This is a genomic window from Brevundimonas sp. GN22, from assembly GCF_054824005.1.
Genome location: NZ_JSYD01000039.1, coordinates 1 through 41628 on the forward strand (window position 1 = coordinate 1; position 41628 = coordinate 41628).

Consider the following 41628-nt stretch of genomic DNA (forward strand, 5'->3'; position numbering starts at 1 on the left):
GAATCCTATGGCTATGCGCGTTTCGCCAAGGAAGCCGCCGAGGCGGGCGTGGACGGTCTGATCGCCGTCGACTGTCCACCGGAAGAGGCTGGCGATCTGGCTGCCGCCATGGATGCCGAGCAGATTTCCCTCATCCGTCTGGCTACGCCGACGTCGGACGATGCACGACTGGCCACCATCGTTCAGGGCACGTCGGGCTTTGTCTATTATGTTTCGGTTGCGGGTGTGACCGGTGTACTGGAAGCGCAAGCTTCCTCGGTCGCTCCGGCGGTCGAGCGCGTGCGCAAGGCGTCGGGCTTGCCCGTCGCGGTCGGTTTTGGCGTCAAGACGCCGGAACGCGCTGCCGAGATCGCTCGCGTCGCCGATGCGGTCGTTGTGGGCTCGGTGCTGGTCGATGAAGTGGCTGCTGCCCTCCAAGGCGGACAGTCGGCCGTGACCCGAGTTCTCGACAAGGTTCGCGAACTTTCCACGGCAGTTCGTGGTGCGCGCACTAGTGCTTCCGTTGCGGAAACCGTCTAAAGAGCCTCCCATGGTCGATAAGAATTCCGAGAACAAGGCCCGCGGTGGCTGGCTGTCGCGCCTTTCCCCCGGTGTCCGCAAGGTCGTCAAAACCACGGACACGCCTGACAATCTTTGGGTGAAAGATCCCGACACGGGCGAGATGATTTATCGCTCGGACCTCGAAGCTGCGCTTTGGGTCACGCCGTCGGGCCGTCACATGCGTATCAATGCGCCGACCCGTTTGAAGGCGACCTTCGACGACGGCAAGTTTGAAGCCATCGACACCCCCGCCGTACCGGAAGATCCGCTGAACTTCTCCGACGGCAAGCCGTACAAGGAACGTCTGGCCGCTGCCCGTAGGGCCGCTGGTCGCCCCGACACCATGGCCATCGGCTATGGCACGATCGACGGCACCCCCGCTGTAGTCATCGTTCAGGACTTCACCTTCATGGGTGGTTCGCTGGGCATGGCCGCGGGTGAAGCCTTCATCACCGCTGCACAAGAAGCTGTGAAACGCGGCGTTCCCTTTGTCTGCTTCACCGCCGCCGGTGGTGCTCGTATGCAGGAAGGCGCGCTGTCGCTGATGCAGATGGCCCGTACCACGCTGGCCATTCAGGACCTGAAGGCGGCTCAACTGCCTTACGTTGTGGTGCTGACCGACCCGACCACGGGCGGTGTGACGGCATCGTACGCCATGCTGGGTGACGTCCATCTGGCGGAGCCGGGGGCACTGATCGGCTTTGCCGGCCCGCGCGTGATCGAAACCACCATCCGCGAGAAACTGCCGCCGGGCTTCCAGCGCGCCGAATACCTCAAGGAAAAGGGCATGGTCGATAAGGTCGTGACCCGTCATGATCTGCCGCAGACCCTTGGCCGTATCCTGTCCATCCTGATGAACGGCAAACGCAAAAAGGCCGCCTGAGGCCATCAATAAAGGGAAGCGTCGCGTCTTGGACCCGATCTCTGACCGTCTGAAGGCGCGACACCCCCAGCGCATCGACCTGTCCCTTGGCCGTATGCAGGCGCTGTGCGCAGCGCTGGGCAATCCGCAGGACCGCCTGCCGCCCGTCATCCATGTGGCAGGCACGAACGGCAAGGGATCGACCGTTTCGCTAATCCGCTCGATCGCGGAGGCTGCGGGCCTCAAGGTTCACACCTATACCTCGCCCCATCTGGTGCGCTTTAACGAGCGCATCCGGTTGGCGGGCGAACTCATCACCGATGATCACCTGAACGCCATCCTCGACCGCGTCGAAGATGCCATGGCCGCAACCGGCGGCGAGGCCACGGTGTTTGAAAGCACCACGGCGGCAGGTTTTCTCGCCATGGCCGAAACACCTGCGGACCTTGCGATTATTGAGGTGGGCTTGGGCGGTGTTCTGGACGCCACCAACGTCATCGAGCGGCCGCTTCTCAGCGTCATCACGCCGGTCGATCTGGACCACGCCGAGTTCCTTGGTACCGACCTTGCCGGTATTGCTCGCGAGAAGGCGGGTATCATCAAGGCCGGTGCCCGTTGCGTTGTGGGCCGACAGTCCGAACCGGCGATGGACGAGATTGAACGCCGCGCCCAACAGGTCGGCTCTCCGCTGACGGTACTGGGCGTCGATTTCGATGCATGGTCCGAGCGGGGCGGTCTGGCCTATCAGGACCAGACGCGTTTTCTTGATCTGCCCGCACCGGCTTTGTCGGGCGCGCACCAGTTCGACAACGCAGGCGTCGCCATTGCGGCCGCGCTCGAACTGGATCTGCCGGAAGAGGCGATCGCCAACGGCCTCAAAAACGTTTTCTGGCCTGCCCGTATGCAGCGCCTGACGGCGGGCAAATATGCCGACATGGCCAAGGCCGCCGATGCCGAACTGTGGTTAGACGGGGGCCATAATCCTCACGCCGCCCGCGCTCTCGCCCGCGTTCTGGGTGACCGCCACGCCAAGGCCCCGCGCCCACTAACGCTGGTCGTCGGCATGCTGAGCAACAAGGACGCCGGCGGGTTCTTCGAAGCGTTAAAAGGTCTGGACGCCCACGTCATCGCTGTCCCGTTCGAAGGCAATGCGACCGAGCCGGAGACCCTTGCCGCCGTCGCCCAAGGGCGCGGTTTCGGGGTGACCACTGCTGCTAATGTCGACGAGGCGATGAAGCGGGCGCTGGCTATGGATGCAGGCCGCATCCTGATTTGCGGCAGTCTCTATTTGGCGGGCGAAGTGCTGGGCGCGTCGCCCGAGACATGGCCCCGCTAAACGACCAATAAAAAGGGCGGCCCCGCAAGGAGCCGCCCTTTTCATATTCAGTGATCGTGAGATCAGCCGACGCCGGCTTCAGCCAGCCATTCGACGATCTTGCCCTTGGGCATCGGGCCGACCTTCATGGCGGTCATCTGGCCGTCCTGGAACAGCATCAGGGTCGGAATGCCCTTCACGCCCAGCTTCGACGGGGTCATCGGGCTGTCGTCGATGTTCAGCTTGGCGATGGTGACCTTGTCACCGATTTCGTCCGACAGGGCTTCCAGCGACGGGCCGATCTGCTTGCACGGGCCGCACCATTCGGCCCAGAAGTCCAGCAGCACAGGCTTGGAGGCTTGCAGCACTTCGGTTTCGAACGACTCGTCGGTGACCTTGAGAGTGGCCATGGTGTCTCTTTCTATCAGTGTCGGCGCAAGGCTCGCTCGCGCCTGTCGGTCATGATTTGGGGCAGATGGGCGCGTTAATCAATGGGCGGGCGGTTCAGGGCGAGCATCAAGATGGCGCTATCGACAGGCATCAGCTTGGGCCCGTCGGTCCAGACCAGCGCGGCCTCGACCGGACGGTCGGAGTAGAGCTGGCGAAGAACAGCCGTATAGACCGCCAGCTGCGTCAGGTAGGCGGGGTCTACATTGTCCAGATGATCCGGTGCCGGACGGTTGGTCTTGTAATCCACCACCAGCACACGCTCGGGCGTGATGACCAGACGGTCGATCTGGCCATTGATCTTGACCCCGGCGGGCAGTTCCGGCGCCGTGCCGGTCAGCGCCACCTCGGCGCGTGAGCCCAGCCCGAACACCGGCGCAAAGCGGGTATCGTCCAGCACGCTAAAGGCCGCCTCGATCATCTCGGCGCGTTGCACATCGTCTAGATCGACTTCTTTGGACAGCAGACGCTGGGCAGCGCTGCGGCGCATGTCGGGTGCAATATCGGGCAGGCGTTCCAGCAGGCGGTGGATCAAGTCCCCGCGCCGGAAGCGACCCAGCGCCCTGCCGCCCGTGGTCGCCACAGCCAAGGGCGAGGGCGCGGGGATGCGCTTGATCTTGCGGTTGTCCTCCATCTGGGACGGGGCGGCAAAGCGGGCGCTACGGTCGGCTGGCGGCGCGCTCAGTGCCCAGTGGGGCAACTCCACGGCATTTACGGCCACACGTTTTTCAGGATCCAGCGCAGGCGGAAGCTCTCCCAGCCGCATCCGGCCATCGGGGCCGGCCATGACCGATCCGGCTTCAAGCTGGGCGGTAAAGGTCTGGAGCAGGATGTCCCACCAGCTGCCTTCGACATAGCCGAGCTTACAGTTGCCGACCTCACGGCCCATGATGATCAGACGATCCTTGGCGCGGGTCAGGGCGACGTAGAGCAGGCGCAGCGACTCTTCGTCCGTGCGCTGCTCACGCAGGCTGCGCGCCTCGGCAGAGGCCTCGCAGTCATCGTTCTTGGACGACGGACACATCAGCCACGCCTCGCCCGCATCGCCAGCGGGAACGGGCATCAGCTTGGGCCCTTGCGGCTTGGCCTTGGACGTGGTGTCGGGAAGAATGACGACGGGCGCTTCCAGACCCTTGGAGCCGTGGACGGTCATGACCCGCACCTCGTTGCGGGCCCCCTCCATCTCGCGCTTCACCTCGACGTGGCTCTGCTCCAGTTCCCGCAGGCAGATCTCCAGATCGCGCCCGCCGCGCTCCTCGGCGGCCAGCACCTGCGCCAGCGTCTCGTCTATGGCCTCCTCGGCCTCGTGACCCATCCGGTCCAGAATACGTGCGCGGCCCGAGCGGCCATCGGCGTACACATGGTTCAGCGCCGTGCTGAAGAAGGTGAAGGGATCGGCATCGCGCACATCCAGCAGCTTTTGCAGCAGGTCATGTGCCTCGCGCCATTCGGGCTGCTCGTCCTTGCGGTCCTGCAGCGCGTCCCAGAGGGGCTGGCGACCCCGCGTCTCGACATTGGCGAGGTGGTAGAGGTCGTGCGGCGCGCCGAAATCGGGCACGGCGCAGAAGGGACTGCGCAGGATTTCCGCCAACGACAGATCATCCTGCGGGAACAGGGCAAACCGTGCCAGCGACAGCATGTCGTCAAACACGATGTGCTCGTCCAGCTTCAGACGGTCGGCACCGGCGACCGGCACACCCTCCATCTTCAGGGCGCGGATGATTTCTTCAAAGGTTGCGTCGCGGCGGCGGACCAGCACAAGGAAGTCACCGTAACGGGCAGGGCGATAAGACGAGGTCTTGGTCGCCGGATCGAACTGCCAGATACCGCGCCCCTCATTGACCTGTTGCTTGATCTCGCGGGCGAGGGCGCGGGCCAGCTGTTTGCGGGCGCTGGCCTCGCTTTCCTGATCGACAGGGGCCTGCCATGCCTTGCGCTCGGGGCGCTCCGGCTCGGTGAACAGGGGCCACATCTCGACCGATCCGGCATCCTTGGCGCGGGCGGGCAGGTGGGGCTCGATATCGCCGGTGCCGTTCAGGGCGCGGGCACGATCCGGATCGGCAAAGACCGCATCGACAAAGGCCAACACCTCGGGCGTGGAGCGGAACGAGGTTTCCAGTCGCACATGCTCGAACGTCGCGTGGACCGCCTCGGCTATCAGCTGATAGCGGCGGGATTCCTTCAGCAACTGCTCGGGCTTTGCGCCCTGGAAGGAATAGATCGACTGCTTTTCATCGCCCACGGCAAAGACGGTGCGGGCGATGGCGCGGTCGCGTTCCACGCCGTCACCGGCATAGAAGCTCTCGGTCAGGGCCCGCATGATCTCCCACTGCTCGGGGGCGGTGTCCTGCGCCTCGTCCACCAGAACGTGCTCGATGCCGCCGTCCAGCTTGAATAACACCCAAGCGGCATTGGACCGCTTAGTCAGCAGTTCAGCGGTGCGCCCGACCAGATCGGTAAAGTCGAGCGCGGCCTCTTCCTGTTTGCGGGTGTCGTAGAAGTGGCGGTGCAGCCGTGCCAGCGTCAGGACAGCCTCGGTTTCCTCCGCCACCCTGATCTTGCGCAGCACCTCGCGGGTCGCGACGTATTTGCTCTGCAGCGCGGTCAGATAGTCACCAACAATCGGCGGGATGGATTTGGTGACCATCTTGGCGCGCGGGCTGCCGGACTGGGTCAGAAACACGGGTCCCAGCCCCTCGAAGGTCCAGTTGTCACGCGCCGCCCGCATGCACGCAGCGACAGCGGCATCGGTTTTCGACCCCGTGTCCATGACGGCGATGGTGTCGTTCCACTCGATCTTGCTGATGTAGCGGACGAAGTCCTCGCCGGATTGGTCGGTGCTTTCGTCGCCCGCGCCGGTCAGCTGTCGCGGATTGGGGGCATCGCCGGTCGCGACGGCATCCAGATAGGCGGACAGCGCCTCGCGCTTGGCCTCGATCATGGCCAGCAGGTCGTTGAAACTGCCGAAGTCCATTGTGGTGGCGAAATGCTCATAAGCGCGGCTGATGGCATCATCGGCGCCCAGAGCGTGACGGGCGAGGTCCTCTCGCGCATCCTGCGACAGTCGGATCGCGGCCTGATCTTCCAGAACCTTGAAGCCCGGCGTGACACCCGCCTCCAGCGGAAAACGGCGCAGCAGCTTTTCGCAGAAGGCGTGGATGGTCTGGATCTTCAGACCGCCCGGTGTCTCCAGTGCGCGAGCAAACAGGCGACGGGCATCGGACAGGTCCTGCTGGTCCAGCGTGTTGGCATCGCGCCCGTCCAGATCGGCCAGCGAGCGCGACAGGGTCTCGTCGTCCGCCACGGCCCATTGGCCCAGCTTTTCAAACAGGCGGGCCTGCATTTCGGCAGCGGCGGCCTTGGTATAGGTCACGCACAGGATTTCGCCCGGCTGGACGCGTTTCAGCAGCAGACGCGCCACGCGGTTCACCAGTGTGGTCGTCTTGCCCGAGCCCGCATTGGCGGTGACAAAGATCGACTTTTCAGGGCTGGCCGCGACCGACTGGAAATGTTTGGCCCGTTCGACGGGGGACAGGGTGGCCACGTCAATCATGCCGCGTCTCCTTCGCCTTCGCTGTCGGCACCGCCGACGACCATCCACTCCCACACGCGGGCGAGGTGGTCGTAGTTGCCACCGAAATTGCCCATGTATTGCGGCGCTTCCCATGAGACATAGGCCCGCGCCGGATCGTCATAGGCGGCGACGGCATCTTTTAGGCGGTCGAACTCGGCAGCGCTGATCTGGGCGGCGCTCAGGCTGTTGGCCTTGGACGGGGCGGACACGTCCGTTTCCTTGCCGCCTTCGCCGCGCCCGATGACGCGCACATAGACCAGTGCCGTCGGATCGGATGGATTGCCGAACCCGCCAGCGGCCAGAATGGCCCCCGTCAACGACAGCTGCGGAGCAAAGCCTTCGACCACCTGTTTGGCGGATGGCGCAGAGCCGGTCTTGAAGTCGATAATGGCCGCGCCGTGGGCATCCAGTTCGATACGGTCGGCCTTGGCGGTGACAGTGAACGGTCCAGCCGGTCCGTCAAACATCAGACGCCCCGATTGTTCGACAAGGATTTCAATCCCCCGCTCGCGGCGGCGGCGCTCGAATGCGGCCAGCCAGCGGGCGCTGATACGGCTCAGCGGCACCTCGCGGGCCATGGCGGCGTCTTCAAAGCCTTCTTCGCGCAGGGCTTCCTGAATGAAGATAGCGAGTTGCTGCTCGAAGTCCTCGGGCAGGTCATAGGGCCATGTGGTGACAGCCCGCTCGATGGCTGAGTGGATGGCGTTACCGCGCTTTAGCGCCTCGGCAGGTTCACCCGGTCGGTCCATTTTGCGCAGACCCAGAATGCGCTGGGCATAGACGGCATAGGGATCACGCACCCAGCGCTCGACACCGGTGACGGGCAGTTCGCGTGGACGTACTGAAACGGGCGGCGTTGGTGCAGGGCGTCGGGCATAGGCGGGTGTGCTGGATTGCGGGGCGTCCAGATGGCGGGTCCAGTCGATGACCTGTCGGGGGGCAGCGATCTCGACGGGCGTAGCGGCTTCATTGGCCCCACGCGTGAGCATGTCGAGGCGCCACAGCCAGCGCGATCGCACAGCCGGCTGGCCCCCGCGACGCTCGCAGTTCACCAGCACCACATCGGGGGCGCAGGCGGCCTGAATGAAATCCTGTGCGCTCTGGCCAATGCGGCGCTCGGGCGGCGGCAGGCCAAGGACGCTGCGCATCGGACGCGACAGGAACGGGTCGACGGGCGCGCCCTGCGGCCAGATGCCTTCTTCCAGACCCGCAAGGATCATCTTGTCGGCGCGGACCAGACGCGCCTCGATGGCCCCGAGGATGCGCAAGGACGGATGGGTTGCCCCGCCCGTGCGCACCACAGTGTCGGCCAGCAATCCTTGCAGCATCTCCACCAAATCGGACGGAGTCACGGCACCCAGCGCAGCACCGCCCGCGATCAGGTTGGACAGCAAAGATGCAGCCTGTTCACCGTCGGGTCCGGCCCAGGCGGTCTGTCCGGCCAAGCCCTCGACCAGACGGGTCAGGGCGCGGGCGGCTTCGTCCAGAGGCACATGGGTCTTGCCCGCAAAGGGCTCGCTCCCGAGGGCTTGCAGGCTGGCCAGATGATCGACGAAGTCGCACAGCCGCTGGGTGCGGGCCTCGCGCTTGGCCTTGGCCTCTTCGGTTTCGTTGTCGCGCGGCTTCTGGCGGCGCAGATAGGTTTTCAGACGCGCCAGCGTACCGTGCGGCGAGGTGCGCAGGCCGTAGCGTTCCAGCGAGGCGGCCAGATATTCCGACCACTCGACGTCCAGCGCGACCAGCGGATGTTTCAGCAGGGCCAGCAGGGTTTGCGGATTGGCCTCGTCCTCTACCCAGCGGGCGCAAAGCTCCAGCAAGGTGCCTGCGGACATGCGGTTCAGCGGCGCACCCGCCGAGGTGTCGGCGGTAATGCCCCAACGTTGCAGGCGGGCCTGAACACGGCGGCCCAAGCCCTGGTCCGGCGTCACGAGGGCGCAGGTCTGGCCTTGGGTTTCCAATGCCTCGCGCATCATCAGGGCGATGGCGGCGGCGGCCTCTTCCTCATGACGCAGGGTCATGACGCTAAGGCCCTTCAGCCCTTCGGCGATGGGGTCGCGACCCGTATCTGCGGCGCGCTCGCGGATGTCCTTGATGGCGTGACGCCAGTCGCCCGTGGCATCGGCAGGACGCAGGGCCTCGTTAAGCAGACGCTGGCGGGCCATGCCGCGTTGCAGGACTTCAAGCGCGATCTCGGGACGGAACCACGGACGCACTTGGGCGCGCGCGATGTCGTGACGCTCCAACAGGCGTTTCAGCGCGCGCTGGGGGTGTTGTTCGTTCTCGCCGGTGATCTGGGCCCAGACGTTTTCTTCCAGATCCAGATCGAGGCCGGGCAGGACGACACAGCCCTGAGGGGCACGGGCGACGGCCCCCATAACGTCGGCAGCGGCGGGCACAGTACCCGTCGAGCCCGCGACAATCAGTGGCTCTTGCGGGGGCTCGCGGTCCCACAGTTCGGCAAGGCGGCGCAGCAAGGTTGCCTTACGCCATGAGGGGTCGACCAGACCCATCTGCTCCAATCGCTTGGGCCATTTCTCGACGCCCAGCGCGAGGAACTCGGCAGAGCGCTGCCAGTGCTCGGCCATGTCGCCTTCGACCAGCCCTGCGACCATGCCGGGGTCTTTAACCTCTTCGAGCTGGCAGGAATCGAGGAAGCGACCCAGCGCATCGGCAAGGTCCAGCGCCTGAACAGGACGAAGCTCGCTGTCGAAATCCTCGACAATCATCTTGGCCAGTTCAAACCGGCGCGTGAGCGCCGGAATGGCGGGCGGTAGATCAAGTCCCAGCGCACCCGGCGTGAAGGGCGGTTCGTCTTCCTCAAGGTCACCCAGTGGGCGCACCTGTGGCAGAAGCACGGGGCGGTCTTCCGACAGTTTGGACAGGGCCGCGGTAAAGGCCCGCGCCGCACGACGGTTCGGCAGCAGGATGGTCGCGTCGGACAGTTCTTCCGGCGGGCGGGTGCCCAGCCAGCTCAGAACCCCTGCGGCCAAATCTTCCAGAAACGGGCGCTGGGCCGCGATGGTGTACCAACGCGGTGTGTCACCGGAAAACGGATCGAAAGCGCCCCCGCCCATATCGTCTTATCCTTTGAGTTTGGCTTCGGCCTCGTCGCGGGCCTGCGGATCGCCGACGTGCATCCAGTCGCCGTCCATGACCGTGCCATAGAGGCGGCCCTGTTCGGCCGAGGCGCGCCACAGCGGGCTGAGCGAGAAGGCCCCGTCCGGTCCCTGATCGGCATAGGACGGGCGGGTGATGTGCACGCCCATATAGGCAAACGGCACAGACGGGCGCTCGCCACGGAAGGTCAGGCGGCCATCATCGGCAACCGAGAAATCGCCGTCACCCTCAAAGCCGATAGAACCTTCGCGACGGGCCAGCAGAAGAGCGGCATCCATCGTCTCGGAGTTCCATAGGCGCACCAGATCACCCAGCGCATCGCCACGGTCTATCCAGACGCTGTCGATATTGGCGACAAACACCGGATCATCGCCCAGCAGCGGCTTGGCCTTCTTCAGGCCGCCGCCCGTTTCCAGCAGTTCGGCGCGTTCATCCGAGATGACAATGCGGATGTCATCGCGCTTGGACAGATGCTGTTCCAGACGATCAGCGAACCAATGGACATTGACCACGGCGGTCTCGACACTAGCGGCAACCAGACGGTCCAGCACGTGATCGATCAGGGCGCGGCCACCGACCTCGACCAGCGCCTTGGGGCGGTCATTGGTCAGCGGGCGCATGCGGGTGCCGAGGCCAGCAGCCAGCACCATCGCTGTTTTCGGGGCGATCATTTGCGCACCTCTGCAGGGACGTATTTGTCGAACCAAGCGGCGACCGTGGCCAGCGCGGGCTGTTCGAGGTTGCGGTTCAGTTGCGCCCACATGCGCGGCAGGAACTGCGCATAGCGAGGCTTGCCGTCACGCGCGATCAGGCGGGCAAAGATACCGATGATGCGCGCCTCGTTAAGGGCGGCCAGACCGGCATAATCGGCCGTGAAGGCGGCGCGATCGACGCTGGGGCGAAGGGAGAAGTAGTGGTCCAGCGCCGCAGCTTCGAGCTCCGGCGACACATCGCGTCGTGCATCCTGCAACAGCGAGTGCAGGTCCCAGCTTGGGTGGGCGATGACGGCATCCTGAAAATCGATCATGCCGACGCGGGCCGCACCTTCGCGGTCGCTCAGCCAGATCAGGTTCTCGGCGTGATAGTCGCGGTGAGCCATGACCGAGGCACCCGCAGCGCCGGAAGCCACAACCGGAGCCCAAGCCTCGCGCCATTCGGCCACAGCGGTCTCATCGAAGCTGGCGCGGCTGTTGTACTTCGGCAGCCATTCGACGAACAGATCGGCACCGCCCTGCAGCGCCACCTCGTCATAGACCAGCATCGGCCATTCGCCTGCCGGACCGTTCAGGACTGAGGGCGGTGTGCCTGCATCGTGCAGTTTCGCCAGTGCCTCGATAGCGGCGAGATAGAGCGGGCGCTCGTCCATGCCCAGTTCGATGACGCGGGCGAACAGATCATCGCCAAAGTCTTCCAGCAGGGCCAGACCATTGGCGACATCCAGCGCCGGAATGGCGGGGGCCGACAGGCCAAGGCTGTTCAGATGGGCCGCCACGGCACCAAAGGCTTCGATACGTCCTGCAGACAGGCGGGCAACCGCATTCCAGCCCTGCGCGTGGCGTTCCTCGGCACTCCAAGCCGGATTGCACGGCTGGCTCTCGGCAGCGGGTGGTTGGTCCATCAGCATGAAGCGGCGACCATCGGCGGCGATGATGCGTTCATAGCGGCGCGTCGAGGCATCGCCCGGCAGCGGGTGCCGTTCGGCATCGCCAAGGCCAGCCTTTTCCAGCAGGGCCAGCTTCAGGGTTTCGCGCTCAGAGTTGGAGGTCATTGATCTTACCTTCCCAGCGGCCTGCGCCAGAAACGGTCGCAAGGCGGGACTGGCCCTCTTCTTCGAGAGTAATCGTCAAAATGTCGTGGCCCAGAAAACGGGCAGGGTCGTCGCCCAGACGCTCAGGCCATTCGATGATGGCACAGCCTTCGTCCAGCGCTTCGTCCAGCCCGATCTCCCACGCCTCTTCGGGGTCGCTCAGCCGATAGAGGTCAAAATGCGCGACGGCCGGATGACTTTCGTAAAACTGGACGAGGGTGAAGGTCGGGCTGGGCACATCTTCGTCGGGACGGGTCAGGGCGCGGATCAGCCCGCGCGCCAGCGTCGACTTGCCCATGCCCAGCGGGCCATAGAGCAGGATGCTGTCACCGGCCTCCAACAGCGGGGCGAGGGTTTGGCCAAGGCGGGTCGTGGCCTCGGCATCGGCGAGATGCAGTTTCATGCGGGGAAAGGCGCGTCCGGACGGGCGGCCAGATGCCGCTCGATATAGGTCTTTAGCTGATCGGTTGCGCCATCGGCGTCAACCTTCAGTTGCTCGGGTGTGACAGGTTTTGCGAATGACAGGCGGAAGGTCTGACCTTCCTTGTTCAGCAGTTCGTGGAAAAGCGTCACGTCGCGCAGTTCCTGCGAAAATCTATCGAAGGTGTGGAACAGCTTGCTTGTCGGTCCTGTCATATGCACGGGCACAACGGGTGCCGCATATTTTCTGGCCAGCGACGCAGCCGAACTTTCCCACGGCGGGTCGATCAACACGCCGCCTTCCACGCGCGCCAGACGACCTGCAGGAAACAGGACGATGCAGCGCTCTTCGGTAAAGGCCTGTTTGGCGGCGTTCAGGGTCTGGCGCGTTTTCTCGCGGGTGCGTTTTTCGTGGACCCACTCGACCGGAATAATGCTTTCGGTCAGACGCGGCGCGACGCGGATGGCGTCGGCATTGGCGAAGAAGATGGCGTCGCTGCGTACGCGCCGTATCGCGTCATACATGGCCACGCCATCGGCAATACCCGTCGGATGGTTGCAGACGATAACGCAGCGTCCGGTGGCGGGAAGGTTCTCCAACCCCGTCGTCTCGACATTAAGCCTGAGTAGATCGGACATATATTGAAGCGCGTCCGGTCCGCTGCGGTCCTTCATCTCGTCGGCCATGGCGACGGCCTTCGGATAGCCGAGCAGGGCGTAGAGCACAGGTCGCACCAAGGGCCACACCCATGCCTTCGTCAGACGCGGCGCGCGTTCCGCGATCAGCACATCGACAATATGGGGGGCAGCCGAAGATGGGGTCATGATCCGTTTGTCGCCCGCGTCGCTGCGACGGGCAAGCACCTTGGCGATTGCGACTATCCCCCTTAAGCAAGGTCCCAGTGTTTTTCGGGAATGGGGGCAAGCGAATGCGTGCACACTGGATGATGGCGACTGCGGCTGTGGCCTTAATGGCGACGGCGGTTCCGGCTCTGGCTCAGGAGGCGGCGAGCGTTACGCCTGCTGCGCAGACGGCGAGCACCGGCCATACTGTCGAAGGTGGTCTGCCACTCAAGACGCTGGCCTCGATGGACCGTGTGTCCTCGCCGGTCCTGTCGCCTGACGGCAAGCGTGTCGTCTATGCGGTGTCGAGCGTCGACTATGACGCTAACAAGTCCTCGACCTCGCTGTGGGTGGCCAATGTCGATGGCACGGGCGATGCCCGCAAACTGATCATCTCCGAGGGCGGAGCTTCGAACCCCGAATGGGCTCCGGATGGTCGATCGATCTATTTCACTTCGTCGCGCGGTGGCTCCAATCAGGTTTGGCGCACTGACGCGGAAGGTAACGCTGCGGCGCAAGTGACCATGCTGCCCGTCAGCGTCTCCGGCTTCCGCATCGCGCCGGATGGCCGCTCGCTGGTGCTGGGCATTTCAGTCTTTGCCGACTGCGACACTCTGGAGTGCACCAAGACGCGCGGTGACGCAGCGGCAAAGGACACCCAAACGGTTTACGACGAGCTTCCGCTTCGTGTGTTCGACCGCTGGTACGACAACAAGAAGTCCCACCTGTGGGTTCAGCCGCTGAACGCATCGGGTCTCGCCGAAGGATCGGCGCGCAGCCTGACGCAAGGTATCGGCGCCGACTTCGGTGTCGGCGGGATCGAGTTCACCCGTGACGGTGCCATCCTGGTCTCGACCAAGCTGCTGGGCGACCGCAACGCATTCACCAACAACAATGATCTGTACCGCATCCCTCTGGCAGGCGGTGCGCCGCAGAACCTGACGGCGGGCCATACCGGACCGGACAGCAATCCGGTGCTGTCGCCGGATGGTCGCCGCCTCGCATGGCTGGCCAGCCCGCGAGAGAATGTCGGTGGGGATCAGGCTGTTGTCATGCTGGGTAATGCCGATGGTTCTGATGCCCGCGCCCTGTCCCGTTGGGATCGCGGTCCCGGTGATCTGACTTGGCGTTCGGACGGCCGCGCTCTTTACGCGACGGCTGCTGATCAGGGCCAACAGCGCCTGTTCGAGATCGACACCCGCAGTGGCGACGTTCGCGCCCTGACCGATATCGGCACCGTCAGCGCCTATGACGAGCAAGGCGGCACGGTGGTCTATGCGCTGGAAAGCTTCACCTCGCCGACCCAGCTTTATGTGCTGAAGGGGGGCGAAGCCCGCCAACTGACGAACCTCAATGCCGAGGCACTGGCCTCCATCCGCCCGTCGCGTCCGGACGAAATCCGTTTCGCCGGCTGGAATGGTGAAGAGGTCCACGGCTGGGTGTTCAAACCCGCCAACTATGTCGAGGGCCAGAAATATCCCGCGGTCTATCTGATCCACGGCGGGCCGAAGTCGCCATGGACCGAAAGCTGGTCTTATCGCTGGAACCCGCAGGTCTATACCGGCGCAGGCTATGCGGTGGTGATGATCAACTTCCACGGTTCGCCCGGCTACGGTCAGGCCTTCACCGATGCGATCAACTCCAACTGGGGCACCCGTCCGCTGGAAGATCTGCGCAAGGGCTGGGAAGCGGCTGTTGCCAATAACAGCTTCATCGATGCCAACCGTTCGTGCGCTCTGGGCGCTTCTTACGGCGGCTATATGATCAATATGATCGCAGGCCAGTGGAACGAGCCGTGGCAGTGCCTTGTGAACCACGCGGGCGTGTTCGACGTGCCGCAACTGATGAACGCCATGGACAGTGGCACCTTCATCCACGAGTTCGAGGGCACGACCTGGGATCGTAAGGCCGTCTATGACGCCCAAAATCCTGAAACCTATGCAGGCCAATGGAAAAAGCCGATGCTGGTCCTGCATGGCTCGAAGGACTTCCGCGTGCCGATGGAGCAGGGACTGGCGACCTTCTCGGCGCTGCAACGTCAGGGCATCCCCAGCCGCTTTGTTCACGTGCCCAACGCCAACCACTGGGTGCTGGAGCCCAAGGCGTGGGTGAACTGGCAGCAGGAAATCCTCGACTGGACGGCCCGCTACACGGCTCCTGCCCAGTGACGGTCACGTTAAACTGAGGGTTTGCGGGCGGCGTATCGGGTGTTAGGCCTTTCAGCCTGACTGTCCCAATAAGAGGGAGCGCCCATGCGCCGCCTGTCCCATCTTCTCTGCGGCCTCAGCGCCGCAGCCCTGCTGACCGTCGCTGCTCCGGCTCTGGCCGATAGTGCCGCGGCTCCGGTGGCGACTGCCACCGCCGAAGCCAGCAATGCCTTCAACTACAACGATATGATCTCGGCGAACCGTCTGGGTGACCCGCAGGTGTCGCCGGATAGCGAATGGGTGGTCTATTCGGTTACCCAAACCGATGTGGCCGCCAACCGCCGCAGCTCCAAACTCTATATCCAGTCGCTGAAGGGCGAAGGCCAAGCCACGGTCCTGCCGATCAGCGAAGGCGGTGCCAACACCGCGCGCTGGGGCAAGGACGGACAGCTTTATTTTCTGTCGTCGCGCTCGGGCTCGTCGCAGGTGTGGATCTCGACTGATAAGGGCCAGACCGCAACGCAAGCCACCAACCTGCCGACCGACGTAAACGCCTATCGCGTCAACGCCGCGGGCGATGCCGTGGCTGTGTCGCTGGCTGTCTATCCGGACGCCGAAAACCTCGCCGCTTCGATCGCGCGTGGTGCCGAGGAAGCCGAGCGCAAATCGACGGGCAAGGTCTATGACCGTATGTTCGTGCGCCACTGGGATACGTGGAACGACCACACTCAAAACCACCTGTTCGTCGTGGGTCTTGGCGACAATGCCCACGATGCTGTTTGGGTGACCAAAGGCTTTGACGGCGACACCCCGTCCAAGCCGTTCGGCGACGAGAGCGAGTTCACCTTCACCCCCGATGGCCGCAGCATCGTGTTCTCGGCGCGTCATGCCGGTAAGTCGGAACCGTGGAGCACCAACTTTGACCTCTATCAGGTCGCGGCCGATGCACCGGGCCAACTGACCAATCTGACCGAGGCCAATCCGGCTTGGGACACGGGTCCGGTCTTCTCGCCGGATGGCCAGACGCTGGCCTATCGCGCGATGGAGCGTGCAGGCTTTGAAGCTGACAAATATTCGATCTTCCTGCGCGATGTGGCCACCGGCCAGACCCGCCAGATCGCTGCCAACTGGGACCGTTCGGCAGACAGCCTGCAGTGGTCGAAAGACGGCAATAGCCTGTTCGTTACCGCTGGTGACGTAGGCAACACCAAGCTGTTCCAGATCGATGCCCGCAATGGTTCGGTCGTAGCGCTGACGGGCGCAGGCCACGTTGGTGCTGTCCAGCAGATCGATGACGGTTTCGTCCTGTCGATCGACACCCTGACCCGTCCGGCAGAGCTGTTCACCAAGACCTTCCGTGGTCGCGAAATGCCGCGCCAGATCACCAATGTGAACCCGCAACTGGACGCCAAAAAGTTCGGCGAGTTCGAGCAGTTCAGCTTCCCGGGCTGGAATAACGAGACCGTCCACGGCTACGTCATCAAGCCTGCCAACTATGTCGAAGGCCAGAAATATCCGGTCGCCTTCCTGATCCACGGTGGACCGCAAGGCTCGTTCGGCAACGGCTGGTCCTACCGCTGGAACCCCGAGACCTATGCGGGTGCGGGCTATGCGGTGGTGATGATCGATTTCCACGGCTCGACCGGCTACGGCCAAGAGTTCACGGACGCCATCAGCCAGCACTGGGGCGACCGTCCGCTGGAAGATCTGCAGAAGGGTTGGGCGGCAGCCCAGCAAAAATACAGCTTCCTCGACGGTGATAACGCCTGTGCGCTGGGCGCGTCCTACGGCGGTTATATGATCAACTGGATCGCCGGTAACTGGTCCGACGAGTTCAAATGCCTCGTGAACCATGACGGCGTGTTCGACATCATGGGCATGGGCTATGGCACCGAGGAGCTGTGGTTCACCGAGTGGGAATACGGCGGCACGCCGTGGGAAAATCCGGAAGGATACCAGCGCTTCAATCCGGTCAACCACGTCCAGAACTGGAAGACCCCGATGCTGGTCATTCAGGGCGACAAGGATTTCCGCATCCCGACCTCGCAAGCCCTGTCGACTTTCACCGCCCTGCAGCGTCGCGGCATCGAGAGCCGCTTCGTCATGTTCCCGGACGAGAACCACTGGGTTCTGAAACCGGCGAACTCGATGCAGTGGCACAACGAAGTGTTTGGCTGGCTGGACCAGCATCTGAACAAGTAAGGCCTCGGGCCTTTGATAATCAGGGCGCGGTTCTTTCGGGAGCCGCGCCCTATTTCATTGAGGCTTGCATCCCCGCGCGACGTCGTTCCTAAAGAGCGGATGGCGAGGGATGGAATGACGCGGCGCGGACTGTGCGCTTCGATAGGCGTGGCGGCTGCGGGACTGGCGTTACCTGCGTGGGCGCAGGCGCGCATGGCCTATGGTCCCGATCCGTGCCAGACCTTGAAGCTGTATCCTGCCCGCGGCGAGGGCCCGCACCCGGTGGTCATCATGGTGGGAGATGCCGCCCGACCGCCCTCGGCGGCTATGGAACGCAACGCCAGCCAGTTGGCACGGCGGGGCATGTCGGTAGCGCTCATAGACCGTCGCCCGTCGCTATACGGACTTCAGGCCCACACATCCGATATCGTCCGCGCCCTGTTCCACCTGCTGACGCAGGCGGAGGCGCTGTCTCTGGACGGACGGTTTGCCCTGTGGGGCGAACAGGGTGGGGCCTCCGCCGTGCTGCTGGTGGCGCGGGACGGGCGCTATCTGACGGCAGGTCGGATTGACCCTTATCAGCACTGGGGCACGGTGGTGCTGGGCCTGCCTGAAGAGACTGACCCGACCTTCACCCGTGCTTCGGCTTACGGCATTGGCCGCACCCGTGCGCTGTACGAAGGCCGCGCCGATCATACGGCGCAGGGCACGGCTTTCCTCAGCGGCCTGTTCTAGGCTTTCAGTCTCTCGAACAGGGCGCGGATGACCTCGACATAGATGTTGGTCAGGTCGCGCAGTTCCTGTTCCGGCACGCGCTCGTCGATCTGGTGCATGGTCTGGCCGACAAGGCCCAGTTCCAGCACCGGACACATATAGCGGATGAAACGGGCATCGGAGGTGCCGCCGCTGGTCGAGGCCTCGGGGCGACGACCGATGGCCTTCTCGACTGCGTCCTGCACCCCGCCAATGAAGGCTTCGTTCTGGGTCAGAAAGGCTTCGCCCGAGATCATGTGCTCGACGTCGATCCTAAAACCGGTCTCAGCCTGAAGGGCTCCGGCCTCTTTGGTCATCCACTCGGCCAGTGCTGTCCCGGCGTGGGTGGGATTGAAGCGGATATTGGTGCGGGCGCGGGCGACGGCGGGGATGATGTTGGTCGCCGTATTGCCGATGTCGATGGTGGTGATTTCGAGGTTTGACGGCGGGAATTCGGGATAACCCTCGTCCAGCACGCGGGCGTTCAGGCGTGTCATCAGCTCGGCAATGACCGGGGCCGGATTTGCGGCGCGTTCCGGATAGGCAACATGGCCCTGTTTGCCGTGGACGGTGAACCAGCTGTTGATCGAGCCGCGACGGCCGACCTTGATCATATCGCCCAGTTGCGCCGAAGAGGACGGCTCGCCAACGATACAGGCGTCGATGACCTCGCCCTCGCCCATCAGGGTCTCGACCACGCGCTTGGTACCGTGAAGGGCAGGGCCTTCTTCATCGCCGGTGATCAACAGCGACAACGAACCTTCGACCTCGCCTTCGGACAGGATGCGTGACAGGGCCGCAACCCACGCCCCGATGCCGCCCTTCATATCGACCGCACCGCGACCGTAGAGGATGCCGTCCTTGGTTTCGCCCTCGAACGGGCCGGTAGTCCACTGCTCGGCGACCCCTGTGGGCACCACATCGGTGTGGCCAGCGAAGCAGATATTGGGCGAGGCCGTGCCGCGGCGGGCATAGAGGTTGATGATGGGCGCATCCACGCCCTCACCCGTCGGGCCGGAAAACTCCATCCGGCGACAGGTGAAGCCCAGATCGATCAGGGCTTTTTCCAGCACTTCCATCGCGCCTTCATTGGCTGGCGTCACCGACGGGCGGCGGATCAGGGCGCGCGTCAGTTCGACAGGATCGAGAACGGAATTTGATGTGCTGTTCATGGGTCAATGCTTTAGGCAGGTAAGCCCGAGACGAGAAGGGCGATCTTGCGCCCGATCTGCACAACTGCCGAGATTTTTGATCCGTGACGACCGAAAACCCCCGCACTGCGGATGATACGCCTTCCGACAGTCCGTCCAGCCCTTGGAAGATAGCGGATTTCCGCCTGTTGTGGGTCGGTCGTGTGCTGGCCGTCCTGGCCATCCAGATCCAGTCCTCGGCCTTACTGTGGCAGGTCTACGCAATCGCCCGTCGCGATCACCCGATTGAACAGGCCAGCCTTTATCTGGGTCTGGTGGGCCTGTGTCAGTTCCTGCCGCTGCTGGCCTTCACTTTGCCGGCAGGGGCTATGGCCGACAAACGCGACCGCAAACATACGGTGACCCTGTCGATTGTGGTTGAGATGGTCTGCGCGGGGATTTTCCTCGCCATGGCGCTGCATGGTTCTCCGCCCCTGTGGGGGCTGCTTGCCGTGGCGGCTGTGTTCGGGGCCGCGCGGGCGTTTCTGGCACCGGCCTCGCAGGCCTTTCTGCCCATGGTTGTGGGGCGGAAAGACCTGCCTGCCGCTATCGCCGCTCAGGCTATCGCCTTCCAGACGGGGGCCATTGCCGGTCCTGCGCTGGGCGGGTTGATCGTCGCGGTGACGGTACCGCTGGCCTATGCGTCGTCGGCGGCGCTGTTCCTTCTGGCAATCGGTTGCTTCGTGATGATCAAGACCTCGGGCAAGCCGCAAGTGGTGTCCACGGACTCGCCGGTCGCTCTGGTCAAGGAAGGTCTGTCCTATGTCTGGAAGACCAAGATCGTGCTGGGCGCGATTTCACTGGACCTGATCGTGGTGCTGTTTGCGGGCGTGGCTTTGCTGACGCCGATCTTTGCCCGTGACATCCTGCATGTCGGGCCGATGGGTTTCGGTTTCTTGCGGGCGGCTTTTGGTGTCGGCGCGCTGGTGATGGCGCTGTGGCTCAGCCGCTTTCCGATCCAGCGCAATGGCGGACTGTGGATGTTCGCGGCCGTGGCCGTGTTCGGAGTTTGCACCATTATCTTTGGCCTGTCGAAGATCGTGTGGATTTCGGCGCTGGTGTTGTTCGTCGGCGGTGCCGCAGACATGATCAGCGTCAACGTTCGACAGACCTTGATCCAGCTGGCCACGCCCGATCACATGCGCGGGCGGGTGTCGTCGGTGTCCATGCTGTTCATTGGCGCATCCAACGAACTGGGCGAGGCCTATTCGGGTGTGATGGTCCGTTTGCTGGGGCCGATTGGCGCGGCGGTGTTCGGTGGCTTTGGCGCTCTGGCTGCCACGGGCATCTGGGCCAAGGTTTTCCCGTCCCTCAGAAAAGCCGACAGGCTTTCCTAACAATCAAAAGGCCCGCTGAATCAGCGGGCCTTTTCTATCCTATCGCGAGCGCCAAGGGCGCTCGCGACTTGAGGGGATTTCCGCCCTACCGCTCGCCTTGCGAAGGCTCGCGACTTGAGGGCGTTTACTTCCATTCCTTGAAGTGTTTCGACAGCTTCAGGCCCTGCTTCTGATAGTGGCTGCCACCTTCGCCATAGAGGCGGGTCGGGCGCTCGGTCAGGGGTTCATAAACAAGGCGCGCAACGGTCTGTTCGTGTTCCAGAAGGAAGGGGGTGTCGTGGGTGCGAACCTCCAGCACGCCCTTGGAGCCTGCGCCGTGCGCCTCGTCGGTGCCAAAGCCCGGATCGAAGAAGCCTGCATAGTGGACGCGGAACTCGCCGACAGACGGGTCAATCGGGGTCATCTCGGCGGCTTGGTCGACAGGGATTTCAACGTCGTCGCTGGAGGCCAGGATATAAAACTCGCCCGGATCGAGCAGCAGGTCGCCGTCGCGCAGGGTCAGCGGTTCCCAGAAGTCGCGCGGGTCGTGACCGTCGACGTTCTCCAGATCGACCACACCGGCATGGCGGCGGCCACGGAAACCGACAATGCCGTTGTCGTTCGGCAGCAGGTCCACGCCAACGCTGCGAGTCTCCAGACGCGGCGGTTCGCCCGCCTTGAGGCGCAGCTGGTTCAGGCGCGTGCCCGGACGCACGAGGATGGAGAAGGTCTGGGGCGCGATCTCGAGATACAGCGGGCCTTCATAGCCTTCATCGACATCGTCGAAGCTCTGACCCTGATCGGTCAGCAGGCGCACGAACACATCGACGCGGCCAGTCGAGGATTTCGGGTTGGCGCGGGCGTTTAGGCCCTTGGGCAGGGACAGATGTTCTTGCAGGCGGGCGATATAGACGCAGCCCTTTTCAAGAACATAGCCGCCCGACAGATCCACCGTGTGCATGGCCACATCGCGGATGCGGTCCTCGACCTTGCGCTTTCCGGGCAGGAAGCTGGCGCGGACACGCCACGCCACGTCCGACAGGCGTAGGTCGAGGCTGGCCGGTTGGACCTGATCGGAATCAAATGGGGTCTGGCTGGTGATGGCACCCGTCGCAATCAGGGTCTCGATGCCCTGAAACGGGATGATGCCGGCTTGGTCGGGAAGAGTGAACTTGGTCATGCCGTCCTGTTCTCACACGGATTTTTCCGCCTGTCTCGCCCAGAAAACATCAGTTTGGGCGAGAGTCTGCTTGAACCCCGGTCACGGCGGGACGCATATAGCGCATGGTTCATGGTTCTGCCTATAGCGCCGAGACAGAAGGTATGGTCGTTCGCGTCCAGCCCTCGTTTCTGGCTGCCCAATCCGACCCCGAGGCAGGCCACTGGGTTTGGGCCTATCAAATAGAGATCGTCAATCTGACCGGATCGCCCGTACAGGTCGTGGCGCGTCGCTGGACCATCACCGATGCCGTCGGTCGCGTCGAGGAAGTGCGAGGCTCCGGGGTTGTGGGCGAACAGCCGGTTATCGAGCCGGGCGATAGTTTCGCCTATGCCTCGGGTTGTCCGCTAGCGACGCCGTCGGGATCCATGGTCGGGGCCTATTTCTGCAAGGACCTCGAGGGGCGGATGTTTGAAATCGCTATACCGCACTTCAGTCTGGACATTCCCGATACCCGCCGCACCCTGAACTGAACGGCATAAAAAAAGAGCGCAACGATTGCTCGTTGCGCCCCTCAAGATTTCCGGTGAACGGAAAATTAGATGTAGCGACGAAGGCTGCGAGCCAGCTCCGAAGCGCCGTCCTTGGTGCTCTTCTTGACCTGCGGCTGGTAGGCGACGCGAGCGTGCTCGCCGCAATAGACGCCTTCCGAAGCGCGACGGCCGCAGAACGAGAACTCGCGCGACGACGGATCGCCAATCGGCCATTTGCACATGTGTGCGCCGAGGGTCAGGACGGTCGCCGTGCCCGGCAGTTCCGGCATGGGAGCCGGAGCGGACGGTTGGGCTACCTGCGTCGGCACAGCCGCCGGGCGCGGAGCAACAGCCTCGATGCGGCGCGGCGCCGACGGGGCCTGGGTCGGTTGAGCCGGAGCAGCGGCGGGAGCCGATGCAGCCGGAGTGGCGGCTGCAGCAGCGGCTGCCTTGGCCGTGCTCGGGCGAGCCGTGCGGAAAGTCGTGCGTGCCGGTTGCGACGGGGCCGCGCGGCCCGACAGGCCGAGGCGGTGCACCTTGCCGATGACGGCGTTGCGGGTCACACCGCCGCCCAGTGCCTTGGCAATCTGGGAGGCCGATTGACCTTCAAGCCACAGCTTCTTCAGAGCGCCTACGCGATCTTCTGTCCAGCCTGCGTTCATGCCACCCTCCAAGGGAAGTCGGATTCAATATCTTGTGTCAGGGCGCCGGAAATGACGTCCTTCAGTGGCGCCGATCGTAAATTATTACTTGGGACACGCAATATGTGGAGAATCACCTGTCCACAGAAACCAGATGTAGTATGGTTAATGTCCCGTTTTGACTCACTTTATTTCGCTGTCATCTAACGCTGGATGCCTTGCGAAACGGCGTGGGTATGCGCATTTGGGCGATTATGAGCTCGCAAAACCTGTCTGAACCGACCCCATCGACCCTGCATTCACCGCGCCGCCATGACGGCGTGAACTGGGTTGGCCTGCGCACACTCTATCTGCGCGAGGTGCGACGGTTCTGGAAGGTGGGGGCCCAGACGGTTGCAGCACCCGTTGTAACGACCTTGCTGTACATGATGGTGTTTGTGGTCGCGCTTCAGGGGGCACGTCCGCCGCTACACGGCACGCCCTTTGCCGAGTTCGTCGCACCCGGCCTGATCATGATGGCCATTTTGCAGAACGCGTTTGCCAATGCCTCGTCCAGCCTCATCCAGGCCAAGATCATGGGCACGGCGACCGACTTCCTGACCCCGCCGCTCAGCCCGCTGGAACTGACCATCGGTTTCAGCCTCGGTGCCGCCACGCGCGGGATCGTTGTGGGTCTGGTGACGGCCATTTGTGTGCTGCCGTTCGCCAAGCTAGCTGTCAGCAACATCCTGCTGATCGTCTGGTTTGGCCTGATGTCTTCGCTGCTGATGGGTATGGTCGGCGTTCTGGCTGGTCTGTGGTCGGAGAAGTTCGACCACCTCTCTGCGGTTCAGAACTTTGTGGTCATGCCGATGACCTTCCTGTCGGGCACGTTTTATCTGGTCGACAACCTTCCGGCTCCGTTCGACACCATCAGCCACTTCAACCCTTTCTTCTACCTGATCGACGGATTCCGCGCGGGCTTCATCGGTAACGCTGAAAGCAACCTGCTGGTCGGCACTGCCATCAGCGGCATCCTGACGGTCGTGCTGGGCGTCATCTGCTGGATGGTGTTCAAGTCGGGCTGGCGCCTCAAGAGTTAAGCTTCGCCGTGCGGGCGGTGACCTGACCATATTTTCACTGGTCAGGTCACGCCCCTCGGGCTAGCCCTCTGTCACAAGCGCCCTGTTCGTGCGGGGCTGACAGGGGAGATATTTTTATGGCTATTCGCCAACTTCTGGCATCGAGCGCGGCCTTGGCCCTCGGTGCCGTCATGGCCTCGGCTGCCATGGCGCAGTCCACGGAACAAGCACCGCTGAGCCCTCGCGGCCAATCGATCCACGATGCAGCGGCTGCTCTGGTCAAATCGAACAATACCGAGCGTCTCGATGTCCTGAAGGCCCAACTGGAAGCCGCAGGTGTGCCTTACACCCTGCATGCTTTCGAGGGCGGCAACCGCCAAACCGGTCCGATGTCGGGCAATAATATCGTCATCACCCTGGGCGAGGGCGAGAAAGACATCGTCCTTCTGGCCCACTACGATGCTGCGGTACTGCGCGACGGTGCCTTCTCGCACGGCGTAGTGGACAATGCAGGTGGCACGCTCGCGGTGATCGCTGCGGCAAAGGCTCTTCCTGTCTCCACCATGAAGCACCGCGTGGTCGTGGTTCTGACGGATCAGGAAGAACTGGGCCTGATCGGTGCGCGTAAATGGCTGGAGCAGGCTGACAAATCGCGCATCGCCGCTGCGGTGAACGTCGATGTGGCTGCTTACGGCACGACCGTGATGTTCGGCCTGAACAATGGTCCGGCATCGGCCGGTCTGGTGCGTACCCTGCGCACCCATTGCGCGGACACCAACACCGATTGCGTGGCCTTCCCGGTTTACCCGCCGAGCGAAGACCGCGTGTTTACGGCGGCAGGCTTGCCTGTCCTGTCGCTGGGCATCCAGAATCCGATCGGTGCTCGCCAGATGTGGCTGGCCTTCAACGGCGGACAAGACAACGGCCTGCGCGAAGGCTTTGTGCCGGACGTGTTCCAGAACATTCACACGCACGAAGACAAGATGGACAAGCTTAAGGCGGACGACGTCGCAGCGTTCGCAGACTTCGTGACCCAACTGGTGGTCAAGATCGATAACGGCCAACACTAGAGGGCTACGTAGCCTCGTCGCCGCTTTAAAAGCCCGGAAACGTCCGGGAAGCGGTGTTGACTAAGGTCATCCTTCGTCAGACAAGGATTGAACCCTTTTAAAGCGGTCCCGTCGTAGCCCGGCGGGGCCGTCTCTCATTTCAGGAGCTTGCCGTGTCCGGTCATCTGATGGGCGTTTATAATCGTGCACCGCTGGAAGTGGAGCGCGGCCAGGGCGTCCGACTGTGGTCCACCGACGGGACCGAGTATCTGGACTGCGTCTCGGGCATTTCGACCAATGCTCTGGGCCATGCGGCTCCGGTGCTGGTTGAAGCCCTGAAGGCGCAGGCTGACAAGCTGTGGCACGTCTCGAACATCTATCGCATCCCGGGTCAGGACGAGCTGGCCGACATGCTGTGCGACAAGTCGTTCGCCGAGGTGGTCTTCTTCGCCAACTCGGGCACCGAGGCGGTGGAATGCGCGATCAAGACCGCGCGCAAATACCACCACGCAAAGGGCAATGTTGAGCGCATCGACATCTATGGCTTCGACGGCTCGTTCCATGGCCGGACCTATGGCGGCATCAATGCTGCGGCAAACCCGAACTACACCGAGGGCTTTGGCCCGCCGATGCAGGGCTTCTACCAGCTGAAGTGGGGCGACAAGGACGCTCTGACTCAGGCGTTTGAATCCCCGACCACGGCCGCCATCATCCTCGAGCCGGTTCAGGGCGAGGGCGGCTGCCGCGCGACGCCGGAAGAGGACCTGCGCTGGATGCGCGAGACGGCCGACAAGCACGGCGTCCTGATCATCTTCGATGAAGTCCAGTGCGGCATGGGCCGTACCGGCAAGCTGTGGGCGCACGAATGGGCTGGCATGACGCCGGACATCATGGCTGTGGCCAAGGCTCTGGGTGGCGGCTTCCCGATTGGTGCCTGCCTTGCGACGGCTGAAGCGGCTTCGGGTATGACCGCTGGCGCTCACGGCTCGACCTTCGGTGGCAACCCGCTGGCCATGGCGGTCGGCAAGGCTGCGTTCTCGACCATTGCCTCGGACAAAATCCTGAACAACGTCAACGAGATAGCCGGCTATCTGAAGCAGCAGTTCGCCGGTCTTCAGGAACGCTTTCCGGACGTGATCGCCGAGGTTCGCGGCAAAGGCCTGCTGATGGGTCTGAAGCTGATCCCGAACAACCGCGACTTCATGGGTTGGGCCCGCGACGAAGCCCACATGCTCGTCGCCGGTGGCGGTGACAATCTGGTACGCATCCTGCCCCCGCTGAACATCACGCTGGAAGAAGCCCGCGAAGCTGTCGAGCGTCTGGAAAAAACCTGCGAGTTCGCTCGCGCTCAAGCATCCGCCTAAGGGCGGCGACCGTAGTCTGATTTACGGAGACCGAAATGGTCCGTCACTTCCTCGATATCTACCGTCTCGACGCCGCCGATCTGCGCGGCATTCTGGATGACGCCCACGCCCGCAAGCAGGCCCGCAAGGGCTGGCCCAAGGGCAAGGTTGACGCCGATGCTCCGGCCAAAGACCGCGTTCTGGCGATGATCTTCGAGAAGAACTCGACGCGTACGCGTTTCAGCTTTGATGCCGCCATCCGCCAACTGGGCGGTCAGGGCATCATCGCCAACGCGTCGGACATGCAACTGGGCCGCGGCGAGCCGATCGAGGACACCGCCAAGGTTCTGTCGCGCATGGTCGATGCCGTGATGATCCGCGCCAACGACCACGAAGACGTCGAGCGTTTCGCCCGCGTCTCCGAGGTTCCGGTCATCAACGCCCTGACGGACCGTTCGCACCCGTGCCAGATTCTGGCCGATCTGCTGACCATCGAAGAGCACCTCGGCAATGTCGAGGGCAAGACGATTGCGTGGGTGGGTGACGGCAACAACGTCTGCCACAGCTTCATGCACGCTGCGCCCAAGTTCGGCTTCAAGCTGCGCGTGGCCTGCCCTGCGGAATACCACCCCGACCTGCGCGATCTGGAGAAGGGCGGCGAGTACGTCTACCTGACCTCCGATCCCAAGGATGCGGTTCAGGGTGCCGACGTCGTTGTGACCGACACTTGGGTGTCGATGGGCGACAAGGACTATGAAGCGCGTCTGGCCGCCTTCGAGCCCTACACGGTCGATCAGTCGCTGATGGATCAGGCCAATGACGGTGCTGTCTTCCTTCACTGCCTGCCGGCCCACCGCGGCGAGGAAGTGACCGACGAGGTCATCGACGGTCCGCAATCGCTGATCTTTGACGAAGCCGAAAACCGCATCCATGCCCAGAAGTCCGTTCTGGCCTGGTGCTTCGCCGGCTAGGCAGCCACAAAGACTTAAGCGAAAAGGCCGGAGGGGAAACCTTTCGGCCTTTTTCTTTGCCTCAGTAGGACTGGGGGTTAGGGCCCATGCCGTAGAGCCCGGCCAGATGGATCAGCAGCAGCATTGTCAGGGCCGCGCACACCAGCATCAGGAAGCGCCAAGGCATCATGCGCGGCTTGCTGCGCGTAAGATCCAGCGGCTTTGCGCCACGCCACGCGCAGATTGCGCCGAATACAACGGCAATAAACAACAGGATCAAAGTTAGCTGCAGGCTCATGTGCCTGAGTTGGCTGATCGAAAATCTTTAAGCAAGCCCCCAGTTGTGGGGCTGGCAAATCAGCAACCTTCTGTTAACCAAGTCCATACTGTCCCGCTCGGATTGTCCGCGCTGGATTTGGTAAGCGTCCAGATATTGTGGTTATGGAAGTGTTTGCATACAACATGTGGACAACGACCGTCGCCGTCACGACGCAGGAGACGAATCAGTGAGCGCAACGGCGCCTTGGAGCGTGAAGGGGATCGACCCCAAAGCCCGCGAGATCGCAAAGGATCTCGCGCGTCGCTCCGGCATGACCCTCGGCGAATGGCTTAACTCCATGATTATGGACGAGCCGGAAGACGACGGTGTCACGCCCCTTCCGCGCCGGTCCGCCATTCCTGATCCGTACGACCGCCGTGCCCGCCGCCGCCGTCTCGACGACGCCTACGAAGGCCAGAGCGGAAATGAGGGCATCAATGCCCTGATCCTCGAACTGGGCGAACGCCTCGAAGAAGCCGAGCGACGTTCGGCTTCGGCGATTCAAGGCATCGACCAGGCTGTTGCCGGTCTGATGCGCCGCATGGACACCAGCCGCGAACAGGACAGCCAGCGCGAGCGTCGGCTGGACGATGTCGCGCGCGAACTGCGTGACGGCCACCAAAGGCTCAAGCAGTTGGAAGCGCGCGAGGCCGGTGCCGGTGCGGATGACCTGAAGGCGCGTCTGGATCGTGCACAGGACGCAACGCATATGGCCCTTCAGGGGCTGGAGCGTTCCTTTGCCGCTCTCGACAAGCGACTGGGCTCGCTGGAAGCTCGCCCCTCGCACGATGACGGGCAATTGGCTCAACTGGCAGAGACACTGGGTCGCCAGATCGAGGCCAACCGTCAGGACATGCTCTCGCGTCTGGAAAAGGTGGGGGACACCAGCCGCCTTGCCCGCGCCGAGCAGACCCTTGGCAAGCTGGTTCGCCAGACCGCTGCAGCAGAACTCAAGTCCGCCCGCGCCGTGGAGGCGATGGGCCACGAGATCATGCGCATCGCCCAGAATATGAACGGGCGCATGCAGACGCTGGAGCAAGCCAGCGCCAGCGAAAACTCGACCACGCTCGACATGCGTCTGGCCGAGCTGGGCCGCGTTCTGGACGAGAAGCTGGACCGCGAAATCGCCCGTCACAGCCAGTCGGTCGAAAACCGCCTTTCGCGTCAAGAAGACCAGAACGCATTGGCGCTGGAGCGTCTGGGCGGCGAGATCACGCGCATTTCGGACCGCCTGTCGGAGCGTATTTCCCAGACCGAGCGCCGCTCGACGCAGGCCATCGACGATATCGGCCGCCGTCTGGCTGAAAGCAGCGAGAAGCTGGAGCGCCGCTCGGAAGATGTCTCCGGCGAAATGGCCGAGCGTCTGCGCCAAAGTGAAGAGCGCACGCGCCGCCTGCTGGAAGAAGCCCGGGAGGTTCGCGCCCGCCGCGAAGCCGCCGCCCACCATGCTGCGCCGCGCCTGACCTCGGCTGCACCTCCGGCGGCGATGGCCTTTGACGACGTGCCTGACTTCATTGCCGACGACCAGCCGGCTGTGTCGCTGTTCGGGGCTGCGCCGACCGACGAGTGGTTGCCGCAACAGGCAGAGCCTGATGACTGGCGTGCCTCGGCACTGGCCACAAACCCCATTGATGCACCATTGCCGGAAGCACAGGCGACCGACGGCTGGGCCGACACAGTGGCCGCCGAGATGGCGGTAGAGCCATTCCCGACGCACGATGACCTGCGTCCGTTCGGAAGTCTCGAAGACGAACTGGATACGGATGCATCCCCCGTTGCGGAGGCCGACGATCTCCAGGCCGACGCCGAGGCCGACGATTTCCCGTCGATCTTCGCTTCGTCCGGACATGAGTTGGCTGCCGACCAGAGCGATGCCGATACTTCGCAGGCCGTAACCGACGCTATCGACGAGCAGGTGTTTGCTGAGCCCGCACAAATACCGGCCCATGAGCGCGAAGCCGCTGAAAGCTTCCTCGGTGCGCTGGCTGCCGAAATGGAAGCCAGTCAGGAAGCCGCCGAGCCGAGCACGCGCGACGTCATAGATCAGGCCCGTGCGGCGATCGTTGATGACGTGCCCGAAGTGGCACCGCGCAAAACCTTTGGCCTCGGCAAGCTGCGAAAAAAGGGCGGGACTTCCGCGCTCCAGCAAAAGCTGGACCGCAAAGCCGCACGTGACGGATCGACCGTGGGGCAGGCGCTGAAGGTATCGGCGCTAGCCATGCTGGTCGTGGGTGGCGGCGGCTATGGCACGCTTAAACTGCTCAAGGATCAGGATATCGATTTCGGTCAGGCCGCCAGCGCTCCGCCAGCAGCACCGATGGCTGCATTGGCACTGGATGCCACGCCCACCGATGCCGTGCCGTCCAAGGAAGTGGCCGAGACGGAAGGGGCAGCGATCTTCAAGCGCGCCGAGCTTTTGTTGGACAATGGTGACATGTCCGGACTGGAGCCAATGAAGCGCGCCGCTGAACTGGGCTATGTACCCGCGCAGATGCGATTGGCGGCGATCTACACCGAAGGCGCAGCAGGCATTGAAGCCGATGTTGTGGAAGCCCGCGCATGGGTACGCCGCGCGGCCGAGGCGGGCGAGCCCAAGGCGATGCAGCACTATGCGACCTTGCTGTACGACGGCACGGGCGGGGAGCGCGACGAAAAGTCGGCCGTTTACTGGATGCGCAAATCTGCCGAGGCAGGCCGCGTGGACAGCCAGTACAACGTCGCCCACCTCTACGAAAAAGGCGTCAAAGGCGGGCCGGCTAATAAGATCGAGGCCATGACCTGGTATATGATCGCGGCTCGGCGCGGCGACCAACAGGCCTTGGCGGCTATCCAACGCCTGACCCCCGAACTCAAGCCGGAACAGCGCGCCGCCGCGCGCAACGCCGCCGATAACTTTACCGTCCCGCCGGTTTCCTGACCTTTGTCGGGAACGGTAGGGGTGGTCTGACGGGTCAGCGTTGGCTAAAGCCTTAGAGTAGACGCCGAACGGGGTGTCGCTTGCCGTTCCTTGTCAACCGAAGGCGCGTACAGTGGATATTTATCTGCCGATCGCCGAAGTCTCGGTGAACTGGCCGCTCCTGATGTTGTTGGGAGCGACGGTTGGCTTTGTCTCGGGCCTGTTCGGCATTGGCGGCGGGTTCCTGATGGCCCCGATTCTCGTCTTCATGGGTATCCCGCCTACGGTGGCTGTCGCCAGTCAGGCCAGCCATGTCGTGGCCTCCTCCACCTCCGGCGTTATCCGCTATTCAATGATGAAGGGCGTGGATTACCGCATCGGTACCCTGATGGCTGTCGGCGGGGCCTTGGGTGCTGTGCTGGGCGTGGAGCTGTTCCGGTATCTTCGACTGTTGGGACAGGCCGATCTGGTTGTCGCTGTCTCCTATCTTATCTTCCTCGGTTCCATCGGCTCGATGATGGTTTTCGAGAGCCTGACCAAGATTCTTCAGCGCGTGCGGGGCGAAACACCACCCCGCAAGGACCGCCGCCGTCCGATGTGGCTGTATGGACTGCCCCTGCGCATGCGTTTCCCGCGCTCGGGCCTATACATTAGTGCCATCCCGCCATTCGGACTGGGTGTGTTTGCCGGTATCCTGTCGGCTATTATGGGTGTGGGGGGCGGGTTCATCCTCGTTCCGGCCATGCTCTATGTGCTGCGCATGCGGGCCAGCGTCGTGGTCGGCACCAGCCTGTTCCAGATCATCATCACCACGGCGATCACCACCATCCTGCAGGCAGGCCGCAACCAGACGGTCGATATCGTGCTGTCGATGATCCTGCTGCTTGGCGGGGTTGTCGGGGCGCAATACGGAGCGCGTCTGTCCGGGCGCTTCCGCGCCGAGGAGATGCGCGCGGCGCTGGGCTTTATCGTCCTTCTGGTGGGTATCCAGATGGGTCTGGAGCTGTTTGTCCGCCCCAGTGAGTTGTTCCTGATGGCACCGGGGATCGGGGACTAATGTTTCAAGATATCCCGCCCGAACCCGCTGCTGTGGTGCAAACCGTTCCCGCGCCCCCGCCGCCCGAGCAGAGCATCAATACCGCCCGCGAAGTCCGTGTCGCAGCCGCGCTGACAGATGCGCAGATCAAGGTCGATACACGCTTCAGCGGGGCGTCCATCGTCCTCTACGGGGCCGTGTTCAATCCGACCGAGACGCCTACGGACGTGGTTCTTGTCGTTCGTGGGCCGGACGAGACTGTGCGTCTGGTCAAAAAGACCCGGCACAACGGTGTCTGGCTCAACAGCCGTCCGGTCGTGTTTGAAGGCGCGCCGGGCTTTTACATGACGGCTTCGACGAGGCCCTTGGCCGACATCGCCGATTTTGGCCAGTTGCGCCGTCTTGGCGTCGGTCTGGACCACTTGCGCATTAATGCCCCCGAAGAGGCGACGACTGTCACCCGCTATGGCGTGCGCGATGTTGTTATCAGCCGTCTGGGCGAGGATTATCTGGATTGGCGCCGTGCGGTGATCCGCCTGAAGGAATCTGCAGGCCTGTATAAGAGCAATCCTAAGGGCGTACGCTTTGTCGATCGCGGCCTGTTCCGTGCCGAGGTCGAACTGCCCGCGACGGCCCCGACGGGCATCTATTATGCCGAGGTCTGGCTGTTCCAGCAGGGTGCTCCGATTTCGGTGTCTAATATGACGCTGACGGTCGAGAAGGTGGGGCTGGAGCGCCGCATCTATCAGTTCGCCCATCGCCAGCCTTGGCTATACGGCATACTCTGCGTGCTGATTGCAGCGGGTATCGGCTATCTCGCCTCCCGTATTTTCCGGAACCGCTGAGCCCCTTCTCAAGTAGAGAGCGCCCGCGGCGCGAGCGGTAGAAGGCCCCTCTCATAAAGAGAGCGCCCGCGACGCGAACGGTAGAAGGCTTCTCTCATATCGAGTGCGCCCGCGGCGCGAACGGTAGAGAAACAAAAAAAGGGCGACCCGACGGGCCGCCCTTTTCCTTGTTCACCTTTCGGCGTCTCTTAGGCGGCTTCAGCCGACTTCGAGAACTTGCCGTAGAAGGTCTCGCCAGCGGCAGCCATGTCGCGCAGCAGTTGCGGCACTTCGAAGCGCGGGCCGTAGGCAGCAGCCAGACGGTCAGCAGTTTCGACGAACTTGGCCAGACCGATCTGGTCGATGAAGGTGATCGGACCACCCGACCAAGGCGCGAAGCCCCAGCCGAGGATGGCACCGAGGTCGCCTTCACGCGGATCGTCGATCACGCCCTCAGCCCAGCAGCGTGCCACTTCGACAGCTTGACGGTACAGCAGGCGGGTCTTGATCTCTTCGATAGTGTCGAACGCTTCGGCGGTTTCGTTGAAGCCTTCGGTCTTGGTGGTCGGAGCCAGTTCGGCCAGACCCGGCCAGATGACCTTCGGCTTCTGGTCGTAGTCGTAGAAGCCCTTGCCGTTCTTGCGGCCGTAGCGACCCCCTTCAACCATGGTCGAGACGATCTTCTCGCCTGCGGTCGGGACATAGGCGTCGCCCAGGTCTTCCTTGGTTTGCTTGGTGATTTTGTACGACAGGTCCAGAGCGACGTCGTCGTGCATTTCCAGCGGACCACGCGGCATGCCGGTGGCACGGCCGATGTTGTCGATGGCGACCGGCGAGTAGCCTTCTTCCAGCAGCGCCATGCCTTCCATCAGGTAGGTGGAGAAGCAACGCGAGGTGTAGAAGCCGCGGCTGTCGTTGACGACGATCGGGGTCTTCTTGATCTTCAGGACGTAGTCCAGAGCCTTGGCCAGAGCCTCGTCGCTGGTCTTTTCAGCCATGATGATCTCGACCAGCATCATCTTGTCGACCGGCGAGAAGAAGTGGATGCCGATGAAGTCTTCCGGACGAACCGAAGCTTCGGCCAAGCCCGTGATCGGGAGGGTCGAGGTGTTCGAACCGAAGATCGCGCCCTTCTCAAGTTGGGCTTCGGCGTTCTTGGTGACGGTGGCCTTGATCTCGCGGTTTTCGAACACGGCCTCGATCACCAGGTCCGAACCCTTGATCAGGTCGTAGTCGGTGGTCGGGGTGATCAGGGCGAGGATGCCGTCAGCCTTCTCCTGGGTCATGTGACCGCGCGAGACGCGCTTCTGGATCAGGTCAACAGCGTATTGTTTACCCTTCTCGGCGGCTTCCTGATTGGTGTCGATCAGGATGGTTTCGATACCGGCCATGGCTTGGACGTAGGCGATGCCTGCACCCATCATGCCGGCGCCGATGACCGTGACCTTCTTCGGGTCCGACTTCGGAATTCCAGCCGGGCGAACCGCGCCCTTGTCCAGCTCCTGCTTCGACAGGAACAGCGAGCGGATCATGGCCTGAGCCTGCGGGGTCATCAGGGTCTTGATGAAATAGCGGGTCTCGATACGCAGACCGGCATCCATCGGAACCTGAACGCCCTCATAGACGGCCTTCATCATGTTCAGAACGGCCGGATAGTTGCCGTACGAGTTCTTGCGCAGGATGGCGTTGCCCATGATGAACACCTGGGCACCGGCCGGATGGTAAGGACCGCCGCCCGGCAGTTTGAACTTGGGTTCATCCCACGGTTGGACAGCCTTGCCGCCGTTCTTGATCCAGGTCTTGGCCGCTTCGACCGACTGGCCGATTTCAACGACTTCGTGGACGACGCCAGCCGACTTGGCGTCGTTCGGACGCCACGACTTGCCTTCGGCCATCTGCATCAGAGCGGTCTGGACGCCGATCAGGCGGGTCAGACGCTGGGTGCCGCCGCCGCCCGGGAACAGGCCGACCTTGATTTCCGGCAGACCCAGTTGGATCTTCGGATTGTTCTCGACCACGCGGTAGTGGCAGGCGAGGGTGAACTCGAGGCCACCGCCCAGAGCCAGGCCATTGATGGCGGCTGCCACCGGCTTGCCGCAGGTTTCCAGTGCACGGAAGGCACCGTTCAGAGCCCAACCCGCGTCAAACGCCGATTGCAGGTCGCCAGCGCCCGACAACATGCCCGAAGCCATGTCGCCAAGGTCGGCACCGGCGCAGAAGCCCGATTGTTTGCCCGAGGTGATAACCACGCCCTTGATGGCGTCATCCGACTGAATCTTCTCGACCAGTTGCGGGATCTCTTTGATCACAGCACCGGTCAGGGTGTTCATCGAACGGTTCGGAACGTCGAAGGCAACAACGGCAATACCGTCGGCATCGATTTCGATCTTGAAGTTTTCCATCGTCATTCGCTCCTAGATCAGACGCGTTCGATCACGGTGGCGGTACCCATGCCGCCGCCGATGCACAGGGTGGCCAGAGCCGTCGACTTGTCCGAGCGTTCCAGCTCGTCCAGCACGGTGCCGAGGATCATGGCACCGGTGGCACCCAGCGGGTGACCCATGGCGATAGCGCCGCCGCAGACGTTGATCTTGTCGTGCGGGATGTCGAGGGCTTGCATGTAGCGCAGGACCACAGCGGCAAAGGCTTCGTTCAGTTCATAGAGGTCGATGTCGGCAACGGACATGCCCAGCTTGCCCAGCAGCTTGCGGGTCACCGGTTCCGGACCGGTCAGCATGATCGACGGTTCCGAACCGATCGATGCACCGCCGAGAATCTTGGCGCGCGGCTTGAGGCCGAGGGCTTCGCCCATTTCCTTCGAACCGATCAGGATGCCGGCAGCACCGTCAACGATGCCCGAGGAGTTGCCCGGGGTGTGAACGTGGTTCACGCCGGCGACTTCAGGGTAGCGTTGGTTGATCACCGCGTCGAAGCCCATGGTGCCCATCATGGTGAAAGACGGGTTCAGACCACCGAGGGTCTGCATGGTGGTGTTCGGACGGATAGTTTCGTCGCGGTCCAGACGGGTCAGACCCAGCTGGTCCTTCACGGCGACGACCGACTTGGCAAAGCGTTTCTCTTCCCAAGAACGGGCGGCGCGCTTGTGCGATTCAACTGAATAGGCGTCCACGTCGTCGCGGCTGATGCCGTATTTCGAGGCGATCATGTCTGCGGACACGCCCTGCGGCACGAAGTAGGACGGGAAGGCTGCCGACGGATCGGTCGGCCATGCGCCGCCGTCCGAGCCCATGGGCACGCGGCTCATGGCTTCGACGCCACCGCCGATGGCCATGCCGGCTTCACCCGACTTCACCTTGGCAGCCGCAACGTTCACAGCTTCCAGGCCCGAGGCGCAGAAGCGGTTCAGTTGGAAGCCGGCGGTTTCTTGCGAGTAGCCAGCAGCCAGAACGGCCGTGCGGGCAATACAGGAGCCTTGCTCGCCAACCGGCGACACCACGCCCATGACAACATCGTCGACCTTGGAGGTGTCGAGGTTGTTGCGGTCACGCAGGGCTTCCAGCACCTGCGAAGCCAGGCTCAGCGCGGTGATTTCGTGAAGGCTGCCGTCTTTCTTGCCCTTGCCGCGCGGGGTCCGCACGGCGTCGTAGATATAGGCCTCGGCCATCTGGTGCGTCTCTCTTTTATGTTCGTGTTCCCAACCACCCGAAGACAGATGGGGATACGGTTATCGTTCTGCGACCCGCGAGCGCTGCTTTGGGGCAGACGAAGGTCGAGAAGCTCGGCCCTAGAAAACCGACGTTTACGTCAACGTCAAGTAACAAGGCGCGTGAGAGACATCAGATGGCGGCGTCATAGTGACAATAGTGTCAATATGACGTCTTGCATTAGGGTTTAGCGCGACAGGCGGACCAGCTTGCCGTTGTCCTCGTCGGTAATGACCCAGACCGCACCATCGGCACCCACCGCGACATCACGGATACGCTCGCCAAGGCCGGTCAGCAGGCGCTCTTCACCGACCACGCGATTGTTCTCGAGGACGAGCCGAACAAGATGCTTGCCGCCCAGACCGCCGATCAGGGCATTGCCCTTCCACTCTGGGAACATGTTGCCTTCATAGAATGTCATCCCGCCCGGCGCGATGACCGGATCCCAGTAATAGACCGGCTGGACCGTACCTTCGGCGGTCGCGTTCATGCCTGGAATGGGCTGGCCGTTATATTCGATGCCATATCCTGCAATCGGCCAGCCATAGTTGCTGCCCGCTTCGATCAGGTTCAACTCATCGCCGCCGCGCGTACCGTGCTCAATCGTCCAGACCGCGCCGGTGCCGGGCTGGATCGCGATGCCCTGCGGGTTGCGGTGGCCATAGGTGAAGTTCTGCGCAAGGGCACCGTCGCGACCGACGAAAGGGTTGTCCTGCGGCACGCTTCCGTCCGCGTTGATGCGGACGACCTTGCCGTGGTGGGTGCCGAGGTTCTGGGCGTCGGGGCGTTTCGGCTTGTCCGAACGCTCGCCGATGGTGATGTACAGTTTGCCGTCCGGCGCAAAGGCCAGCGACGAGCCATAGTGTTTGTCGCCGTCATAGGTCTGGGCGACCTCGAAGACGACCTGAAGGTTTTCCAGCTTGGTATTGTCGTCCGACAGGCGGGCGCGGGCGACGGCGGTGCCGTTACCGCCCTGGCGCGGCTGGGCGAAGGAGAAGTAAACCAGACGGTCCTGCGCGAAGCTCGGGCTGAGGATGACATCCAGCAGACCGCCTTGTCCTTTGGCATCAACGGCAGGAACTCCCGAGATAGGCGCACCGATCTGGCCTTCATTGCTGACGATCCGCAGGCGGCCGGGCTTTTCTGTCACCAGCCAGTTGCCGTCCGGCAGGAGTACCAGCCCCCAAGGCTTTTCAAGACCGGAGGCTACAACATTGTGGGTCATGGTCCCTTGCGTCGCGACGCCGGGCGCGCGCGTCTGGCCCTCAAAGGCGGGCACCTGATCGGGATTATTGGGTGCGCGTGTTTCGACGGGCGCGCCTGCCTGGGACGAGGTTTGTCCAGTCGCGCCGCATGCAGCGGTCATGGCGATGGCCGAGGTGGCTACAAAAAGCAGAAGGGGGCGCATGGTCATTCTCTTTCGAAAGCGCGGTCTGAAAAGCTTCGGCGCGTTAAGGTGACGATTGTTATGCGAATAAGGTCGGCGAGTTTAAGCAATTTCTGCGTTTAACCGCTTGAACCAAATCGTGCTGGGCGATATAGGCACCGCTCTCGCGACGGAAGACAACAGGTCATCCGGTCGCGGAGCCTTCACGGCTCGGGTGGCAACACCCAAGGTGTGGAATGGTTGGGTAGCTCAGATGGTTAGAGCGGTGGATTCATAACCCACAGGTCGGCGGTTCGATCCCGCCTCCAACCACCACCTCCTTCGCGCGACAATAAGTCGAAACGACAAAGGCTCCCGATCTTTCGGGAGCCTTTCGTTTATCCGTCAAAAGCCGAGGGATTGAAGGAAGCCCAGATGCTCGAGAAGGATCTTGGTGCCCAGTAGAATCAGGGCAATCCCGCCAACGATTTCTGCGGCGCGGCCCAGTTTGGTGCCCACGATCTTGCCAATGAGCATGCCGAGGGTTGCCAGAGCAAAAGTGGTGGCCCCGATGGCGGCGGCGATAATCCAGATATTGGCGCTCAAGAAGGCCAGGCCGACGCCCACGGCACCTGCGTCAATCGAGGTGCCGACCGCTGTTGCAATAAGGGTGAACAGACCACGCGAGCCCTTCGGGCCTTCTGGCCGCCCTTCAGTATCCGCGTCGTCGTGGGTCAGTCCCTCGTAGAGCATCTTGCCGCCGACGAGGCCCAGAAGTCCGAAGGCGATCCAGTGATCGACCGCCTCGACCAGACCGGCAAACATTATGCCCACGCCAAAACCGATGAGCGGGGTCAGGGCTTCGATCACCCCGAAGACGAGGCCTTGCCTAATGGCTTGGTCGAAGTCGGGATGGTGTTTGGCCCCGCGACTGATGGCGGCAGCGAAAGCATCTGCGGACATGCTGAGTGACAGCACGGCGATAGCGATAGGCGACATCATGAACAGACTACAGAGCCGGACGCGTGACAGCACACCACGGGCGCAGGCCGGCTCGACCCCCGAGGATGTGCTGGTCTCGCTAGGCGGGAAAACCCGCTAATCGCGCCATGCCGAAAGGCAAGTGTGTTGACGCGAACCCGACTGAGAGACGTCGGAAGCTACTCCCCAACGCCGTGTCGTCTAAAGGTTGGAACCTCGGCGGTCAAGAGCATCCGACATCTGGCGTAGGGGACAAGTCGTCCCATCTGTGCTAAACGCCCGCCCTTATCCCCCTTACGCCGTAGGATTTTTTGGCCGTGAGCATCACGCTGGACCTCTCGCGCTCTGTCGCTTCTAAAGCCCCCGTCAACCTGTCCGGTCTGACGCGCGAGGGCCTGCGTCAGGCGCTGATCGACGCCGGCATCTGCCCGCCTGAGAAGGCCAAGATGCGCGCCACTCAGGCGTGGCGCTGGATCCACCACTACGGTGTGACCGACTTCGCCCAGATGAGCGATATCGCCAAGGAAACCCGCGCCGCCATGGCCGAGGCCTTTGTGCTGGATCGCCCTGAAGTAGTAGAGCGTCTGGTTTCCAAGGACGGCACCCGCAAATGGCTCATCCGCATGGGGCCGGGCATCGAGGTGGAAACCGTCTATATCCCTGACGTGGGCCGTGCGGGCGCTCTGTGCGTCTCGTCGCAGGTCGGCTGTACCCTGAACTGCACCTTCTGCCACACCGGCACGCAAAAGCTGGTGCGCAACCTGACGGCTGCCGAGATCGTGGCTCAGGTTCAGGTGGCGCGTGACGACCTTGAAGAGTGGCCGTCGCCGAAGGAAGACCGTCGCCTGTCCAACATCGTCTTCATGGGCATGGGCGAGCCGCTCTATAACCTCGACAATGTCTCGGACGCGATCGACATCATCTCGGACGGCGAAGGCATCGCCATCTCGCGTCGCCGCATCACCGTTTCGACCTCGGGCGTGGTTCCGAAGATTCCGGAACTGGGCGAGCGTACCGGCACCATGCTGGCCATCAGCCTGCACGCCACCAACGATCCGCTGCGCGACAAGCTGGTGCCTCTGAACAAGAAGTATCCGCTGGAACAGCTGATGGAAGCCATCCGCGCCTATCCGGGTCTGGGTAACTCCAAGCGCGTGACCTTCGAGTATGTGATGCTGAAAGGCGTCAACGACAGCCCCGACGAAGCCCGCGCCCTGTGCAAGCTGATCTCGGGCATTCCGGCCAAGATCAACCTGATCCCGTTCAACCCGTGGCCGGGAACCGACTATGAATGCTCGGACTGGAAGGCGATTGAAACCTTCGCGGCTATACTGAACCGCGCAGGCTATGCCTCGCCGATCCGCACCCCGCGCGGTCGCGACATCCTCGCCGCCTGTGGTCAGCTGAAGTCGGAATCCGAGAAGAAGCGCGCCAGTGCCGTTCGTGCCGAACAGCAGACCGCCGAGGCATCCGACGCAGCCTAAGGCTGTTTGTAGCCGACCTTCCAGATAATCCACCCCGCAACGCCGCCTGGTATCAGCAGCGGCGTTACGGGGAAGCTCTGCGGCATGGCAGCTATGCCTCCGAGAACGCTGAGCATGCCTCCCGCTGCGGGCAGGCTTTGCGGCCCGCTGAGCTCCAGGCGGTGCAGCCCGTGCCACGCCGGTATGCCTATAAGAGTGATGCCGACCGTAAAGGCTAGCCAGTGCCGAAGGCGCGGCCCAGCGCCGTTCCGATGAAAAGGGCTAATCCGCAACAAGTCGTTGCAAGAATTGGGGTTCAAGCTTGCATGACGGTGCTTGTCGAAACGACTTAAGGCAGGCAAGGCATTCTAACAGGTTTATAACCGCACTTGTTTAGAGGACCGTCGTAGAACAGATGGAAACGTCAAACGTCGCAGGCGTGCTTTCGAGCCCGGAGGTTCAGGCCTTCGCCAACGGCTTCCCTGTGATGATGCTGCATCTGGTCATTACGCTGGGCCTGCTGGTTGCGGCGGCGACGGTCTATGCCCTGCTGACCCCGTGGCGCGAAGTGCACCTGATCCGTCAGGGGAATGCCGCAGCGGCTACGGGATTTGGTGCCGTTCTGCTCAGTCTCGCGATACCGCTTGCTGTCTCGCTGTCGGTATCCGACTCCATCCGCGACATCGTGATCTGGGGCGTGGCGACCATGGTGTTGCAGCTTCTGGTCTTCCGCGTAGTTGACCTGATGCTGACGGGCCTGCCCCAGCGTATCGAACGCGGAGAGGTTTCCGCCGCCATCGTGCTGGCGGGTGCCAAGCTGGCAACGTCGCTGGTCATTGCGGCGTCACTGACGGGCTAAGACGACAAACATGCGTCTCCCCCTTCCGGACTGGCTCATCTACTGCTCGGTCATCGGGGTCATCCTGATCGCCTCCCTGAGCCGTGGGGAAAAGGCCAATGTTCCCGCAACGGACAGCGTGCCGCCCGAAGAAGCAGGCGCAGAACTTTTGGGCCCGATCACGCCCTTTGATCCATCGGTTGTTGTCGAAGCCGGTGACAGCGATAATCGCCCGCAGATGGGCACCGCATTTTCCATCGCCGACGACGGACGCTGGATCACAGCGCGCCACGTGGTCGAAGGCTGCCGCCAGCCTGCGTTGATCATCGACAAGCAAAGGGCACTGGCCGCTGATGTGCGTCTGGCGGCCAAGACGGATGTGGCGCTGTTGCTCACGGACGGCGGGCCGCCGGCCCTGCCGCTTGCAGGGGACGAGCCGCTTTATAAGGGGCAGCGCGCCTTCCACCCCGGCTTCCCCCAGGGCAAGGCCGGCGAGGTGGCATCGCGCCTTATCGGTCGCGAAACGCTGAAGGTGCGCGGTCGCCATAACTATGACGAGCCTGTGCTGGCGTGGGCCGAGTCCGGTCGCACAAACGGTCTGGACGGTACGCTGTCGGGCCTGTCCGGCGCGCCGGTCATGGACCGCCGAGGGCGTGTGCTGGGTGTGACGATTGCAGAGTCGCCGCGTCGGGGCCGTATCTATACGACCGCCCCCAGTAGCTTTGTCGCCGCCGTTGGCTCGCACCGAAGCCGCGATGCCGAGGGACTGGGACAGGTGGTGACGACCCGCAATTACGGAGCCGTCTCCGACCAGTTGAGGCGCGACCTGCGCGTGGCACAGGTCGTCTGCCTCGCAGTCTGATCCCTAGTTCAGCGTGGCGCTGTCCAGGTTCAGGTCCTTGGCGTCGATGACCTCGACGTTGGGGTATTTGGCGCGAAGATCATCGAGGAACATCGATGCATCGCCCACCACCACCACATTGGCGCGGTCC

Annotated in this window: 33 protein-coding genes, 1 tRNA gene and 1 riboswitch; of the genes, 19 read left to right on the plus strand and 15 right to left on the minus strand. The window is 63.0% G+C overall.

Annotated features, from left to right (window positions below; all coding sequences use genetic code 11):
* The 3 genes from trpA to OB03_RS06120 form a co-directional block, all read left to right on the plus strand.
* Positions 1–519: tryptophan synthase subunit alpha (gene trpA, locus OB03_RS06110; RefSeq protein ID WP_461343536.1), on the plus strand; the 519-nt coding region annotated here is incomplete at its 5' end.
* Between the two features lie 10 nt (positions 520–529).
* Positions 530–1423: an acetyl-CoA carboxylase, carboxyltransferase subunit beta gene (gene accD, locus OB03_RS06115; protein WP_461343537.1), complete on the plus strand. Its 894-nt coding sequence runs from the start codon at positions 530–532 to the stop codon at positions 1421–1423.
* 28 nt (positions 1424–1451) lie between these two features.
* Positions 1452–2738 carry a bifunctional folylpolyglutamate synthase/dihydrofolate synthase gene (locus OB03_RS06120; protein WP_461343538.1) on the plus strand — a complete coding sequence of 429 codons (1287 nt, stop codon included), beginning with the start codon at positions 1452–1454 and terminating at the stop codon, positions 2736–2738.
* Between the two features lie 62 nt (positions 2739–2800).
* On the opposite strand, the gene trxA is transcribed toward OB03_RS06120, so the two are convergent.
* From trxA to OB03_RS06155, 7 genes are all read right to left on the minus strand, one after another.
* On the minus strand, positions 2801–3127 hold the full coding sequence (trxA, locus tag OB03_RS06125; protein WP_242912818.1) for a thioredoxin: 327 nt from the start codon (positions 3125–3127) through the stop codon (positions 2801–2803).
* A 74-nt stretch (positions 3128–3201) separates the two neighbouring features.
* A complete protein-coding gene (gene addA, locus OB03_RS06130) occupies positions 3202–6717 on the minus strand; it encodes a double-strand break repair helicase AddA (protein ID WP_461343539.1) in 3516 nt (1171 codons plus the stop codon).
* Entirely contained in the window at positions 6714–9812 is a 3099-nt protein-coding gene (addB, locus tag OB03_RS06135; RefSeq protein ID WP_461343540.1) for a double-strand break repair protein AddB, read from the minus strand. Before addB ends, addA begins: the two co-directional genes overlap by 4 nt.
* A 6-nt stretch (positions 9813–9818) precedes the next feature.
* On the minus strand, positions 9819–10526 hold the full coding sequence (gene murU / locus OB03_RS06140) for an N-acetylmuramate alpha-1-phosphate uridylyltransferase MurU (protein WP_461343541.1): 708 nt from the start codon (positions 10524–10526) through the stop codon (positions 9819–9821).
* Entirely contained in the window at positions 10523–11623 is a 1101-nt protein-coding gene (gene amgK / locus OB03_RS06145; protein ID WP_461343542.1) for an N-acetylmuramate/N-acetylglucosamine kinase AmgK, read from the minus strand. Before amgK ends, murU begins: the two co-directional genes overlap by 4 nt.
* Entirely contained in the window at positions 11607–12065 is a 459-nt protein-coding gene (gene tsaE, locus OB03_RS06150; protein WP_242912825.1) for a tRNA (adenosine(37)-N6)-threonylcarbamoyltransferase complex ATPase subunit type 1 TsaE, read from the minus strand. Before tsaE ends, amgK begins: the two co-directional genes overlap by 17 nt.
* Positions 12062–12907 (minus strand): GNAT family N-acetyltransferase, encoded by an 846-nt coding sequence (locus OB03_RS06155; RefSeq protein WP_242912826.1) that lies wholly within the window; start codon positions 12905–12907, stop codon positions 12062–12064. The genes tsaE and OB03_RS06155 overlap by 4 nt, the downstream gene beginning before the upstream one ends.
* A 104-nt stretch (positions 12908–13011) precedes the next feature.
* Between OB03_RS06155 and OB03_RS06160 the strand changes: the two genes are divergently transcribed.
* From OB03_RS06160 to OB03_RS06170, 3 genes are all read left to right on the plus strand, one after another.
* The gene (locus OB03_RS06160; RefSeq protein WP_461343543.1) at positions 13012–15093 is read left to right on the plus strand and encodes a dipeptidyl-peptidase 5; all 2082 of its coding nucleotides are present in this window, start codon (positions 13012–13014) and stop codon (positions 15091–15093) included.
* 84 nt (positions 15094–15177) lie between these two features.
* Complete coding sequence (locus tag OB03_RS06165) at positions 15178–17274, plus strand: dipeptidyl-peptidase 5 (RefSeq protein ID WP_461343544.1); 2097 nt, start codon at positions 15178–15180, stop codon at positions 17272–17274.
* A gap of 114 nt (positions 17275–17388) precedes the next feature.
* On the plus strand, positions 17389–17988 hold the full coding sequence (locus tag OB03_RS06170; RefSeq protein ID WP_461343545.1) for a hypothetical protein: 600 nt from the start codon (positions 17389–17391) through the stop codon (positions 17986–17988).
* On the opposite strand, the gene dapE is transcribed toward OB03_RS06170, so the two are convergent.
* Complete coding sequence (dapE, locus tag OB03_RS06175; protein ID WP_461343546.1) at positions 17985–19178, minus strand: succinyl-diaminopimelate desuccinylase; 1194 nt, start codon at positions 19176–19178, stop codon at positions 17985–17987. The genes OB03_RS06170 and dapE overlap by 4 nt on opposite strands.
* An 83-nt stretch (positions 19179–19261) precedes the next feature.
* On the opposite strand from dapE, the gene OB03_RS06180 reads away from it, so the two are divergent.
* Positions 19262–20533 (plus strand): MFS transporter, encoded by a 1272-nt coding sequence (locus tag OB03_RS06180; protein ID WP_461343547.1) that lies wholly within the window; start codon positions 19262–19264, stop codon positions 20531–20533.
* 124 nt (positions 20534–20657) lie between these two features.
* Here the strand turns inward: OB03_RS06180 and OB03_RS06185 are convergent, their stop codons facing one another.
* On the minus strand, positions 20658–21692 hold the full coding sequence (locus OB03_RS06185) for a 2'-deoxycytidine 5'-triphosphate deaminase (protein WP_242912834.1): 1035 nt from the start codon (positions 21690–21692) through the stop codon (positions 20658–20660).
* A gap of 104 nt (positions 21693–21796) precedes the next feature.
* Here OB03_RS06185 and apaG point away from each other — a divergent pair, with 104 nt between their 5' ends.
* On the plus strand, positions 21797–22204 hold the full coding sequence (apaG, locus tag OB03_RS06190) for a Co2+/Mg2+ efflux protein ApaG (protein ID WP_242912836.1): 408 nt from the start codon (positions 21797–21799) through the stop codon (positions 22202–22204).
* A gap of 65 nt (positions 22205–22269) precedes the next feature.
* On the opposite strand, the gene OB03_RS06195 is transcribed toward apaG, so the two are convergent.
* Positions 22270–22866: a GcrA family cell cycle regulator gene (locus OB03_RS06195; RefSeq protein WP_242912838.1), complete on the minus strand. Its 597-nt coding sequence runs from the start codon at positions 22864–22866 to the stop codon at positions 22270–22272.
* A gap of 233 nt (positions 22867–23099) precedes the next feature.
* Between OB03_RS06195 and OB03_RS06200 the strand changes: the two genes are divergently transcribed.
* From OB03_RS06200 to argF, 4 genes are all read left to right on the plus strand, one after another.
* Positions 23100–23927, plus strand: coding sequence for an ABC transporter permease (locus OB03_RS06200; RefSeq protein ID WP_242912840.1), 828 nt, complete (start codon positions 23100–23102; stop codon positions 23925–23927).
* Positions 23928–24043: 116 nt separating this feature from the next.
* Entirely contained in the window at positions 24044–24976 is a 933-nt protein-coding gene (locus OB03_RS06205; protein ID WP_242912841.1) for a M28 family peptidase, read from the plus strand.
* Positions 24977–25143: 167 nt separating this feature from the next.
* Positions 25144–26319: an acetylornithine transaminase gene (locus OB03_RS06210; RefSeq protein WP_461343555.1), complete on the plus strand. Its 1176-nt coding sequence runs from the start codon at positions 25144–25146 to the stop codon at positions 26317–26319.
* A gap of 35 nt (positions 26320–26354) precedes the next feature.
* Positions 26355–27269, plus strand: a complete 915-nt coding sequence (gene argF / locus OB03_RS06215; protein ID WP_242912843.1) for an ornithine carbamoyltransferase — start codon at positions 26355–26357, stop codon at positions 27267–27269.
* A 61-nt stretch (positions 27270–27330) separates the two neighbouring features.
* Here argF and OB03_RS06220 read toward each other — a convergent pair whose 3' ends face one another.
* A complete protein-coding gene (locus tag OB03_RS06220) occupies positions 27331–27546 on the minus strand; it encodes a hypothetical protein (RefSeq protein WP_242912844.1) in 216 nt (71 codons plus the stop codon).
* 208 nt (positions 27547–27754) lie between these two features.
* Here OB03_RS06220 and OB03_RS06225 point away from each other — a divergent pair, with 208 nt between their 5' ends.
* The 3 genes from OB03_RS06225 (at position 27755) to OB03_RS06235 (ending at position 32344) form a co-directional block, all read left to right on the plus strand.
* Positions 27755–30484 carry an SEL1-like repeat protein gene (locus OB03_RS06225; RefSeq protein ID WP_461343548.1) on the plus strand — a complete coding sequence of 910 codons (2730 nt, stop codon included), beginning with the start codon at positions 27755–27757 and terminating at the stop codon, positions 30482–30484.
* Between the two features lie 112 nt (positions 30485–30596).
* The gene (locus OB03_RS06230) at positions 30597–31520 is read left to right on the plus strand and encodes a sulfite exporter TauE/SafE family protein (protein ID WP_242912849.1); all 924 of its coding nucleotides are present in this window, start codon (positions 30597–30599) and stop codon (positions 31518–31520) included.
* Positions 31520–32344: a TIGR02186 family protein gene (locus OB03_RS06235; protein WP_461343549.1), complete on the plus strand. Its 825-nt coding sequence runs from the start codon at positions 31520–31522 to the stop codon at positions 32342–32344. The genes OB03_RS06230 and OB03_RS06235 overlap by 1 nt, the downstream gene beginning before the upstream one ends.
* A gap of 188 nt (positions 32345–32532) precedes the next feature.
* On the opposite strand, the gene OB03_RS06240 is transcribed toward OB03_RS06235, so the two are convergent.
* The 3 genes from OB03_RS06240 to OB03_RS06250 form a co-directional block, all read right to left on the minus strand.
* Positions 32533–34725: a 3-hydroxyacyl-CoA dehydrogenase NAD-binding domain-containing protein gene (locus OB03_RS06240; RefSeq protein ID WP_461343550.1), complete on the minus strand. Its 2193-nt coding sequence runs from the start codon at positions 34723–34725 to the stop codon at positions 32533–32535.
* 17 nt (positions 34726–34742) lie between these two features.
* Positions 34743–35948 (minus strand): acetyl-CoA C-acetyltransferase, encoded by a 1206-nt coding sequence (locus tag OB03_RS06245; RefSeq protein ID WP_461343551.1) that lies wholly within the window; start codon positions 35946–35948, stop codon positions 34743–34745.
* A 227-nt stretch (positions 35949–36175) separates the two neighbouring features.
* Positions 36176–37396 (minus strand): PQQ-dependent sugar dehydrogenase, encoded by a 1221-nt coding sequence (locus OB03_RS06250; protein WP_461343552.1) that lies wholly within the window; start codon positions 37394–37396, stop codon positions 36176–36178.
* 217 nt (positions 37397–37613) lie between these two features.
* Between OB03_RS06250 and OB03_RS06255 the strand changes: the two genes are divergently transcribed.
* Positions 37614–37690, plus strand: a tRNA-Met gene (locus tag OB03_RS06255).
* Positions 37691–37759: 69 nt separating this feature from the next.
* On the opposite strand, the gene OB03_RS06260 is transcribed toward OB03_RS06255, so the two are convergent.
* The gene (locus OB03_RS06260; protein WP_461343553.1) at positions 37760–38356 is read right to left on the minus strand and encodes a manganese efflux pump MntP; all 597 of its coding nucleotides are present in this window, start codon (positions 38354–38356) and stop codon (positions 37760–37762) included.
* A gap of 12 nt (positions 38357–38368) precedes the next feature.
* Positions 38369–38535, minus strand: a riboswitch (yybP-ykoY riboswitch).
* A gap of 117 nt (positions 38536–38652) precedes the next feature.
* Between OB03_RS06260 and rlmN the strand changes: the two genes are divergently transcribed.
* The 3 genes from rlmN to OB03_RS06275 all read left to right on the plus strand — a co-directional run bounded on the left by rlmN (position 38653) and on the right by OB03_RS06275 (position 41498).
* A complete protein-coding gene (gene rlmN, locus OB03_RS06265; RefSeq protein ID WP_461343554.1) occupies positions 38653–39819 on the plus strand; it encodes a dual-specificity RNA methyltransferase RlmN in 1167 nt (388 codons plus the stop codon).
* A 394-nt stretch (positions 39820–40213) separates the two neighbouring features.
* A complete protein-coding gene (locus tag OB03_RS06270; RefSeq protein ID WP_242912857.1) occupies positions 40214–40657 on the plus strand; it encodes a DUF350 domain-containing protein in 444 nt (147 codons plus the stop codon).
* Positions 40658–40667: 10 nt separating this feature from the next.
* Positions 40668–41498 carry a S1 family peptidase gene (locus OB03_RS06275; RefSeq protein WP_242912858.1) on the plus strand — a complete coding sequence of 277 codons (831 nt, stop codon included), beginning with the start codon at positions 40668–40670 and terminating at the stop codon, positions 41496–41498.
* The last annotated feature ends 130 nt before the right edge of the window (positions 41499–41628 follow it).

Bases quoted from the DNA above. Each gene is read 5' to 3' on its own strand.
- murU (WP_461343541.1), bottom strand. From the start codon at position 10,526: ATGATCGCCCCGAAAACAGCGATGGTGCTGGCTGCTGGCCTCGGCACC.
- dapE (WP_461343546.1), bottom strand. From the start codon at position 19,178: ATGAACAGCACATCAAATTCCGTTCTCGATCCTGTCGAACTGACGCGC.
- OB03_RS06185 (WP_242912834.1), bottom strand. From the start codon at position 21,692: ATGACCAAGTTCACTCTTCCCGACCAAGCCGGCATCATCCCGTTTCAG.
- OB03_RS06275 (WP_242912858.1), top strand. From the start codon at position 40,668: ATGCGTCTCCCCCTTCCGGACTGGCTCATCTACTGCTCGGTCATCGGG.
- OB03_RS06210 (WP_461343555.1), top strand. From the start codon at position 25,144: ATGGGCGTTTATAATCGTGCACCGCTGGAAGTGGAGCGCGGCCAGGGC.
- trxA (WP_242912818.1), bottom strand. From the start codon at position 3,127: ATGGCCACTCTCAAGGTCACCGACGAGTCGTTCGAAACCGAAGTGCTG.
- OB03_RS06200 (WP_242912840.1), top strand. From the start codon at position 23,100: ATGAGCTCGCAAAACCTGTCTGAACCGACCCCATCGACCCTGCATTCA.
- tsaE (WP_242912825.1), bottom strand. From the start codon at position 12,065: ATGAAACTGCATCTCGCCGATGCCGAGGCCACGACCCGCCTTGGCCAA.
- apaG (WP_242912836.1), top strand. From the start codon at position 21,797: ATGGTTCATGGTTCTGCCTATAGCGCCGAGACAGAAGGTATGGTCGTT.
- OB03_RS06235 (WP_461343549.1), top strand. From the start codon at position 31,520: ATGTTTCAAGATATCCCGCCCGAACCCGCTGCTGTGGTGCAAACCGTT.
- OB03_RS06250 (WP_461343552.1), bottom strand. From the start codon at position 37,396: ATGCGCCCCCTTCTGCTTTTTGTAGCCACCTCGGCCATCGCCATGACC.
- OB03_RS06165 (WP_461343544.1), top strand. From the start codon at position 15,178: ATGCGCCGCCTGTCCCATCTTCTCTGCGGCCTCAGCGCCGCAGCCCTG.
- amgK (WP_461343542.1), bottom strand. From the start codon at position 11,623: ATGACCTCCAACTCTGAGCGCGAAACCCTGAAGCTGGCCCTGCTGGAA.
- addA (WP_461343539.1), bottom strand. From the start codon at position 6,717: ATGATTGACGTGGCCACCCTGTCCCCCGTCGAACGGGCCAAACATTTC.
- OB03_RS06160 (WP_461343543.1), top strand. From the start codon at position 13,012: ATGCGTGCACACTGGATGATGGCGACTGCGGCTGTGGCCTTAATGGCG.
- OB03_RS06155 (WP_242912826.1), bottom strand. From the start codon at position 12,907: ATGACCCCATCTTCGGCTGCCCCCCATATTGTCGATGTGCTGATCGCG.
- addB (WP_461343540.1), bottom strand. From the start codon at position 9,812: ATGGGCGGGGGCGCTTTCGATCCGTTTTCCGGTGACACACCGCGTTGG.
- OB03_RS06195 (WP_242912838.1), bottom strand. From the start codon at position 22,866: ATGAACGCAGGCTGGACAGAAGATCGCGTAGGCGCTCTGAAGAAGCTG.
- argF (WP_242912843.1), top strand. From the start codon at position 26,355: ATGGTCCGTCACTTCCTCGATATCTACCGTCTCGACGCCGCCGATCTG.
- OB03_RS06260 (WP_461343553.1), bottom strand. From the start codon at position 38,356: ATGATGTCGCCTATCGCTATCGCCGTGCTGTCACTCAGCATGTCCGCA.
- OB03_RS06220 (WP_242912844.1), bottom strand. From the start codon at position 27,546: ATGAGCCTGCAGCTAACTTTGATCCTGTTGTTTATTGCCGTTGTATTC.
- OB03_RS06205 (WP_242912841.1), top strand. From the start codon at position 24,044: ATGGCTATTCGCCAACTTCTGGCATCGAGCGCGGCCTTGGCCCTCGGT.
- OB03_RS06245 (WP_461343551.1), bottom strand. From the start codon at position 35,948: ATGGCCGAGGCCTATATCTACGACGCCGTGCGGACCCCGCGCGGCAAG.
- OB03_RS06240 (WP_461343550.1), bottom strand. From the start codon at position 34,725: ATGGAAAACTTCAAGATCGAAATCGATGCCGACGGTATTGCCGTTGTT.
- OB03_RS06170 (WP_461343545.1), top strand. From the start codon at position 17,389: ATGACGCGGCGCGGACTGTGCGCTTCGATAGGCGTGGCGGCTGCGGGA.
- accD (WP_461343537.1), top strand. From the start codon at position 530: ATGGTCGATAAGAATTCCGAGAACAAGGCCCGCGGTGGCTGGCTGTCG.
- OB03_RS06270 (WP_242912857.1), top strand. From the start codon at position 40,214: ATGGAAACGTCAAACGTCGCAGGCGTGCTTTCGAGCCCGGAGGTTCAG.